Source organism: Sunxiuqinia sp. (assembly GCF_055140945.1).
Genome location: NZ_JBSQYS010000001.1, coordinates 173,015 through 215,423 on the forward strand (window position 1 = coordinate 173,015; position 42,409 = coordinate 215,423).

Annotated in this window: 33 protein-coding genes; 17 read left to right on the top strand and 16 right to left on the bottom strand. The window is 40.7% G+C overall.

The features are described from left to right. Positions 1-156 precede the first annotated feature (156 nt). Both ACTB00_RS00695 and ACTB00_RS00700 read left to right on the top strand, forming a co-directional pair. Positions 157-783, top strand: coding sequence for a hypothetical protein (locus tag ACTB00_RS00695; RefSeq protein ID WP_463298024.1), 627 nt, complete (start codon positions 157-159; stop codon positions 781-783). Beyond that, complete coding sequence (locus ACTB00_RS00700) at positions 776-1,075, top strand: winged helix-turn-helix domain-containing protein (RefSeq protein ID WP_463298025.1); 300 nt, start codon at positions 776-778, stop codon at positions 1,073-1,075. Before ACTB00_RS00695 ends, ACTB00_RS00700 begins: the two co-directional genes overlap by 8 nt. A gap of 21 nt (positions 1,076-1,096) precedes the next feature. On the opposite strand, the gene cls is transcribed toward ACTB00_RS00700, so the two are convergent. Further along, the gene (cls, locus tag ACTB00_RS00705; protein ID WP_463298026.1) at positions 1,097-2,563 is read right to left on the bottom strand and encodes a cardiolipin synthase; all 1,467 of its coding nucleotides are present in this window, start codon (positions 2,561-2,563) and stop codon (positions 1,097-1,099) included. 94 nt (positions 2,564-2,657) lie between these two features. Here cls and ACTB00_RS00710 point away from each other — a divergent pair, with 94 nt between their 5' ends. Both ACTB00_RS00710 and ACTB00_RS00715 read left to right on the top strand, forming a co-directional pair. After that, the gene (locus ACTB00_RS00710) at positions 2,658-3,062 is read left to right on the top strand and encodes a DUF6146 family protein (protein ID WP_463298027.1); all 405 of its coding nucleotides are present in this window, start codon (positions 2,658-2,660) and stop codon (positions 3,060-3,062) included. 110 nt (positions 3,063-3,172) lie between these two features. Then, complete coding sequence (locus ACTB00_RS00715; protein ID WP_463298028.1) at positions 3,173-3,463, top strand: nucleotidyltransferase family protein; 291 nt, start codon at positions 3,173-3,175, stop codon at positions 3,461-3,463. 165 nt (positions 3,464-3,628) lie between these two features. Here the strand turns inward: ACTB00_RS00715 and ribD are convergent, their stop codons facing one another. Next, positions 3,629-4,675 carry a bifunctional diaminohydroxyphosphoribosylaminopyrimidine deaminase/5-amino-6-(5-phosphoribosylamino)uracil reductase RibD gene (gene ribD / locus ACTB00_RS00720; protein ID WP_463298029.1) on the bottom strand — a complete coding sequence of 349 codons (1,047 nt, stop codon included), beginning with the start codon at positions 4,673-4,675 and terminating at the stop codon, positions 3,629-3,631. 35 nt (positions 4,676-4,710) lie between these two features. Between ribD and prmC the strand changes: the two genes are divergently transcribed. The 3 genes from prmC (at position 4,711) to ACTB00_RS00735 (ending at position 7,584) form a co-directional block, all read left to right on the top strand. Then, positions 4,711-5,562 carry a peptide chain release factor N(5)-glutamine methyltransferase gene (prmC, locus tag ACTB00_RS00725; protein WP_463298030.1) on the top strand — a complete coding sequence of 284 codons (852 nt, stop codon included), beginning with the start codon at positions 4,711-4,713 and terminating at the stop codon, positions 5,560-5,562. A gap of 12 nt (positions 5,563-5,574) precedes the next feature. Next, positions 5,575-6,438: a DUF362 domain-containing protein gene (locus tag ACTB00_RS00730; protein ID WP_463298031.1), complete on the top strand. Its 864-nt coding sequence runs from the start codon at positions 5,575-5,577 to the stop codon at positions 6,436-6,438. 81 nt (positions 6,439-6,519) lie between these two features. Continuing rightward, positions 6,520-7,584 carry an endonuclease/exonuclease/phosphatase family protein gene (locus ACTB00_RS00735; protein ID WP_463298032.1) on the top strand — a complete coding sequence of 355 codons (1,065 nt, stop codon included), beginning with the start codon at positions 6,520-6,522 and terminating at the stop codon, positions 7,582-7,584. Here the strand turns inward: ACTB00_RS00735 and ACTB00_RS00740 are convergent. Beyond that, positions 7,581-8,510, bottom strand: coding sequence for a DUF58 domain-containing protein (locus tag ACTB00_RS00740; protein ID WP_463298033.1), 930 nt, complete (start codon positions 8,508-8,510; stop codon positions 7,581-7,583). The genes ACTB00_RS00735 and ACTB00_RS00740 overlap by 4 nt on opposite strands. A 214-nt stretch (positions 8,511-8,724) precedes the next feature. Between ACTB00_RS00740 and ACTB00_RS00745 the strand changes: the two genes are divergently transcribed. Next, the gene (locus ACTB00_RS00745) at positions 8,725-9,258 is read left to right on the top strand and encodes a ribosome maturation factor RimM (RefSeq protein WP_463298034.1); all 534 of its coding nucleotides are present in this window, start codon (positions 8,725-8,727) and stop codon (positions 9,256-9,258) included. 161 nt (positions 9,259-9,419) lie between these two features. On the opposite strand, the gene ACTB00_RS00750 is transcribed toward ACTB00_RS00745, so the two are convergent. The 6 genes from ACTB00_RS00750 to ACTB00_RS00775 all read right to left on the bottom strand — a co-directional run bounded on the left by ACTB00_RS00750 (position 9,420) and on the right by ACTB00_RS00775 (position 25,256). Next, positions 9,420-11,435: an OmpA family protein gene (locus tag ACTB00_RS00750; RefSeq protein ID WP_463298035.1), complete on the bottom strand. Its 2,016-nt coding sequence runs from the start codon at positions 11,433-11,435 to the stop codon at positions 9,420-9,422. Between the two features lie 12 nt (positions 11,436-11,447). Next, positions 11,448-12,383 carry a PorP/SprF family type IX secretion system membrane protein gene (locus tag ACTB00_RS00755; protein WP_463298036.1) on the bottom strand — a complete coding sequence of 312 codons (936 nt, stop codon included), beginning with the start codon at positions 12,381-12,383 and terminating at the stop codon, positions 11,448-11,450. Between the two features lie 134 nt (positions 12,384-12,517). Then, positions 12,518-14,410: a T9SS type B sorting domain-containing protein gene (locus ACTB00_RS00760; RefSeq protein WP_463298037.1), complete on the bottom strand. Its 1,893-nt coding sequence runs from the start codon at positions 14,408-14,410 to the stop codon at positions 12,518-12,520. Between the two features lie 165 nt (positions 14,411-14,575). Beyond that, a complete protein-coding gene (locus ACTB00_RS00765; protein WP_463298038.1) occupies positions 14,576-15,565 on the bottom strand; it encodes a hypothetical protein in 990 nt (329 codons plus the stop codon). Positions 15,566-15,626: 61 nt separating this feature from the next. Next, a complete protein-coding gene (locus ACTB00_RS00770) occupies positions 15,627-24,296 on the bottom strand; it encodes a DUF2341 domain-containing protein (protein ID WP_463298039.1) in 8,670 nt (2,889 codons plus the stop codon). Positions 24,297-24,500: 204 nt separating this feature from the next. Beyond that, complete coding sequence (locus tag ACTB00_RS00775) at positions 24,501-25,256, bottom strand: LytR/AlgR family response regulator transcription factor (RefSeq protein ID WP_463298040.1); 756 nt, start codon at positions 25,254-25,256, stop codon at positions 24,501-24,503. A gap of 160 nt (positions 25,257-25,416) precedes the next feature. On the opposite strand from ACTB00_RS00775, the gene tsaB reads away from it, so the two are divergent. From tsaB to efp, 3 genes are all read left to right on the top strand, one after another. Further along, a complete protein-coding gene (tsaB, locus tag ACTB00_RS00780) occupies positions 25,417-26,130 on the top strand; it encodes a tRNA (adenosine(37)-N6)-threonylcarbamoyltransferase complex dimerization subunit type 1 TsaB (protein WP_463298041.1) in 714 nt (237 codons plus the stop codon). Continuing rightward, a complete protein-coding gene (locus ACTB00_RS00785; protein WP_463298042.1) occupies positions 26,127-26,858 on the top strand; it encodes a DUF3108 domain-containing protein in 732 nt (243 codons plus the stop codon). Before tsaB ends, ACTB00_RS00785 begins: the two co-directional genes overlap by 4 nt. Positions 26,859-26,956: 98 nt before the next feature. Further along, positions 26,957-27,526, top strand: a complete 570-nt coding sequence (efp, locus tag ACTB00_RS00790) for an elongation factor P (RefSeq protein WP_463298043.1) — start codon at positions 26,957-26,959, stop codon at positions 27,524-27,526. A 47-nt stretch (positions 27,527-27,573) separates the two neighbouring features. Here the strand turns inward: efp and ACTB00_RS00795 are convergent, their stop codons facing one another. The 5 genes from ACTB00_RS00795 to ACTB00_RS00815 all read right to left on the bottom strand — a co-directional run bounded on the left by ACTB00_RS00795 (position 27,574) and on the right by ACTB00_RS00815 (position 33,163). After that, complete coding sequence (locus ACTB00_RS00795) at positions 27,574-29,040, bottom strand: O-antigen ligase family protein (RefSeq protein ID WP_463298044.1); 1,467 nt, start codon at positions 29,038-29,040, stop codon at positions 27,574-27,576. Between the two features lie 3 nt (positions 29,041-29,043). After that, complete coding sequence (locus ACTB00_RS00800; RefSeq protein WP_463298045.1) at positions 29,044-29,997, bottom strand: Wzz/FepE/Etk N-terminal domain-containing protein; 954 nt, start codon at positions 29,995-29,997, stop codon at positions 29,044-29,046. A gap of 68 nt (positions 29,998-30,065) precedes the next feature. Continuing rightward, the gene (gene tyrS, locus ACTB00_RS00805) at positions 30,066-31,358 is read right to left on the bottom strand and encodes a tyrosine--tRNA ligase (RefSeq protein ID WP_463298046.1); all 1,293 of its coding nucleotides are present in this window, start codon (positions 31,356-31,358) and stop codon (positions 30,066-30,068) included. A gap of 259 nt (positions 31,359-31,617) precedes the next feature. After that, complete coding sequence (locus tag ACTB00_RS00810) at positions 31,618-32,643, bottom strand: DUF3667 domain-containing protein (RefSeq protein WP_463298047.1); 1,026 nt, start codon at positions 32,641-32,643, stop codon at positions 31,618-31,620. Beyond that, the gene (locus ACTB00_RS00815; protein WP_463298048.1) at positions 32,624-33,163 is read right to left on the bottom strand and encodes a CvpA family protein; all 540 of its coding nucleotides are present in this window, start codon (positions 33,161-33,163) and stop codon (positions 32,624-32,626) included. Before ACTB00_RS00815 ends, ACTB00_RS00810 begins: the two co-directional genes overlap by 20 nt. Before the next feature lie 183 nt (positions 33,164-33,346). Between ACTB00_RS00815 and ACTB00_RS00820 the strand changes: the two genes are divergently transcribed. After that, on the top strand, positions 33,347-34,864 hold the full coding sequence (locus ACTB00_RS00820) for a GH3 auxin-responsive promoter family protein (RefSeq protein WP_463298049.1): 1,518 nt from the start codon (positions 33,347-33,349) through the stop codon (positions 34,862-34,864). 63 nt (positions 34,865-34,927) lie between these two features. Then, entirely contained in the window at positions 34,928-35,542 is a 615-nt protein-coding gene (locus ACTB00_RS00825) for a deoxynucleoside kinase (RefSeq protein WP_159521591.1), read from the top strand. Here the strand turns inward: ACTB00_RS00825 and ACTB00_RS00830 are convergent. Beyond that, entirely contained in the window at positions 35,539-36,537 is a 999-nt protein-coding gene (locus tag ACTB00_RS00830) for an adenosine kinase (protein ID WP_463298050.1), read from the bottom strand. The two genes, ACTB00_RS00825 and ACTB00_RS00830, sit on opposite strands and share 4 nt — an antisense overlap. Positions 36,538-36,714: 177 nt before the next feature. Between ACTB00_RS00830 and ACTB00_RS00835 the strand changes: the two genes are divergently transcribed. The 4 genes from ACTB00_RS00835 (at position 36,715) to ACTB00_RS00850 (ending at position 41,736) form a co-directional block, all read left to right on the top strand. Continuing rightward, on the top strand, positions 36,715-37,224 hold the full coding sequence (locus ACTB00_RS00835; protein ID WP_463298051.1) for an RNA polymerase sigma factor: 510 nt from the start codon (positions 36,715-36,717) through the stop codon (positions 37,222-37,224). Between the two features lie 39 nt (positions 37,225-37,263). Next, positions 37,264-39,828: a TonB-dependent receptor gene (locus ACTB00_RS00840; RefSeq protein ID WP_463298052.1), complete on the top strand. Its 2,565-nt coding sequence runs from the start codon at positions 37,264-37,266 to the stop codon at positions 39,826-39,828. 160 nt (positions 39,829-39,988) lie between these two features. Further along, a complete protein-coding gene (locus ACTB00_RS00845) occupies positions 39,989-40,792 on the top strand; it encodes a FecR family protein (RefSeq protein ID WP_463298053.1) in 804 nt (267 codons plus the stop codon). A gap of 11 nt (positions 40,793-40,803) precedes the next feature. Beyond that, positions 40,804-41,736, top strand: coding sequence for a DUF4382 domain-containing protein (locus tag ACTB00_RS00850; RefSeq protein WP_463298054.1), 933 nt, complete (start codon positions 40,804-40,806; stop codon positions 41,734-41,736). A 135-nt stretch (positions 41,737-41,871) separates the two neighbouring features. On the opposite strand, the gene ACTB00_RS00855 is transcribed toward ACTB00_RS00850, so the two are convergent. Next, the coding region (locus ACTB00_RS00855) for a T9SS type A sorting domain-containing protein (protein ID WP_463298055.1) at positions 41,872-42,409 on the bottom strand (538 nt) is incomplete at its 5' end.

Genomic DNA, 42,409 nt, shown 5'->3' on the forward strand with positions numbered 1-42,409 from the left:
TTTTTTGAAGAAAACTATTTTACCTGTTTCCTTCTTTAAATGGAAAATCAGAAAACAAATTCCCTCTCTAAAAATAATCATTAGAGACTTGTTTTTTATTGAAATTCGAATTAAGTTTGTATTACAGACTAGTTTTAGAAGCCAAACTAACTTGTCATGAACTCAAAACTTACACCACCGGAACAATTTGATGAGAAACAATCTCTTCAAGTGATTAAAGAAATGATCGAAGTCGCCCGCAACAAAATGAGACATGATGGAATATTATTGATTGTCTGGGGGTGGTTCCTCGTTGCCAGCAACCTTTATTATTTTCTACATTACCGAATCGATATCAACTACCCGTATGGGAAATACATTGATCGATTGCTTGCGGTAGGCTTTATTGCAACCGTGGGCTATACAATCTATTACATAGTTAAGCAGCGCAGGAAAGTCAAAACTTACATCGGCATTTCGTTGCGGTACATTTGGATTTCTTTCATCGTTTGCCTAATGCTGGTCAATGTCATCCAATTCAACGTGTTGCACACGTTTAATGCCCAACTTCAACACCCCATTTTTATGGTTTTTAGCGCTTTCGCGATACTCGTCACCGGAGTTATCCTCCGCCATGAGCAGTTAATTTCAGGAGGGGTGGTTTTTGGCTTTCTGGCATTCGTGTCTTCTTACCTGACGGTAGACAACCAGTTGTTTTTTGAAGCCATTGGCTGGATAATTGCCTTTGTGATTCCCGGGCATCTGCTGTATGCCAAACGTAAAAAGAAAGGGGCTCATGTTTAAAAAACTTGATCCGATTCTGCATTCCCCGGTTCGGCTAGCAATCATGTCAATCCTGATCAATTTTAAAAGTGCTGAATTCAGTTATCTGCTTGACAATATTGACACGACAAAGGGAAACCTCAGCTTCCAAATGAAGAAATTAAATGCAGCAGAATATATCGAGATTAGAAAATCGTTTAAAGGCAATTACCCACTCACAACCTGCACGATTACCATGAAAGGGATTGAAGCTTACCAAGTATATTTTGACTCGATTTCGAGCTATTTCGGGAAGGTAGATTCGCTCGACTAACGTAGGAGAAGTAGTTCTCAACTAAAGCATTGGACTTAAAATTCGAGCAAAAGACTCCATCGCCTTGCGCCACTTATTACGTTGCTGCCATTCGCTTAAAATCAGCTGTTCGCTGCTATTAAAATCCTGATAGAAGTAGTTTTCCAAAGAACCGGCAGTTTCTTCATCATACACCAGCGCGTTCACCTCAAAATTAGTTTCTAAACTCCGAAAGTCCAGATTCGCGGTTCCAACCGATGAAAATATACCATCGGCAACAATTACCTTACTATGTGTAAACCCGGGTTTATAATGATAGATCTTCACGCCTGCCTCAAGTAGCTCTTCGATGTACGAATCAGTTCCCCATTTTGGGAAAAAGGCATCGCATCTCTCGGGCAGCAGTACTCGAATATCAACTCCGCCAAGTGCGACAGTTTTCATAGCATAAATGATGTCCGGAGTCGGGATCAGGTATGGCGTGGCAATAAACACCCGTTCTTTAGCCGAAGCGATCGCCGAAAAGTAAGCCTGCCCAATGCTTTCCCAGTCCGAATCGGGTCCACTGGAAACCACCTGCATTAATTTTCCTCCGCCTTGGGGTAGCTCCCGAAAATAGGCTTCTCCTTTCAATATTTCCTTTGAAACAAAATACCAATCGGCCATAAATACAATCTGAAGCGAAGTAGCTGCACTCCCCCGAACCATCAAATGGGTATCGCGCCATTTCCCTAACAATTTCGTTCCATTCATATACCGATCAGCGATATTCAAGCCGCCGGTAAAACCAATTTCACCATCAATTACAACTATTTTCCGGTGGTTGCGGTAGTTCACCCGCGAAGTCAGCATGGGGAAGCGAACCCGCATAAAACAATCTATTTGAACCCCGGCTTCTGATAACTCTCGTATATATTTTTTTGGCAACTGCCAACTGCCAACATCATCATATATAAACCGGATCTCAATTCCCTGCCTAGCCTTTCGGACGAGTATTTCTTTTAACTGATTTCCCAGTTTGTCATTCTCGATAATATAATATTCGAGGTGGATGTGATGTTTTGCATTTTGCATAGCTTGGAAAATTGCCGGGAAGGTTTCCTGACCATCCTTCAGTATAGTCACTTGGTTATTGTCGGTTAACAAAGCATTCGAATTAGCCAGCATTAAATTTATTAAATGCTTCTTGGATAACGTTTTTTCTTCAAAGAGGTGTTCATTTTGAGGAAGTCGCCTCAACTGATTTTGAGTTTGTTTCCGTAATTTCTCCAAATAGTAAAGTCCTTTTTTCGAGAACATTTTCTTTTTACGGTACTCCTGACCAAAAAACAGATAAATGATGATTCCTAAAACGGGAAGCGTTATTAACACCAAAACCCAACTAATCGTTTTTATCGGATTCCGGTTTTCGAGCACAATTAATACGGCAATAAAAACTACAGTGACGAAATATAAAATAGTAATAGTTCCGGGCGTGTAGTGCCAAATTTCCTTAAGAAATTCTAACATTCAGTAAGTGTTTAAATCGATCAACTAAATTTCAGCAATTTTAATTTGATAAACAAACTACTTACCTTATTCGTATAGATTAAAAACAGAAGTCATGAAAAACATTCTTATACTCTTTATTTTGATAATTTCATTTGCGTGTGGTACACAAAAACCCATTCAGCAAAAAGAAGTAACGCAGGAAACTACTGAAGAAGATACCGTTACTTACGAACTAATTGTGTTGGATTCGGGTTTCGAAACCTGGTATGTCACAAACAGTAAACCATCGTGGTATCATTCGCAGAGCTACTACGAAAATTGGAATCAGCAATATGCGAATGCCTGGAATAATCAGTCGATATGGAAACGTAACTCTCAGTTATTGGAAGGACAAATCAATTACGAAGCTCAAACCGATTATGGGCTTGAAATTAACCACAAGTTGTTTTACTATTTTCAGTATGTTGAAAAGAAACTAGGCATTCCTATTATAGCTAATGGCCCGAATGCAATTTGAAGTTACGGATGCAACGCGCGGTGGATTCTGGGAGTAATTAAAACATGAGCTATAACCAAACAAAAGCATAAAAACTAACTGAATAGCAAAAAAATCGATACTTTTGGTTTATGAGAACGTTACATGAAATAAAATCTATTCTGGGTAATCATAAGCAGCGTTTGTTTAACGATTATCCGATAAAATCTATGGCAATTTTTGGCTCTTATGCACGGAAAGAAAATAATGACAGTAGCGATCTGGATATCATTGTTGAGTTTAAGGATAAGGTTGGAATTAGATTCATTGATTTAGCCGAAGAAATTGAAACCATCGTAGGATTAAAAGTTGATTTAGTATCCAAAAACGGGATTAAAGAGAAATATTTACAAATAATTGATTCTGAACTAACCTATGTTTAGACGTGATGTCATTCTGCTATTAGATGAATTAGTTGATTGGCTTGATACAATAATCGACCGAAACAAAGACACTTAACACAAAGAACATAGTTCAACTACTCTATTCGTAACACCTTCCTGCTTTACGCTATAAAAAAACCTCCCCACCCTGAGAATCAAAACATCTTAATCGGGATTCACAAAAAACTTTAACATGGTATCGTGCATATTTTCGGTTTTAACCGGCGAAACTGGCAAAGTTGGCGCTTGCACTCCCTTTACAAAAAAAGTGTTCCCGTAATAAACATGCGCTTCATCCCACAAATTCTGATCAATAAAGGATTGTAGTAAGTGGAGACCTCCCTCAATAATTACAGACTGAATTTCATTTTCATGTAACCAATGTAGGATTTGAGGAAGAATATTGGATTGAAAATCGATCTTTACAAATTGAAGATTCTGCATCGACTCTGCATTTTCCTCCGTAAAAACGATGGTTGGTACTTTTCGGTCTTTTAGGGAAAGTTTTTCTGAAAGTCGGTTTTTCCGGTCGAGCAACAACCGTTTTGGTTGGTTACCAGACCACTCGCGAACAGTAAGCGTCGGATTATCTTTCAATGCCGTGTTTGTACCAACCAAAATTGCCGCCTCTTCGCTGCGTTGTTTATGCACTTGCCTACGCGATAATTCGTTACTTATCCACGTTGGTTGTCCAAAAGCAATCTGAGAACGGTCAATATCCAAAAAGCCATCCAGGGTTTGAGCCCACTTCAGCACCAGATAAGGCCGCTTCTTTTGATGGAAAGTGAAAAACCGACGGTTTAACCACAAGCATTCCTTTTCGAGCACCCCAACCGTTACATTGATTCCTGCCTTCTGCATCTTTTCAATTCCTTTACCCGCAACTTTTGCAAACGGATCGATTGAACCAACAACCACTTCCGGAATTTCGTGCTCGATGATCAATTCAGAACAGGGAGGAGTTCTCCCAAAATGAGCACAAGGCTCAAGGCTGACATACAAAGTCGACGACTTCAGTAATTCCTTGTTTTTAACGCTATTAACGGCATTCACTTCGGCATGTGGCTTTCCACATTTTTCATGATACCCTTCGCCAATTATTTTCCCCCGATGTACAATTACGCAGCCCACCATTGGATTTGGAGCCGCATCTCCGGCACCCAACCGGGCCAACTCCAAACAACGGTTCATGTATTTTTCGGCAGTGTTCATCAGGAAAAAACTAACTTTGTCAAAAATACAAATAAATGCAGGCAAGCATCAAATATATCCGAAAAGAATTGGCAGAGACATATCCGAAGGAAGAAGTCGAAGGTTTTATTCGAATTATCCTTCAACACTTAAAAGAGTATAATTTAACTGACTTGGTTACTAATCGGGACGAAGCTTTAACTTCGGAGGAGATTGAAAAGATTCACACTATTGTTGACCGGCTGAAGCAATCGGAACCAATCCAATATATTTTAGGAGAAGCTGATTTTTGCGATCTGGTTTTTAAAGTCAATCGCAAAGTGCTAATTCCGCGCCCCGAAACAGAGGAATTGGTCAGATGGATTTTGCGTCGCCAAAAAGACGGAGCGTTTCGAATTCTGGATATTGGAACAGGCAGTGGCTGTATCCCGATAAGCTTGAAAAGACACTACCAAAAGGCCAATGTTTTGGCTTGCGACATTTCGGCCGATGCACTTCGTGTAGCCAAAGAAAATGCAGCACGACATCAGGCTGAGATTGCCTTCTTTCACCTCGACATTTTAGACCCTCAACTGCCTGAAACATTCGAAAAAATAGATGTTTTGGTCAGCAACCCACCCTATGTGACTAAATCTGAAAAACAACAAATGCAGAACAATGTTCTTCAATACGAACCGGAAACTGCACTGTTTGTACCGGATGATCAAGCTTTGATTTTTTATAGAGCTATTGCAGTTTTTGCGAAAAAACATCTCGCTAAAAACGGCAAGCTATTTCTTGAGATCAATGAAGCGTTTGGTAAAAAAACCAGGTCGCTATTAAAAGAAAACGGGTTTTCAAACGTTCAGTTAAAGAAAGATATCAACGGAAAAGATCGCATGATTTATGCTGAATTGTGTGAGCATTAAATTCTATTCGAAATGAAACGACGACAATTCATACAAAATAGCTTACTGGCAACCGGAGGACTACTCTTTGCATCCAACACCAAGTCGATCAGCAAAGCAAAACTGGCCTTTATCCGCGGAGGAAGTCCGGCTAACATGCTTGATCTTGGGATGGAAGCTCTTGGCGGATTGGAACAGTTTGTTCCAAAAGGCGCGACGGTATTGGTGAAACCCACATTGCGCTGGAATCAAGGGCCGGAAAGTGGCAGAAATACAAACCCCAAGCTTTTAGCTCATCTGGTTGAGGCTTGCTACAAACTAGGTTCCCGCGCCGTGTATTTAGTCGATCATACTGAAGACGAATGGACCAAATGCTACAAAAACAGCGGCATTGAGCGGGCAGTCAAAGATGCCGGTGCAAAGATTCTCCCGGGAGATCAGGAATTTCTGTATCCAGAGGTTCAACTTCCGCAAGGCGGAACCATGACCTCGGCCAAAATCCATGAGGTTATTGAGGAAGTTGATCTGATCATCAATGTGCCTTCAGTGCAACAAGATTCCGATGGAAACTATTTCGGTGCTTTTCAAAACCTGGCAGGATTAATCTGGAACCAACCGACTGATCCACAATCGTTGATAGACTTTGTCAAATTTAAAACTCCCGTTTTAAATATCATGGACATCACGCGGGTTCCGGGTAAAGATTCGGTTAAGGAATACAAAACGCTGGTCATATCATCGGATATTGTTGCGGCAGATTCTTATGCGGCAAAACGAATTGGAATTCAACTGAATTCACTGCCTTACCTGAGCCAGGCAGAAGAAGCCGGACTGGGAGCAACAAGTCTGTCCCCGGAAAGCATCAGAAGTATTATCTTAAAAAACAGTATTCAGTAGATAAATCATAGTCGGATGAATCGCTTCAAGCTTTGGTTTTATATATATTTGTTTGAGCTGTTCCAAAATTGATAGTTGATTGTGAAGAAATTTTTCCGAAATATTGTTCTTTTCCTGAATCTATTAGCCATTTTCGGGCTTCTAATTAGTTACCTGTCGAGCAAAATTAGTCCGGCAACATTTTGGGTTCCTGCCCTCTTCGGATTAGCTTACCCCTATCTTTTGCTCATCAATATTCTCTTTGTTTTCTTGTGGTTGTTTTCCAAAACCCGATATGCACTTCTTTCTTTAATCGTTATTGCCGTCGGCTACAGTCATCTGACTCATTATTTTCAATTTTCAGGAAGCCAGGAATCAATACCAAAGGGGCTTATTATTTCAAGTTACAATGTGAAAAATTTCTATGGGAACAACAATGGAAGCAGGCAAGAGACGGCACTAAAAGTACTGGACTTTTTTAAGGAAAAAGAAGCCGATATTGTATGCCTGCAAGAAGTTAATTTACGCGGACAAAAGAGCTTTTCATCAAAATCCTCAAGAAAAAGTAAAATCCCTTTTTTAAACTATGCTCATGCCAGTAAAAAGGGCGGACAGGTAACCTATTCCAGATTCCCAATTATTCATACCGAAGAAGTCCATTTTGAAAACTCTTCAAACATGATTATTTATTCTGATCTTAAAATTGACGAAGATACCATCCGGCTTTTTAACTGCCATTTAGAAAGTTATCGGTTTTCCGATGCTGAAATTAATTCGCTCGACTCCATCTCATTTAGCAAGCAGGAAGAAAGCCTCCGTAAAGTAAGGTTCACCGGATCAAAGCTTAAGCAAGCTTTTATTAAGCGTACCAAACAAGCCGAAAAGCTGCATCAGCTAATTAAAGATTCTCCATACGAAGTTCTCTTATGTGGCGACTTTAACGACACCCCGGTTTCGTATACCTATAGTACAGTTATTGAGGGTTTAGAAGATGCTTTTGTGCACTCAGGAAGTGGAATTGGCAATACATATCTGGGGAAATTACCTTCCTTTCGTATCGACTACATTATGCACAGCCCAACGTTTGAAAGCTACAATTTTCAGGTTGATAAAGTCGATTATTCAGATCACTACCCGATCAGCTGCCAAATCAAAATTACCGATTAGAATAATTTTTTTCGCTTGCGCAGGAAACTATGCAGTACCTGTTTAAAATCTTCATTGATATCGGCTTCAACCAAATCAATATGATACTGCCCACACTTTACCTTCAGGTCTTCAAAATACTGATTAACGGCCTTTTTGTAGTTTTCTTTTAGCTCGTGAGGCGAGAATTTCAATTGCTGACCGGTCTCCAAATCAATAAACCGATAGGGCCGATTCTGAAAATCAAACTGCCGCTCCTGCTTGCGGTCGGTCACATGAAAAAGGATGACTTCATGCTTGTTATAGCGCAAATGTTGCAAGGCCGAGAATAGTTCATCTTCTTTGCCATCGCCCATCATATCACTGAAAATAATGATTAGCGAACGCTTGTGAACCTGCTCAGCAATTTGGTGTAAAGCATCGACAGTATTGGTCGTTTTTTGCAGGTCGTCTTTCCCACTCGTCAGCAAACCGGCCAATTTACCGTACAACAATTCGGCATGAACTGATGAAAGGCGATTCTCAGAATGAAATTCTATATGATCGGAAAACAAAGTCAGACCTATAGAATCCCGCTGTTTACGGACCAAATACATTAATGCCGCCGCGCTATAAGCCGAAAAAGCCAGCTTGTTAAACAGCTCGCTCTTCCCTTTTTCAAAAGGAAACAGCATGGACGATGACGTGTCGATGACGACCTGACAACGCAGGTTGGTTTCCTCTTCGTACTGTTTGACATACAAACGATCGGACCGGGCAAACAATTTCCAATCAATGTGCTTGGTTGATTCACCTTGATTATACTGTCGGTGCTCAGCAAACTCGACTGAAAAGCCACGAAAAGGGCTTCGATGAAGGCCGGTTATGAATCCCTCAACTACCTCTCGGGCAATCAATTCCATATTGTCGAATTGCTGAAACTGCTGGATGTCAAAAAGATTGTTCATTACCTACAAAAATAGGGAAACCGTTTGCTTTCGCAAGCATCGCAATTCGTTTAATTATTTGTCAAACTCAGATGACTGAAATCACGTCCATTCACAGAATACTCCGTTGGAAAAACTCCTCAAGCAGTTTGGAATCGCTTGGCAGACAAGATTGGCATATTTTTATTTCAATCCAAAATTGCATGGAGACCAACTCTTTTCCTATTTTTGACGCATGGAAACAATCGAAAAAGACATCTGCCAGAAAGTTGGTTATTTTCAGAAGCCACACGGAATTAAAGGCGCTTTGAGCATGATTTTTGAACCTCAATACGATATCAGTCTAGAAGAGGAGCCAACTTTGTTTGTTGAGATTGACGGCTTACTCGTTCCTTATTTTTTTTCGGAAGAAGGTATTCGGTTTAAAACAGCTGAATCAGCCCTTATACATCTCGATTGGGTTGAAGATGAAGAAGAAGCCAGGAAGCTCGCCGGACACTCGGTCTATCTGAAAAATGATGATGTAATTGTTCCCGAAGAAGAATTGACGGTGCATCATTTGATTGGTTTTCAACTCCAGGATCCTGAAATTGGCCAAATTGGGCTTATTGAACGTGTGGAAGACTATGGTGGAAATCTCCTGTTTCAAGTTCAATACCAAAACAAAGAAGTACTGGTTCCTTTTAATGAAGAACTGCTACTTGATTTAGATGAAACGAAACGAACCATTACAATCCAATGTCCCGAAGGTATTTTTGATTTGGAATAGACTGCGATTAGACAACAATGATTAGCCGTGAGTTTACCCAAGGTCATTAAGTTTTGCCATGAAGCAACCAATGACAACATCTGACTGTCTTGGAGAATTGAATAGGAAAATAAGCGTACACCCATTTAAACTATTTTTTTTCTCCAAACTCGTCATCAATCTTAGAAGTAGAAGATGTCTCGTTTAGATCGTTTACCACGGTACTCGCCTTTTTTAACCACCTTAACGATCGTCCGGCGATTAATAGCATGCTCCGCTTCTGAGCAGTCGACTCCATCGTCGCACCGATTTAGCAATCGGGTTTCTCCATATCCCTTGTACCCAATGCGCGATGGATCAATTCCTTTAGAAATGATATAATCGAAAGCCGCTTTCGCCCTTCGTTTTGAAAGCAATAGGTTCTCCTGATCATCTCCCTGTGAATCGGTATGGGACTCAATCCTAACTTCAGTCTCCGGGTATTTTAGCAGATACTCAATCAATTTATCGATTGTTCTTTCAGCAGCCGGATCAATTCCCCAGGTTCCGAGCGCAAAACTGATGTATTCCAAATCAATCACCTGAAGTGCGTCACCTCCTTCATTTTCCATCATCAATGGCTCAGGAGCTCCATCATCATCAAAAGGTTTCATGTCCAGAAAGAGCTCAACAAAGGTCTCATCATTCTGCCGTAATTTCCGGGTTTCAACCACCTCATCGTTCGGAAAATAAAACTCTTTTTGCCCATTGATAATGTAGTCTTTGCCTTTATTTACTTCAAACTCAAATCGGCCATCAACCTGTGTAAGGCTTGTAAAAATAGTATCAGCAAATTCATTCACAATACTAATTTTAGTGTCAGGAAGAATGTCGCCTGTTTCGCGATCTTTAGCTACGCCGCGAATAATTACCGGGATGTAAGTTAACTTCACGTAATAAATATCATCACTTCCACGGCCTCCCTTTCTATTCGATGCGAAATAACCGGCAGTTCCCGTACTGTCGAGTACAAAACTAAAGTCGTCTTTCGGACTATTTACCGGATAACCCATATTTTCGACCGTGCTAAACACGCCACTTTCGGGTACCGAAAAGTAGACATCCAACGCACCGAGTCCACCGTGCCCATTCGAAGAGAAATAAAGCACACCGTCATCGCTGATAAAAGGGAAAAATTCGTTGCCCGATGTATTTACTTTTGGTCCCAAATTGAACGGCTCGCTCCAAAAACCACGATTGAATACCGAAAAGTAAATATCCGACCCTCCATATCCACCCGGCATGTTGGATGCGAAATAAAGTACATTTCCTGTTTGATCAATTGATGGATGTCCGGTAGAATAATCATCGCTGTTAAATGAAAACTCACCCCGGGATTCCCACTTGCCTGTTTCTTTACCTCCAAATGAAATCTTCAGGTTCACTTCACCTTCTTCGCTCTTCGAAACCCCGCGTTTACCCACATTATTTTGGGTAATGTAAACCCGGTTACTTTTCGTGTCGAAGGAAACAGGCCCGTCATGATAGGTTGTTCGCAGCTTGGGAGCAAAATCCTCAACATTCAGGATATCGCCATTGGGAGCCCGGTCGCCGACATACAAGTTCAGGTAGGGTAAATCATTCCACTTGTATTTGCGTTCGACAATACCATTTCGTGATTTAGTTGAAGAGAACACAACCCGATCGTAGTAGAAGGCAGCTCCCATTTCCGATCCTTCAGAGTTAAGGGAGATCGGACGAATTTCGTATTTGCTGGAATCGCGGTGTAAAAACTGAATGTATTCGAGCAGTGAGGTTTGAATGTTTACCCGTCCATCTTCCGGACGCAGTTCAGAGTATTCTTTCAGCCATTGCTCGGCCTGCAAATATTTACCGTTACTTTTCAACGCCTGCGAATACGCAAATAAGTCTTCCGGTTCTTCGGCCCGACGATCAATCAGAAGTTTAAGCCATTTTTCGACCTCCTCGGTATTTCCTACCTGACGGTTGGCATCGGCAAGCTTTTGAACGACATAGTTGTTTTCCGGATCTTTCTCATACGCGTACTCATATAGCTCAATGGCTTCAATAAATGCGAATTCATCAAAGGCTTTATCAGCCAGACGAATGGTCACTTTTTGAGCGCCTGCCTGCGAATAGCATAAGAAAAAAAACAGGAAGAAAACTAATATGTTCGGGCTAAACCGTTTCTTCATCATTTAAACTCAAAATTAGAAATAACGTGGCGATCTGACCTTTCCACGTCCAAAGTTAAAGTCATAACTTACTAATACCTCATGCGTACCATTATTGTAAACAGCTATATCAGTTGTTGTTACATCATAAGAATATCCAACTTTCAACTGACTTGTTATCTGTAGCTGCAACATTCCCCCAAAAGCATCTCCTACCCGGTACATTGCCCCCAACCACAGTCTATCGTAAAATAAAAACTGGGTGGTAACATCAAAAGAGATCGGTGCATTTTGTACATATTTTGTTAAAAAATAAGGCTTAAATTTAAGAATTCTGTTGATATCAAACACGTATCCTGCCAGAAAGAATAAGTGAATCTGTTCTTTACTTAAATATTCAGAAGAAAAATTATACTTGTTTATTTTGTTTTGAATAAGCTTTGGAACTGACAGACCTGCGACGAAACGCTCAGAATTATAGTAAATTCCAATCCCTGCATTAGGTAAAAGATTTTGATTGATATCGCTTGAAAAAATCGGGTCATTGTTGTCAACCGTTTTCAATTCAGAAAGGCCTGCCTCATAAAAATTAACGCCACCTTTCAAGCCAAACGACAAATATCTTCCGCGATCGAAATCAATGCTGTATGAATAATCGAAATAGGCGCCGGTTTGAGAAATAGGCCCCAACTGGTCTCTCAATAACGAAAAACCCAATCCCATATGAAATCTTGTAATTGGGGAGTGCACCACAAATGTTTGGGTTACCGGTGCACCTTCAAAAGCAACCCACTGATTACGCGACATAACCATCATGCTTAGCACATCGCCTGAACCAGCATAGGCCGGATTTATCGAAAGGATGTTATTCATGTATTGCGTATACATCGGATCTTGCTGTGCACGTCCTTTTTTCGTCTGAAAAAAAGATACAATCAACAATAAAATGATATAAATAAAAATCTTCTTCATCAATACATAGAACTACAAAGCGATCAAAATTACAATTAATCTATTCATCAAAATTTTAAACATCAAAACAAACGTTACAAATACATCCTGCGCTTCGATATGCTTTCAACGATAATTCCAGAAACCTATATCTTCTACCGTTCCACATAGATGTATCCATTAATTTTCTCATTCCCTACTCCCAAATCAAGAATGTAGTAATAGGTTCCTGCCGGTACCTGCCCACTTCCGGTTCGTATCCCTTTATTGGCAGTACCATCCCAAAAGCCATCGCGACTAATTCCCATTCCATAGTTTGCAGATTGGTAAACCAGATTTCCCCATCGGTTAAATATTTTCATACTCACCTGTTCGTACTGACCAATTCCTTTTATCTCGAAATAATCGTTGATACCGTCTCCATTGGGAGAAAATGCGTTCGGCGCAAACAATTCATCATCGGTTATCATCACCAATACGGTGGCTTCATCGCACTGATTCGAAAAATCGCAGACTGCATAAATGAAATTATCCTGCCCCACATAGTATTGATCGGGCGTGTAAGTGATTATTGAATCGGACGAAACAATAGCAACACCATGATCAGGAGGCATTACAATGGTCACCGACTCAGGGTCTAGCTGCCCTTGAGGCATATCATTTCGTAAGACGTTGATATCAGCAAAAGTATTCACGAGAACACCCGCAGTATCATTAAACGCGGTCACTTGAATTAGCAATCCGACATTCACCGAATCTAAAACGGAACAACCAAACTGATCAGAGATCTCCAAATAATAAGTCCCCATTCCTGATATTTGTGGAGTAGCAGATTGTGCTCCGTTAATAATCAACTCATCGCCTTCGGACCACCAGTTAAAGGATAAATCCTCGCCTAGGCTGGATGAAGCGTCGAGCATAATCACATCGGTAGGGCTATTTACAAACACCTGCCTGTCCATAACGACTTCAGGTGAACTTGCCACTTGCACAAAAACGGTGTCTTTAGCTGAAAAACCATTCGAATCCGTAACCGTTAACACATAATTTGTCGACTGCCCTGCCGTAAATTCAGGCGTGGAACTTTGGGCGTCATCTAAATAAGTAGTCGGCTCCCATTGGTATTGAATCGGTTGCTGGCCATAGCTGCTGCTTGCATCTATCTGAACCGGCAAGCAACTTCCAGCCAACACTGTATCGGCTGCGATATAGGCAACCGGTAAATTGTCGTTGGAAATAACAGTGATCGTTTTTGACAAAGTTTCGGACTGACAGCCCGCTGCATTAGTCGCTTCAACACTTAAAACATGAATGCCCGGTTGGTTCCAGTCAATTTCTTCAGTCGCAGTTGTTTCGGAGCTTAACTCCAGAATTGTACCTCCTGGTTTTTGTATCGACCAATGGTACGTATAAGCAGCTGACCCGGTTGCGAAATAGGACGCAATTGTTCCTTCCATCGTTTGAATCGGATCGGTATCAAAATCGATGCTTGGCGCTGGCTGAATCGTCGTTGTCTGCGTATTTCGCCCTGCTTCGGCCTCTGCAGTAATTCCCAAAGCATCGGTAATTTCTAATAAGGTAATTGTAACTGTCGTATTCACATTGGGACTTGCCGAAAACAAATTGTGGCTAACCTGCAATTGCTGGCTCGAATATTCAACCGTTTGAATGGGTTGCTGAACGCCATTTACAGCATAAGAAACTTCAGCCGGGAAACGATCCTCATTCCATGAATTTCCGCTCCCATCATCAAAAGAGACATCTACAGTAATCGAATTGTCAGTCTCCTCGTAACACTGCGATGTAGTTGAATTCGCGACTGAGAAACCGAGATTCGCTTGTAATATATTCAACTCAATAGCTCGGCCTGTTGAGCAACCATAGGAATTTGTTTCGAATACAATCAAATAGTAAGTCCCTGCATCTGTAAACACCAATTGAGTTTTATTTGAATTTTGAGGTAATTTAAAAACATAGCTATCCTGATTTGCTGGGTTGGATGCACGTTGGTCCATATAAACACCCCACAAATATTCATTCCCGTCCACCTGATCAACTTCTAAAGAAATTTCTTGACTTGTTAAATAAGTCGCTTGACCAATTGATTTAATTACCCCCGTAATTAGACAGAAAAGAGAAAGAACTAATATCCAAATCCCCTTTTTCATAGAAAATACCGCTGGCTATTTAGCCAGCGGTATCCTTTATTTATACTAGTTAGATTTAATATTATTTGTATTTGGAATTGGATTAACTGTAATCTGGAAAGCGGAGTTTGTATGAGATCCATCTGTGCCATCAAAACCGGTAGGCTCTGTTCCTTCGCTGAAATCACTATCTCCATTCAAATCAACTACAACCGATGATGGTTCAATGTCAAAATCTAAAACATAGTTTTCATCCGGGGCATCTGCAACATTCTGCACTGTTACTTCTATCGTCACTTCAGATACGCCAGTAGCTGTAATATTACCGTCGCCATTAGCATCAATACTTCCGGTAACTCCAGTTTGAGTTGGTATTGCCCAGGTTATATTCGCCTCTGTAGTAGTTGGCTTTGTATTCGATGCATTGCTAACAGCAAATTTCCAACTTGCACTGGTGAAAGAATCCATAATCTCGTCGGAAGCAGTACCTGCTTTTTTAGTATAAAGTGATACTTTATAGGTGAATTTCATAGTATTGAGCGACTCGTCATTTAGGTCTTCTGCATTATCAGTTCCCCATATATCTCCTGAATTCGTATTACAAGTTGTGAAATCTGCATCAAGAAGATTCGGAGTAGTCTCATGATCATAAGTTTGAACGAGCAAGTCAAGTTCAATGATTTGAACACTAAATCTTCTAGTTGTGGTACAACTATTCGAACTTGTTTCAACAACTTCCACAACATAATTTCCCGCTGCAAGCCAAGTTATCTGAGCTTTAAATGTTTCATCTGATCCTGCACCAAAAGAGTAATCAGTGCCTGCCGCAGCTGTTAAACTTGAAACAGTTAAAAAATCAGATTGATAATCATAGACAGACCATTGGTAAGTACTTCCTGTATGCCCTGGCAAATCCTCAGCCGACCCATCAGAACTATTTACATAGTATGGCCGCGTGGAGTTGATAGTAGTAGTTTGATCAAATGTTTGTGCAAAAACATTTGCACTCATGCCTATTAATACAAATAGGCTTAATAACGTAAATAACTTTTTCATTTTAGTAAAATTTAAGGTTAACATTTAATTTTTATAAACTTCATTTTCAATTATCTATATATTAGTCCGTTGTAATCTCTGAGGTGTTTGGCACTCCCCAAAATATTACATCATCATCTTCGTCGGTATTGGTTGTTTGTTTGGTAATGCTGAAATTATCCGTTGCTGAATCAATGGTCAGGTTAAAATCCTTATCAACTGCAGCCTGGTTGGTAAAAATAAAGGCAACTTGCACCGCAGCATCTCCAGAAGTTTTCGTAATTGACACAACATAGGTCCCATCACAACTCTCCGAAGTACTTATTGACTGGGCATCGCTTGTATATAAATTGGATACGCTGCCCGTGCATCCATCGGTACCATCCGAAACCGTAAAATCAAACGCATACGGTTCAACACCACCTGTAAAGTCAATGTCCCAAAAAACGACTGTTGTAGTTCCCGTTCCACCATCCTGACAGGTATCACCTAATGGGCTCACTCCTGAGTTGAAATTCGTTTCCTGCACGTCAACATCAAACTCGAAAACAGCAGAACAGTTGCCGTTAATTTGTTCCTTAATCACCCGAATGGTGTAGGTGTTTCCACTAGTTACAGAAGTTTCTTCAAAAAGAATATCCCCGCTCGTTTGATCTGTATTATTAAAAGAAATTGAAGGCGTTACATCCGTACCCGACTGATCCAAAACCAACCAGGTGTACGTGTAATTTTCAGGATTCGGTTCTGTTGCATCAACCACGTAAGTGTGGGTTGACGTGATAAATGGTTTTTGCCCCGATCCCACTGCTCCCGTTCCCGACTGCCCTCCATCGTATGTCATTCCAGATATTGTTAACGGTGCGAGATTAGTTAAAACCGCAGTAAAAATGACCGAATCTTTATTACCCGACGCATCGGTAAAAACCAGTTCAATATCGGTATCAGCAAAAACCTCAGTGCCAATGAATGGCTCCTGAGTGATACTTGGTGAAGGGTCGCAATTGTCGGATAAGTCAGTTAATAAGGAGGAGTAGTCGGGGATTAAAACAGAACAACCGCGTGCGGCATCCAAATCCTGATTAGCCGGAGTGCTTGCGGTTGGTTCCGTAACGTCATTGATTGTAACCTCGGTTTCACAAGTTCCAATGTTTCCGCATTCGTCTTCAAAACTCCAGCTAACTACTGTCGTTCCTTTGGGGAATGCCACATCAACAAGATCTCCGGTTCCATTTACAGTTATAGATTCAATCGTATATTCATGATAAACAGTAATATTGCCAAAACCACAACCATCGGAGAAACTACTTGGCGCAATAATGCTCATTATTTTCTCACAATTACTATCCGCAAAATCAAAAATGTCATTAGGACAATCCTGAATAACAGGTGGCGTTGAATCCGTAATTGTGAAGGTTTGTGTGCAAGTTTGCGAGTTTCCGGCTTCATCAGTTATCGTATAAGTCCGTTTTACTTCACAACTGTTGGTTTCATCCTTTTTATCGGTAACATCCGAAAATTCAACGGTCAAATTTGTTTCACTCGTGCAATTATCTGATACGGTTCCTATCAGGGAAAAATCTTCGTAGCTAGTCACTCCCGCTTCAATATTTTCCACACAAGTGGCAGAAGCATCCGCAGGGCAAGTGCCAATAACCGGAGGAGTGATATCAACCGGCAGATCAACACTGGCAGAAACAGCAACCGAACATCCATTCGACTCGATAGCTGCAATTGAAAGGCTTGTTGTTCCGGTATTGGACAGTGCAACCGTCGTAAAAGAACCCGATCCGGAAGCAAACGTCAGTGTTGCCGTTTCGTCGGTTGATTCGTTTGGAGCACTTAAATCGTAAGTCACTGTATAAGTTCCATCGGCAAGTGAAGAAGATGTGACGTCAATCGTAGCCGCAGCATCTAAGCAAACATCATTGCCTCCCGAAAAGGCAAGCGACAATTCAGCTATGTCCGGCGTTGGAGGGTCAGTCAAAACTACATCCGGATCATCCGAAGTCACACAAGTTACAACAGTCAGACGCAGATTATTGTAAGCTCCGGCAGACAAATCGCTTATTGTTGCCAGTTCGCCGGACACAGATACTCCCGTGAAAGTTCCGCCATCGTATGTAATATCATACAGTCCATCAGGCACATTGGTCAAAGTCAACTCAATGACACCATCATTTCCACCACAGGTTGAAGGATCGGCTTGATCTGAAATAATTACGCTATAAACCGATGGTTGAGTAATGGTATAACTTCCGTTGGCAACACAGCTGTTGGCATCCGTTACTGTCACGTCGTAAGTTCCAACTCCAAGTTCGGTCTGATCTTCATCCGTTGAAACCAGCCCACTTCCATCCAGGGTTGACCATTCAAAAGTATAGGACTCTGTTCCTCCTGACACAGTAATGTCAATGGCTCCATCAGTTAAGCCATCACAACTAATCTGGCTAATTGTTGGAGTAACCACTAATTCGTCAGGTTCAGTAACTTCTACCGATGCCGTTTTAACACAGGCTCCATCAAATGTTACTGTTAAATTGTAGGTTCCGGCTGATAATCCTGAGATATCTAATGTGTTGGCAGAAAACGATCCATCACCTTGCTTTGTCCATGAATAAGAATATGGAATATCGTCGGTCCAGCTTGGTCCGTTAAACATCGTTCCCTGAGGGCTTACAGAAGTTCCGGTGCCTTCCTCCATCGACCAGTTGCCCGCTAAACTTGTTTCGGAACCGGCCAATTCTGAATGCATACGCTGCTTAATCTCATCAGCGGTCAATACACGCTCCCACAAATCTACCTGAGCAATCCATCCCTTGTAGTATGTATTATTCCTACTAGCATCATAACTTGAAGCTTCGGAGCCATCGCCAATAAAACCATATCGGGTTTGATTACTTCCCAATGGTTGCCCGTTGTGGGGATTGCTTTTTTGACTATCAAGCACACCGTCAACATAGAGATATTTATCGGCTCCGTCGTAAACTGCAGCGATGTGGTGCCATTGTCCATCTTTCACATCGACTGTTCCGACCATATCATCAATTCCACCACCCAAATCAGAATTCGTAGCAAACTCAACCGTGCTGCCAGATCGGTTTGTTCCACCAAGCGAAACATTAAAATATTCAGAACGATCTAAATCAAGCACCGACCAGCCCCCATCTCCCGGATCACATTTTACCCAGGCACAGACCGTTAGTTCAGGAATAGCAGATGTGCCGGAATAACTTTGATTCAATGCGATATAATCGTCCGAACCGTCAAAATAAATTGATTGTGTTAGATACGAATTTAAAGTGGCGTCAATGGCTCCATCCGAATTACCAAAGCAACTGACGTCGGTAACTGAGCTACTCACTGAAAAATCATTGGCCTCATAAATAATAATTGGAGTTGGCCATGTCGTAGTACAACCTGATTCATCAGATATCTGGACGTCATAAGTTCCCGGTGCCAAGTCAGAAAATGTATTGCCAGTTTGAAAATTTTCACCACCATCAATACTGTAACTAAGCTGACCATAGCCGGTTGCTGTGATTTGGATAGAAGCATCATCATCTCCGGCACAAGTTACTGGGGTATAGCTCACATCACTAATGGCGCAAACTTCATTGATGGTGACATCAAAACTACAAGTAGCAGTATTACCGGCAACATCAGTAACTGTCCAGACAACAGTAGTAGTACCAATTGGATAATCTCCACTGGCATCATCAGTTCCGTTATTAAAATCATTTGTAAGCACTGCCTCACTGCAATTGTCGTCAAACGAAGGCTTAGGAATGGTTAGTGGATTGTCGGTAGCTTCTGCAGTGATGTCGCCATCACAAGCAATTATCGGGTCTATTTTATCATTTACAGTCACATCAAGTGAACAGGTTGCTGTTTCGCCACATGGATCAGTTGCAGTAAAAGTGACGGTTGTCGTTCCAACAGGATAGGTTCCCGATGCATCTGAGCCACCATTAAAATCGTTTGTTAGTGTAAACGTTCCAGAATCGTCGGAAACAGAAGGAAGCGGAACAGTTACATCTTTCTCGCAAGACGCAACACCAAGCACCTCCTCAGTCCCAAAGCTCAAAGAGGGCTCTGTAGGAGCACTTTTTGCAACAGCCATCCAATCGATGTAATAAAAATGGCCTCCACGAACAGCCAAGTGTGTAAATGTATTGTAGGTTGGATCAGTTCCATACTCCGAACCAAGCAGGTTACTATGATTATCTTCATAAATATTGGCAACGAATGCCGATCCATTTTTCTCTAACTCTGTAATATACCAGTTATCTCGTGGCTGAGAGACATTGCTTGCACTACCGCCTGACGCAGATCCATTAGTACGACGCTCAAAGCCAAATGTTCCAGTTGACGATACATCTGCATTTCGAGTTAGGGTGTAACCATTTCCCGAACCATCCTCCAGTCCATAGCGATCCATTGCTCCACCGTTCGAAGCTCCACCTGGTCCTGTAGAAGCTCTTTGCTCTCTGGTAATTAATTTGAAATCGGAGATCGTTGTGCCAATACTTTTTTGACCTCCACTTGGATCGTCATTATCTTGCTTGACCAGAACATTATACCCAAAAACCGAGCTATTTGTGGTTACCGATCCACCATTAGCAACGTCTGCCCAACCAGATGCCGTATTCATATCATCAAAATAGATGAAGGTATTTGAACTGTTGCTGGCTGATGTTGCAACAGAGTTTCCATAAAGAAGGTAGATCGTTTTAGACGCGCCGATGCTTGGAACGTTCACCCAAAAAACGGCAGTTGAACCGTCTTGCTGTTCAAGCCAAAAAGACAGGGACGTAGATCCATCAGAATCACGAAACCTAATATCGGAGAAATCCGCATTCATCTTACCGGTCTCCATAGGCACGTCAACACGAACCTGATAGTCCGTTAAGGTGCTTCCTGAATTCGTTATCGTAATCGGTTTACGGTATTGCCAATATCCACCGACATCTGCACTTGTAAGATCAACAGAGATATCCGCAGGACATGAAGAAAACGACGGTGCTGCATTCACAATGGTAACTTGTGCCTGACATGTACTGGAATTTCCGGATTCGTCTTCAACAGAAAGCGTAACCGTGTTACCACCAACATTTGTACAATCAAAAGTTAGCTGATCTTGTCCATCAATCTTGACTATTAAATTACCGGAAGAAGTACAATTATCCATACTCCCATTGTCAACATCTGCTGCGGCAACTGTTGCCTGACCGCCGGCACCGATGGTTACGGAAATATCCTGGCAAATAGCAGTTGGAGCTTCCGTATCAACAACAGAGACCACCGAACTACAGGTAGTGACATTCCCACTCTCGTCCGTTACCGTCAGCGTAACGGTATTATCGCCCAAATCGGAACATGTAAAGGAACTCACATCCAGGCTCAAACCCAGACTACCTGAAGGAGTACAGTTATCATTGCTCCCACTATCAACTTGAGATGGAGTGATTGTGGCGTTACCCGAATTATCAAGAGCAATTGTTATATCCTGGCAAACGGCAGTTGGATCAGTTGTGTCGCTATAATCAATAGTCCAACTACCATTACTCGCACAGCCCATTGAAGTATTTGAAACAACGACAGTATATGTTCCGGGCTCGACTCCGGACAAATCTTGTGTTGTTGCAGAAAAACCGGTATCACCGGATTTTGTCCATAAATAGGAGTAATCATCCTGCCAAGTCGGCGAGCCTGAAAAAGTTCCATCATTTCCCGCCGGCACTGATGTCAGAGCTGTACCTGATCCTTCATAAAAATTAAACCCTGCTAACAATCCGGATTCTGACCCCGTATACTGATAGAATCCAGAAGCGAGGTTTCCGATTTCTCCGGGACTTAATGCGGAGTTCCAGAAACCTACTTTAATCATTTGACCAGGAAAACTACCTCCGGATGGATCCCAAACACCAGCTCCAATTTTTGAAGTATAAGTGGATGTACCATAATTACCTGTGGTATTGCCGCCAGTGGTAACAACCGCACCATCAATATACAATGTTATTGAATTCCCATCGCCAACTGCAGCTACATGATGCCAGCCGTTATCTGCGGGATACGCATTTGTTGAGACACTTCCTCCCCATGGAGTCCAACACCCCAAGCTCGATGCATTTTCAAAACCAAATTCAATGGCATCGTTTTGCCCAAACAAGCTGATTCGGGAACCAATCGTCGATAAATCTACTTTAATCCATCCTTCCAACGTAAATTGAGATAGGTTTGACATTAACATGTTACCTAAGTCAATATAATCGGGATCATTAAACTGAATAGGATATGGAACAGTTAAGTCAATTGTTCCGTTTATGGAGTTCTGACATTCAACTGTATTCGTTGTTGCAGTTAACGAGAAATTACATTCATCAACGACAATTTCATTGTCAATATTAGTAACCGAAAGATCTTGCGGATTGGATCCATTAAAATTATTGTCGAAAGAACTTGCAGCGGAAGTAATAATGCTATAATTCACATCACCATCATTACTTCCATCATCAATCCCATTTATTGTAACTGTTTGTGGTACGTTATAATTAGATGGTGTAAATGTTAAACTCGACGGGCTAGCTGTTCCTTCAGAAATATCATCTGATGTTAAGCTTATCGTTACATCATTGTAAGTAATCGCATTGAGTACAACCGTAAATGTAGCAGTTCCACCGTCTTCTGTAGTGATCAGCCCACTGGTCGGACTAACTGTTATTGAATAAGAATCATCGTCGTTGATTGTAATCGTGGTTGGGGTAACGCTTGTTGAGATTCCTGCAATATTTGTTGACCCAACACTTACAATAACTGTTTCATCAGATTCAACGAGGTAATCATTCACACTTGTAATTGCAACCTCCTCAGTAAGTGAACCTGACGGAATTAATACTGAATAAGTAGGGTTACTATAATCATTTGGATGAACAGCACTTCCACTATAGTTGAAATAAATTGTAATGTCGGCACAAAAAGTATTACTTAATGTGGCAGTTACAATGGATGATCCGCCATCTTCCGGAATTGAACTATTGTTAGCCGAAAGCGTAATGGTGGGATAAAAATCATCATCGATAATCGAGGTAGTTACTTGCTGATTTCCACTTTCAGTACCGTTAGTTACACTTGACACATCAACCAATATAGTTTCATCCCCCTCCACATAGCAGTCGTCAATACCGGTTATCGTTACTGTCCCACTCAAACTTCCTGCCGGTATCTCAATTGAATTCGAAGTCTTTGAATAATCTGAACTATTTGCAGCGGTTCCACTAAAATCAAGATAAATGGTTACAGCTTGGCTATAGGCGTTACTTAATGTAGCAGTTATAACTGCTTCTCCTCCGTTTTCCAAAATCGAAGGATTGTCAATACTTAGAGAAACCGATGGTATAACACTAGCCACTGTAATATAACCTGTTTTTGTTTGAGTATCTTCACCACAATCATCCGAAATGGTAAGCGAAACATCATAAGTTCCTCCAGCATTATAAGTTACAGTTGGATTTTGCGATGTGCTTGAAGAAGGGTCTCCTCCAGGAAACGACCACAGGTAAGAATTCGGACTTCCAGAAGACAAATCAGAAAATGAAACACTAACTCCAGCATTGACGGTGGTAGGACTCGCTGAAAAATCAGCCCCCAAACTCGTCTCAACTGAGGTAAAAACCAACGCACCAGATGATTGCCCCGCTTGTTCTTCAACTCGAAACTCAACAGTGGAATTACTATCCAACAAACCGGTCCATACATTTGTGTGTGAATCACAACATCCAATATGTTCCCAAACTTGACTCCCATCAATGTATAACCTCGCTCCATCATCATGCCCGGTAACATCAATTTGATATGTTCCACAGCTGAAGTTTGTGCGTTTATAAACGACTGTATGGTTATTGTTGTCAACTGTACATCCCAGGTATCCCGAAGCATTCGAAGGAGAAGTGGCGCCATCCCAGCGGTTCCTGGAATCAAATGTTAAACTCGATTCTGTATAATAGCCACGGTAGGAAAGTCCATTTAAATCAATGTCATCTCCATTATAAGCGTAAACATTCCATTGACTGTCACCAAAAATAGAAGGGTCTCCGATAGCAGTGCATGGAGGAGTTCCTGTTACAACAATATTATCTGCATAATAATACTCATCAGTGGAACTATTGACCATTACAATCCGAATACTCAACGATGTTCCATTTAAACCCGTTTGAGAGGCAACAACTGGGCTCCAGTTATTATCATTCAAATTACCATTGTTGGAAAAAAACTGCCATCCAGTATTGTCTAAATTATAATAGACCCTCAAGTAATCAGATGATTCCATATCTCCAAAACCGAATACATCTAATGAAATTTCAACATCGGCATAAGCTGAAATATCAATTGACAAGTCTGTCTCCCATGTATCGCGATTCCCACTACTGGAACGAGTTGCTAACAACGCATTATTATAAACAGTAATCCCTGAATTTCCATTATATCCTTCAGCAGTCCAACTTGCAACTCCTGACGGACTTCCTTCGCCTGTAATAGTACCATCAGAATAGGTGAAATCTTCTTGCCAAATGGTGGTAGTTTGTGCTTCACTATTCAGGATAGCACCAAATAAAAAAAAAGAAAAAATGACAATTGTAATTTTGAATTCCGACAGCACACAACTACACCGCTGCCCCGAACTGGAACTTCTTGAAGAGAAAATATATCTAGCTAGAATAAAGAATAACCGATATCTATTTTGCGGGTTTATCATTCGCCTCAATTTTTTACCTCTGTTGTTACCTCTGAACGACACTCACCCATTTCTCGCATCATTCTATCATTCAGTAAATCCCGTCTCTCAAATCCGCTGACAAATATAATATTTTATAATTCAAGAACACTTCTAAATTACCGAACGACGACCTTCAACTCTCAAAAGGGCCATTACACCGAATCAAAAGGGCTATCAACAAATTTACAGGCGGTTATGTAGTAATTTATCAAGCAATTCTTCTTTGTATTTTGGGGAGACCCGTAACTGCGATTTATCAGCCAATTCCACCATTCCACCATCGGTTTTTAAATACCGATTAACATATTTCAAATTGACCAAATGCGAACGATGTATACGACAGAATCCGTGCGGCACAAGTAATTGGTCAAACTCTAATAAGGTACGACTGATTAGCACCGAAGTCTCATTTTGGTAAAATACCCGGGTATAGTTACGCTCGCCCTCGCAACGAATAATATTATTGACTTTGATAATGGCAAATCCATTCATTTCGGGCAGAGCGATCGTCACATGCGAACTATCTTCCTTCTTCTCAATACTTTGTTTCAATACCTCAACACGATGTTTTTCACTAAGCACCGGAATTTCACTAATCCGCTGAATAGTTGCTTTGACATTCTCAACTAAAACGGGCTTTAAAATATAGTCAAAGGCAGAATATTTGAATGCAGTGATTGCATAATCACTGTATGAAGTCGTAAAAACCAGTTTGAAATTTACAGTCGGAAGCTTTTCTATCAAATCAAATCCAGTTCCATCTGGCATCTCAATGTCCAGAAAAACCAAATCGGGAGCTTCCTTGATAATCAAATCGACGCCACTTTCGACAGAATTGGCCTCTCCAACAATTTCAATATCAGAGAAATGCTGATCAAGTATTCGAAACAAGACTCGTCGGGCTAACTGATCATCATCAATAATTGCAGCTCTATACATGCTATCGTATTAAAAATCACCTAAAACTAATAAAAAATAGAAACTTAACAGAAGTTTCCCTCCGATTACTTTTTAACAAAAAAATACGCTTCAATAATCTTTACTGATTTTTACTTGTTATTCTGTTTATATCTTATTTTTGCAGCTAAATATCAAGATAATGACTCGAATACTGAACTTGGAATCATCGACTGAAGTTTGCAGCGTATCGATTGCTGAAAATGGACAAATGATCGACTATATTGAAAGTCACGAAGGACAAAACCATGCCCAAAAGTTAAGCGTTTTTACCGATGAGCTATTGCGACGAAACCAGCTTACCTATCGGCAACTTAATGCGATTGCAGTCAGCAAAGGTCCGGGCTCCTATACAGGTCTTCGAATCGGAGTATCACTGGCCAAAGGACTATGCTATGCTAACCAAATACCATTAATTGCAGTCAGTCCTCTACAGTCGATGAGTCATCATGTCAGTTCAAACCTCAAAAAATACAAACTCAACAAAGCTGACAATCTGCTTTTTTGCCCGATGATTGATGCCCGGCGCATGGAAGTTTACACAGCGCTATACAATCAAGAACATCAGCCGATTGAATCCGTCTCAGCTGCGATCATAGATCGTGAATCGTTCCATAATTTATTGGAAAAACACCCAATCGCTTTTTTTGGAAACGGTTCAGCCAAATGCCAATCAGCAATTGATCATCCCAATGCCATATTTATTGATAACATAAAAACTTCGGCACAGTTTATGTGTTCTTTGTCTCAAGAAGCATATGAAAATAATGATTTTGTGGATGTTGCCTACTTCGAGCCTTTTTACCTAAAAGACTTCATTGCAGGCAAACCCAAAAAGAACATCTTGAAACAATGAAATTAAAATTGATATTTATTTTTTTAACCGCCTGGGTCTTTGCATCAGCCCAGCCCAAGGAAGAATTAAAATACCATATGAAGTATGGTTTTTTCCGAGGCGGGGAAGCAACTTTGAGTGTTCAAGACACAACTTATCAAGGGAAAGAAGCTATTCACTTACTACTGGACGGCAACACAGTTGGGGTTACCGACTTTTTGTTTAAAGTGCACGACGTTTATGAAAGCTTTGTTAATCCGGCAACCTATCAGCCCTATATGGCTATCCGCGATATTCAGGAAGGTGATTACGAATGGTATAACGAAGCCTATTTCTTTCCTGAGAAAGACTCTTTGTACTCCTTAAAGTCCGGGGCGCACGAAGTACCACCCACTACAATCGATTTTGTAACCTCATTTTATTACATGAGAAACACCCCCTACCTGGATGAGTTTGATGGTGGCGAAGAGTTTTCGATACCTGTTTTTCATGCCGATAAGTTTTTCTGGATGCGTGTGAAATACCTCGGAAAAACAAAAATAAAATCTTCCCTAGGTGAAAAACAATGCCATATTATTCAACCTCGAATTGACAAAGGAAAAGTGTTGAACAGCAACAGCGGACTAAAGTTCTACATCACCAACGACAAAGCAAGAATACCGGTACTATTAGAATTCGATTTAAAAGTGGGTTCATTAAAATGTGAACTGGATTCATACAAAATCAATGGTGTTGAGCAGATTGAATAACACACGAACGCAATTGGATTACATCAGAAATTACCGTTTTTAGGCAGAAATTAACTACTTTTGCACAAAATTTTTGTAATTCATTATATATCAAAGATATGGCAAGTACTTCAGATTTTAGAAACGGATTGACAATTGAATACAATGGTCAGATTTTCACCATTGTGCAGTTTCAACATGTTAAGCCAGGAAAAGGCGCGGCATTTGTTCGCACAAAGTTGAAAAATGTAAAAACCGGTAAAGTCATTGAAAATACGTTCAATGCAGGTGTTAAAGTTGATGTTGTTCGGGTTGAAAGAAGACCCTATCAATATTTATACAAAGACGACATGGGATTCAACTTCATGCACACCGAGACGTTCGAGCAAATTTCATTGGATCCGGACTTGATCGAAAATTCTGATTTGATGAAGGAAGGACAAATAATCGAAGTCAATTTCCAAACAGAAATCGAAACTCCACTTACTGCCGAGCTGCCAGCCTCTGTAGAACTAGAGGTTACTCAGACGATTCCAGGTGAAAAAGGAAACACGGCAAGCTCAACTGCTTTAAAACCGGCAACAGTGGAAACCGGAGCTGAAATTATGGTTCCACTTTTCATCAACGAAAACGACGTAATTAAGATTGACACTCGCGAACGCAGTTACAGCGAACGTGTAAAGAAATAAAACAGATTTTTATTTGATACTGTAAAGCCCGGGAATCCGGGCTTTTTTTATACCTGTAATTTTTTCTTAGGCAAGTTCCTCTTCTGTTCCAATTTCGATTGTAAATCAAAAACTACAAGTATTGCAACAAATCCCCAGAATGGAATGGATGCCTTGTCGGTATCCAGAAAATTATTTAAAAAGCCATGAACGAGATAGGTCACCAACCCAATAATCGCAGATAAGATGATCATTCGATGCTCCTTTTTCGACGATCGCGTATATGCATGAACTCCAACATACAAAATAACGACTACCAACAAAATAAAACTGACTGCACCTAAAAAACCGGACTCAGCAAGTGGCCCCAAATATTCGCTATGCGCATTCCCCCGGTCTGCTGAATTAGTGCTAATAATCGTTCGGTTTTTCGTTAGTTGAAATGGTGCATACTGAAACATGTAAGTTCCTGGCCCCCAACCAAACACGGGCTTTTCCTCAAACATTTGCAAAGCGGAACTCCACCGATTGATTCGCTCCAGGTTAGATGCATCGGTTGTTACATTGGTCATCGACGAAAGGTGCGTTGCCAGATCGGCTGACGATTCCTGATTATTTCGTTCAAGAAACATTAATATCTGAGTCTGAAAAACAAGCACAATCGCAACAACAGACAGGCCTGTAATAAACAGTGGCCTAAACCGTAACTTCAACTTAATGACCAGCCAAACCACCCCTCCTAGTACTAAACTCAGCCAGGCAGCACGTGTGTACGACAAAATTAAAGCAATCGTAAACAATAACAACCCACAGCCCGAAAGGAGACGATAGCCATTTCGATATGATTTTGAGAATGTTAATCCAATCAAAATCGGGATAAAGAAAGCGAGCATGGCTCCATAAGAGGTATGATCTTTATAAAAAGGGTTCATAACAAAGTGCGCCGCCTGATCGTTATGAAATCCAAAAGCAAAATGACGCGCCCAAGCATAAAAAATAACGATCACAAAAGCTCCGCAATACAATCCAACAAACCGATAGATATTCTTCGTATTGCGAAAAAGAAGAATACCCATGAAATAGAATGCGCCCAAAAACCAAAGTTTGGATAACCAAAATTTGAGCGACACAATTGGCATGGTGCTGGTTACAGCGGTAATCAGCATCCAGCCCAAATAAAAGTACAGTGCAAGCGAAATTGGATGTGTTAGAATATCCTTTTCAAAACTCTGCCGTTCAGCCAGTTTAAATAAAAACAAAATCAGTATACCAAATAACAATGGCTCTGTGGGAAGAAACATATCAAACGGCAACCCTTCAACCAAATCGTGCAAGGGCAAGGATATCGGAGTAAAAAAAGTGACCAATAACAACAAGCTATCCAACCGGACAATAGCAATGAAAACGATGGCCAACACAAGGGGTAAAATGCTTGCTAGCAGGGTTTCCTGTTGTACGACAAAATAAATGTTGAATGCTAAAAATAAAGCTGAAACAACGTAAAACAGAATAATTTTATAATGTTTACTGAGCAAAATTTACTGCTTTGAAGATTTAATTCCCTCTAAACTAAAAACAGTAAGCAATGCCAAAAACTCAACGGCAATTAAGCTTACCAAAACAATCAGCCAGCGAGTCGGGTATGACTTCTTATCAGCAGGAAATGGTTCTTCAACAACCATGGTGTAGGTCTCTTCTTTTTCTGCTATTGCTATCGCCTTATCATATCGTCGATTTATCGTATCACGCTGAATCTCCAATGCTTCAAGTTCCCGTTGTAACAAAAAGAACTGTCCTCCTTTTTTCTCAAGATTAGTCATCAGATCTTTAATATCATTGACCGCAGTTCTGTTGGCTCCTTCGGCAAGAGCTGTCATATACCCCATTGTTACTTGCTCTGTCTGAATCTCATAATCAAGCAAACCATACTCCTTTCTCAAGCTTTCCATTTCCGAAGAAACCCGATCAATCTCTTTCTTTTTACGCACTAGGTCATTTTGATAGGAGAAGGCTTCTTCAAATGCCTTTTGTTGGCGTAAAAACAATATTTTGCGGTTGTAAAAAGCAACCAATGAATCCACTATATTACTGGCAATTTGTGGATCTGCATCCCGCGCCATCAGTTCAATCGACTCATATTCTGTCTTTTTACATTCAATCCGATCGTCATATTTTTTTAGTATTTTAGTTCGGAAATAAGGATCATCTTCCTTAATGCCATAACGTGAGGTCAACTCAAATGCATCGACAATCTGCCGCTTGATATCGGTAGAATTAAAAACTTCCAACATTTGTTCACTCTCCGATTCCTCTGAATAAGACTGGGTATTCGTTGGATATACCCTGGCTTGTGACTGAAACAATGGTGTTATAAAATACGGCGAAGAAAATACTGCAGACGCTATAATAGTAATGACTCCAACAATGATGAGATGTTGTTTCCATTTCCAGATAACAGTAAAAAGACTCTGGTTATCAAAAAAGCTTTTCATAAAGTGAGATTGTTTGGTCGTTATTTTTGAACGGAATTCAGGATATATTATTATCAGTCCACCAATATTTATTCGGCAATTAGTAAGTAGTAGTTCTTCTTCCCTTTTTGAACCAGAACATACTTATTTCCAATCAGATGATCAGCACTTACCACTAATTCCTGATCAGATATTTTTTCTTTATTGATGCTCAATCCATTCCCTTTAATTGTCCGGCGCAATTCACCTTTCGAAGGAAAAACAGCAACCTTATCGGCTAGCAAATCAACCACATTAACACCTGAGTCTAGTTCGGCTTTTGAAACGGCGAACTGAGGGACACCATCAAAAACAGCCAGAAAAGTTTGCTCATCAAGCTTTTTAAGGTTTTCGGCAGTCCCACGACCAAACAAAATCTGCGATGCTTCAACTGCCATTTCATAATCCTCGCTCGAATGCACCATCACCGTAACTTCCTCGGCTAATTTCTTCTGAAGTTCACGCATGTGTGGAGCTTCCTTGTGGCTGGCAATCAACGCATCAATTTCCACCTTATCAAGAAGGGTAAAAATTTTGATGTAAGATTCGGCATCTTCATCGGTGGTATTTAACCAAAATTGATAGAATTTATAGGGTGAAGTCAATTTGGCATCCAGCCACACGTTGCCACTTTCGGTTTTACCAAATTTACTACCGTCCGCTTTCTTAATCAATGGAATCGTTAACGCATAAGCTTCTCCGCCAGATTTTCTCCGAATCAGTTCAGTCCCGGTTGTAATATTCCCCCACTGATCTGATCCTCCCATCTGCAACTTACAATCCATATTCTGATGCAACCAATAAAAGTCGAATCCCTGCACGAGCTGATAGGTGAATTCGGTGAAAGACATACCGGTTTTAGCGTCCGGATTTAAACGTTTCTTTACTGACTCTTTAGCCATCATGTAATTAACGGTAATGTGCTTGCCAATATCGCGAATAAATTCAAGGAAACTAATCTCTTTCATCCAATCGAAATTATTGACCATAACAGCCTGATTCTCGACGTCACTTTCAAAATCCAAGAACTTCGATAATTGCTTTTTGATTCCGTCAAGGTTCTTCTGCAAAGTCTCTTCGTTTAGCAAATTTCGCTCATGCGACTTTCCCGACGGATCGCCAATCATACCAGTAGCACCCCCGACCAAAGCAAGGGGTTTGTGCCCAGCCATTTGAAAACGCTTCAATAGCATAATTGGAGCTAAACTTCCAATGTGCAACGAATCTGCTGTCGGATCAAAACCAACATAAGCTGTTGTCATTTCTTTCTGCAGTTGTTCTTCTGTTCCGGGCATCATATCGTGGAGCATTCCGCGCCAACGTAATTCTTCAACAAAGTTCATATGATTAAAATTGTTTATTTATAAGGTATCATATGGAACTCGTACGTTAATCATTACCTTTTGTGCTTTGACTAAACGTGCTCGTTTCATCTGTATTATTTTGGGTCTGTTATTATCATATTCGAAAAGCGATTCATTCGGAAACTCAAAAGTGAGAAATCCGCAGGACGCTAACTAATTGCAAAAATCTCGGCAAAGATATAAAAATGAACCATTAAGGGTTAACGAATCTGGCTAATATTTTCAAGAAATCAGTTGATTATAGAACTCCCAAGGCACTGATAAATATGCAGACTAGCGCAAATTGTAAAATAAGATTATAAACCACCCCAAGCAACAGAAACTTAATAAAGGTTTTGACATAAGGCTGACGATAAAAGTTCCTCAACGCGAGATAGATATAAACAGGAACGAATGCTAACAACCACAAGGACCAGGAAGCCACTTCCCATGAAAAAATTAAGTTAATGGCAACAACCAGACTAAGCAGAGAAAACATAAAAGCGTGAATGTGTACCGAAAAAATCAGGTGCCGAATGTAGAATACTTTTTGCCGGACATAGAACAATTTCAGCAACAAGCCAAAAACCGGCAATAAAACGAAAAATGCATAGGACAGGTATTTTAAAATTCTGGAAACCAAACTCTCCGGAGACCGAAGCAGATGAACTAAATTAAGCAATTTGGTTCTTTTTACAGGATCCTCGGTTTCCCTCACCCCTTCTTCCAATTGATCGGCAAGATTCCGAAGCTTACCATGAATCGTCTGTTGGTTTAACAGGTCTGAATAGTTGAGCTTAAACTCAGCAATCTCCGTCGAATCTTCAGTTTCAATAAACTGACCAACATCCAAGCTGTCAACGTTTTCCTGAATGAGTGAATCTGCAAGAACAATTTGATCATTATCAGCTAACTCATAATCGAGCGCTGTATTCAAACCCTGATTTGTAAGTAATTGAAGTAACAGAAAAAGTACAAAACTTAAGAAAATATAAACCCGAAAAGGTGGTGCATATCGCGCACGATGCCCTCTGAAAAATTCCAATGTCAGGAATCCCGGCCTAAAAACCAGATCGCGAAAAGTCCGTAAAAACCGGGTATCAAAAGAGACGAAATTGCCAAGAAAATCATAAAACACGAAACCAAACGGACGATTAAATTCAGAATCAGACTGTCCACAATTGGGACAATAGAATCCTTTGAATTCATGCGAACAGTTTGGGCATGCATGTTCTTCAAGTTCATCAAATGAAGGTTGATTTTTTCTAAACCACTCTTTTTTCACGGAGATGATTTTTACGTTTGAAAAGATCCTGGTCAATTGCATCAAAATTCAGGAATGGAAGAATTGTCGGCACCAGATTTTTTACCGGCTCATACATCTGTGAATTGTCCTTGACGTCCTTCGGAAGAATTCCAACATTTTCATCAACCTCATCAAGGATCAGAAGGAGTACACTTATGATAAAGGCCGATTTTATGACACCAAACAAAATGCCGGCCAACCGATTAATAAAGCCAAGAGCTACGGCTGAAATAATCGTTTCAACAGCTTTCCCAACCAAATGAATCAGAATAACAATGACAACAAATGTGACTAAAAATGCAATCAGCCCGAGATGTTTCGAATCGTAATTAAAGGTTTCAACGATAAACTCGGCGGTAAACTGCGAAAAGTGGATAGCCCCCCAAACACCGAGGATTAAAGCTGCCAGCGAAGCCAGCTCTGCAACAAAACCTTTCGAGAAACCACGAACCGCGGCAAATATCAGCAAAACACCTAAAACGATATCAATGTAATTCACCAGTTTGTTTTTTAGTCGTTTGTTTGATCTAAGGTTTACCTTTTTCAGCAAACAATATTTTCAGTAAAAATAGAAAAATATTTTTGGCTGGCAGTTCATAGGTAGTCTCATTCAAAAAAGATAAATTTGGCTGGCTTGGAAACCGAAAACAAACATATTTGTTAAATCATATAAAAAATAAAAATGCCTATTCTTAATTCGATCATAAACTGGATAAATTTCAAACGAATCTATCAAATTGACCTTTTCAAAAAACACCCTATCGACGCCCAATTGGAAGTCTTCTTTGATTTAATAAAGGAAGCGCGTGATACAGAGATCGGGAAACAATATGACTTCAAAAGCATCAGCTCTGAGAGGGAATTTAAGGAGCGAGTCCCGATCCGCCACTACGAAGATTTTGCCCCTTATATTGAACGACTTCGGCTGGGAGAAAAAAACCTGCTCTGGCCGGGCGAAATAAAATGGTTTGCCAAATCATCGGGCACCACCAACGATAAAAGTAAGTTCATTCCGGTAAGCAAGCAATCGTTGGAAGATGTACACTTTAGAGGAGCCAAAGACGTTTTTGCCTTATACCTCAAGAACAATCCTGACTCGGGCGTTTTATACGGGAAGACGCTAACTCTGGGAGGAAGTCACCGTGTAAATAACTTCAGCAATAAATCTTATTTTGGTGATTTGTCAGCAATCCTGATTGAAAACACTCCCTTTTGGTCTGAGTTCATTCGGACTCCATCAGTTGAGGTTGCGCTGATTGAAGAATTTGAAGAAAAGGTAGCCAAAATTATTGAAGAGTCCCTTGATGAAAACGTAACCTCGCTGGCAGGTGTGCCTTCGTGGTATTTGGTGCTCCTGAAAAAAGTACTCGAACATACCGGGAAAAACAATATTTTGGAAGTGTGGCCCAACCTGGAAGTGTTCATTCATGGCGGAATCAATTTTGATCCTTATCGCGAACAATATCAAAATATCATTCCTTCGAAATCCATGAATTACATGGAAACCTACAACGCCTCCGAAGGTTTTTTTGCTATTCAAGACGACCCGGAAAGCAGCGACATGTTACTGATGCTGGATTACGGAATTTATTACGAGTTTATACCGATGGAAAACTTTCAGGAAGATCATCCGAAAGCCCTAAATCTTTCGGAAGTTGAGTTGGGACAAAACTATGCTTTGGTAATTAGCACAAACGGCGGGCTGTGGCGCTACGTTATTGGCGACACAGTTCAATTTACATCGAAAAAACCATTCAAAATAAAAATTACCGGACGCACCAAACACTTCATCAATGCTTTTGGCGAAGAGGTAATTGTTGACAATGCCGAGCAAGCTTTGAACATTGCAACCGAACGCACCGGAGCCAATATAAAGGAATACACTGCCGGCCCTGTTTTTATGAAAGGTGACCAAAAAGGGGCACACGAATGGATCATTGAATTTGAGCAAAAGCCAGAAGATTTTGACTATTTCATGGAGGTAATGGACGATGCCTTAAAAACGCTTAACTCGGACTACGAAGCCAAACGACACAAAAATCTGACCCTGGAAAAACCACATTTGGTAGTTGCCAAAGACGGGCTGTTTTACGAATGGATGAAACAACGCGGGAAAGTTGGTGGACAGAATAAAATTCCTCGATTGGCCAATAACCGGAAATACCTGGATGAGCTTATTGAGCTCCAAAAAAGATTGTAATTTATAGGGCGTATTCAGTAAGCTCCATTAAATTTGTATTCGAATTACTGAAAAAATAAAATCATGCACATCGCACTTGCAGGCAACATTGGGGCCGGGAAAACAACAATGGCCGGACTTCTGGCAAAACACTATGGCTGGAAACCTCATTATGAGGACGTTGATGAGAACCCTTACCTCAATGATTTCTATGAAGACATGCAACGCTGGTCTTTCAACCTGCAAATATTTTTCCTAAACAGTCGTTTTAGTCAGGTGATGGATATTCAGAATTCGGGACAAACGGTGGTTCAAGACCGGACAATTTATGAAGATGCAGAGATTTTTGCTCCAAACCTGCACGCCATGGGACTGATGTCGACCCGCGATTTCAATAATTACAAAACCTTGTTTCAGTTGATGAGCAAATTGGTGAAAGCTCCTGACTTATTAATTTACCTGAGGGCAAGTGTTCCGACTTTAGTTAATCAAATTCAGCAACGAGGACGCGAATACGAAAACTCCATCCGGTTGGATTACCTCAAACAACTCAATGAGCGATACGAGGCTTGGATCAATCATTATACTGACGGTAAACTTCTGGTCGTCAATGTTGATAAAATTGACATCACCAACAGTCCGGAGGATTTAAGTGGTGTAATTGACAAAATTGATGCTCAGATTCATGGACTGTTTTAACCATGAATCGTTTGCATTTCCTCTTTAATTTCGGCCAACTTTGATTCAGGTATTTTTGCACCAAGCACTTGAATAACTTTGCTTGCCAGCAACGAACCCAGTTTGCCACATTCCTGCAAACCCTTGTTATTGGCCAACCCAAATAAAAATCCGCTGGCATAAACATCACCTGCCCCGGTCGTGTCAATGCTTTTCACAATCGGCGTTTCAACCTGAATAAATTGGTTCCCGGCCTGAATTAAGGAGCCCTTTTTACCAATTTTAACAATGGCAATTTCACACTGAGAGGCAATTTTTTTCAAGGCTGCCTCTGGCTCCAATCCGGTGTACGACTTCGCTTCCTCCTCATTGGCAAAAACAATATCTACATATTCTTCAACCAGTCGGGTTAAAAATTCAAGGTTGGCATCAACAACATTAAAACTGGCCATATCCAGAGAGATTTTCAAACCCTGCTTTTTCGCTAACTTCAAAATACCTTCAATCAACTCATGATTAAAAACCAAGTAGCCTTCAATGTGCAGGTAGTCGTAGTTGGCAAATAGTTTTTCGGAAAGTTCATCAACACTCAATTCGCTGGCAGCACCAAGGTAAGTGCCAAACGTGCGCTCCGAATCGGGAGAAATCAAGGTAGCCGCTTTCCCCGTAGGAATCTGGCTAAAAAACAAATGAGGTGTGATATTCGACTTCTCAAATTCATCTTTGAAAAAATGCCCCATTTCATCATTCGAAATTTTGCCAATAAAACCAGCCTTCCCTCCCAGTTGGGCTATTGCGCGAACCGTATTGGCTGATGAACCGCCGGTTTCAATACTCCGATCAATGTCTGCAGTGCGATCCAGCATTTTCTGAGAAAGCTCAGCATTAACCAAGGTCATACTTCCTTTAGGCAGCTGAAATGTATCCAGCAATTGATCATCTTTTAATTGAACCAGAATATCAACCAGGGCACTTCCGATACCCACAATTCGCTTTTGAGTGTTGTTATTTTCCATAGGCCTGCAAAAATAATAAAAAAGGGGATTGATAAATTCAGGCTTTCAAATTGTTAGTCAAAAAAAAGCAGTTTCTAATTTCAGCAAACTTTTAGCCTGCGCAATATTGAAAGTGAATAATCAGTTAGATAGAGTAAATTCTTATATTTGTTCAGGTTGACAAGACAGGAGAGAAGGATGAGGATTGAAGGAAAACGTGATAATAATTGGTTTCAGTCGGTATTTAAGGAGCATTACCAGTATGTTCGAAATTTCATTTACTACCTCTCGGGAGACTTGACTATTACCGATGATCTGGCTCAGGATGTTTTCCTTGTTTTGTGGGAAGAACGATTCAACGTCAAGCAAGAAACTGTCCGGTCTTATCTTTTCACCATCGCTCGAAATCATTATTTCAAGCATCATCGCAAGAAAAAAATTCAGCTCAATTTTAGCAGTTCGCTAGTCACAAAGCACGAAAATGAGTCGCCGGAATATCTGATGGAACTGAAAGAGTTTGATCAAAAATTGCAATCCGCCATGGCGCAGTTGCCCGAAAAAACCAGAGCCATTTTTTTAATGAACCGGATTGAAAAAATGACCTATCAGGAAATTGCTGACAACCTGCAATTAAGTGTCAAAGCAATCGAAAAACACATCAGCAAGGCACTTAAACATTTACGATCGAAAGTAGATAAACAGTTTTAAGGTGGTTATCTTTAGGCAACACAAAAACATGAAACTTTGTTGGAAAATCGTAAAACACATATCGTCTTTAGCCTACTTCTTGTTTTATTAAGCATCTCTGGTTTTGCACAGCAACAAGTCATTTCCGTACATGCTGAAAACAAAAGTCTGAATACCGTTTTTGAAGAAATTTCGGCAACATACCACACGCCATTTGCTTTTGATGCCGACTATTTTTCGACCATTACCGTTACGATTCATCAGGATAAGATTTCAGTCACTGATTTTTTAACCTTATTGAGCGACCGATATCACTTGCTTTTCGAGAAAATTGAGAACACCTACGTGCTCTATGAAAACCCAGCACCTCTACCTCCGAAAAAGCCGGAATTCATCACGCTAAAAGGTCAGGTTATTGATCAAACCACCGGCGAACCATTGCTATTTTGCACTGTCGCTTACGGCGAAAACCTTGGAACAATCACCAATGAATTAGGAATTTTCAATGAAAAGATTGCAAAAACGGATGAAGTGAATATCCAGATTAGTCATTTGGGCTACCAGCGATTAGATACCACGATTAATACAGACCCTGATAATTTCCATCAGATTGCCCTGGTGCCTTTTGCCATCCATATTGAAGCGATTGAAGTTCATCAACAAGAAAAGAATGTGATTGAAATGGGCAAGCAAAACGGACGAATGGCCTTTAACCCCAAGCAATCAGAAAACTTGCCCCGAATTGACGACAGCGATTTGGTGACTTCGTTGAGTTTGATTCCCGGTGTTAATTTTCTTAGCGGGCAATCCTCCGGCATTTCTATCCGCGGAGGCTCCCCTTCCGAAAACCTGATTTTGCTGGATGGTATGCCGATTCTGGAAACCAGCCACTTGTTTGGCAACCTCAGTGTACTCAATGCCAAATATATTTCGCAGGCTTTTGTTTCTCGCGGTGCTTTTGATGCCTCGTTTGGCGAGCGGATTTCAGGCGTTGTAGAGTTGACTGGGAAAGATAATTATTACCGCCCAAGCCTTGATCTATCAGCGAACCTGCTCAATGTAAATGCATCGGGCCGACTTCCTATTGGTCAGGTCGTCTCCATCAGTGGTGCCTACCGAAAATCCTACATCGACCAGTGGGAGAATTATTTGTATCGGCAAATTTTGGAACAAGGCACCCAGACGGATGATCAGGCATCCGTATCACCAACTGTTATGTACGATGATGCCAACCTAAAACTAAGCATTAAACCTTCAGCAAATCAAGAGATATCGCTGAACGCCTTTCAAAGTAACGATCAACAAAATCGCGATTTTATTTTTAGCGACAACTCCCGGTTTTTCAAGGCAGATGAGGCAAACAGCGAGAACCGCGGCATTGGAGGAAATTGGAGATACCAAGCAGGAAATTGGCAACATCATTTCAACCTCGGATACAACGAACTAAATAGATACTCGGCTTCGGCATCAGGTTTGGAACCAAACAAGAACGGAAAAGGCGGCAAGGAAGAATCGGACACTGACGAGAATCGTTTACAGGAGATCATGGTCAGTTGGTCGAGCGAATGGAAAACCGGGGAACTCACCCATCAGTTTGGTATTGGTGCCAATGTTGACGAAGTTTCCTACTCGTACATCAACAATAAAACGGTTGGAAATGTCAAAATTGACTCTATCAATTACGATTCTGAAGTAACAATCCTACATGCTTTCATACAAGAAAAAATCCAGTTGACCGAAAAGCTACACGCCCGGATTGGAGTGCGGGTGAACCAGGAAAACATCCAGAATCAACTCTATTTTCAACCACGGTGGGGAATTAGTTATGCGATTTCAGAAAAGCTAAATCTGTTTTACTCCGGTGGAATTTACAACCAGTTTATGTCGCGAATCAGAAAAATAGACACGGATGGAAACAGTGACTTAGTTTGGTTTTTACCCGACTCAACAGGAGTTGGTATTCTGGAATCTCAGCAGCATGTTATGGGCTTGCGCTATGAAAGCAACGGTTTATCAATCAACATTGAGCCTTATTATAAAACGACATCGGGAAAAGTCAATCTGTACGCCGAATTGAGTGGCGGTAAGGAAAAAACCATTCGCTATTCTACTCGAAATGGAAAATCAGAGCACTATGGGTTTGACGTTCTGGTCCATTACAAACAGGGATTGTTCACACACATGGTGGCCTACAGCTTATCGAAATCAACCGAACAGTTTGAGGTTTTTAATAGTGGCGAAAGCTATCCGGCTTTTGACGATCAGCGTCACAGGATTCGCTGGACCGAGATGGCCCGATACAAAAGTTGGATTTTATCTACCAATTTAACCTACCACTCCGGCAGCCCTTATCTGATCACACAAAGTGAAGAAGCTGGAATTAGTCAAGAGTTTGGTCGCCTACCTTTTTTCGCCCAAGCCGACTTATCGCTGATGAAGCGGTTCAAATCAAAATTCTTTACCATTAGTTCAGGTATTTCACTGCTCAATATTTTAAACCGTAAAAATGTGTTAGAAGTTGACTATTTCAATATTTCTGACAATACTGGCTCTTATTCCATACGCACCGACATTACCGCCCTGAAATTTACGCCTGTTTTTTTCATCAACATCAAACTACAATAAACCAACACATTACACCCCTCTGGAAAAATAATTCATTTTCTTGGTAGGGTATTTTCAGTTGAATGGATAGTAAGGGTATCAATCAATCATTTGAGCTATGTGCACGACCAACAAATCTGTATTTCCAATTTTACTTGTTCTACCCGACAAAAAAGACCGAATGGAACAGGTAATTGAATCCTATCAGGTTCCGGAAACGAAAGATGAAGAGGTTGTGCTGAGAGAAATCATCCAGAAAATTGGAGAGGGAAAAAACAAAAGGGCAAACGGACAATCGTTGCGACTCAATTTTTACCGAATTGCAATTCCCATTGCAGCAAGCCTTATTTTGGTTTTCCTTCTTCAGTTTTTTCTTGCTGAACAGTCGTTTGAAAACCAGACCCAGCAAGTTCTCACGTTTCGACTTCCTGATCAATCGCGCGTTGTTCTCAGCCCAAACAGCACGGCCAGTTATCCGAAATATTGGTGGAAACGGCAAGTTGATTTAAAAGGAGAAGCTTATTTTGAAGTTAAAAAGGGAGAAAAGTTTACGGTAAAAACTCAGCTCGGAGCAGTCCGTGTTTTGGGTACTCGATTTCTGGTTTCTGAAAAGCAAAACAATATGCTCGTTAGTTGCTACGAGGGGAAAGTGAAATTTTCGGACAACAAGCAGGAACAACTAATACCAGCCGGAAATTCGCTGGAATATAAAAACAATCAGTTAACCGATTTAAAAGAGCTTGCGATTGACTATCCAGAGCTCGCAGCGTTCGACAGAACGTTTAAAAACCAGGAACTTTCAGCCTTAACTGAAAATCTGGAAGAGTTTTTCAACATTAAGATTGAACTTCAAGCCAGTACCGGGAAACATTTTTCGGGAAAGATAAAAACAACAAATGCAGAAACAGCTGTTCGCATTATTTGCCGATCGTTGGGACTGCAGTACCAAATTAACTCAAATCAAGAATATATAATTAACGAATAAAAATAACAGTTATGAAAGTTAGATTAAAAACAGCATCAATTATACTTTTTGCGATGATGGCAGGATTTTTCATGTCATGTACAGAAAATAGTCAAGATCCGACCAGCGGAAGCTTGTCAGATGAAAATTCGAATGGCTCACTAACAGGGAAAGGCCATGTGTCGTTTTTATTGACCGATGCTCCGTTTCCAACCAACATGGTGGCCGAAGCCAATGTAACAATCGATAAAATTGAAATCCGCATGGTGGCCGATTCAGACTCTACAGAGAATGATTCAACGACATTTATCACGGTTTCAGAAGAAATGATGGAATTCAATTTACTGGATTTAAGAAATGGCGTAACTGCGGAATTGACCGAAGCAGAATTGGATACAGGAACATATGATTTGATCAGAATGCATGTGGTTGATGCCAATGTGGTACTGAACGACGAAGATAGCACAACTTACGACCTTAAAATTCCAAGTGGGTCAAGCAGTGGTTTGAAAATTAAAATAATGGACGGGCTAACAGTTGCTGACGGTGGCTCATCAACAGTATTATTGGATTTTGATGTGAGTAAATCATTTATTGTTCAAGGGAATGTGAAAAGCAAAAAAGGCATTAAAGGTTTTATTTTTAAGCCGGTAATACGAGCCGTAGTGCAAGAAGATTTCACAGGCATTATCAACGGATATGTGTCAGTTGGAGATAGCGTTGCTGTTGGAAATGCAACCGTTGAGTTCTATCAAATGGATTCATTGATCACTTCAGCTTTGACTGATACAACCGGCTACTATGCAGCAATTGGTCTTCCTACAGCAGATTACGACATTAAATGCATTGCTGAAGGATACGAAGAATTTGAAACTTCAGGTATCGTTGTCATTGCAAACGACACAACATCAGTCGATATTTTGTTAACTCCTGTTGAAGTGGCAGCTGAAGAAAGCGGAGAATAAACAATCAACCCAAAAGGGATATTTTAATCAATCAATTCGAAGTGTAAGCCTCCTGAGTTTGGAGGCTTTACTTTTTTACAAAAAGAAAGAGGCAGTCTAAACAGCTGCCTCTTTCTTGAATTATTTTGAATTTGATTACTTCTTAATAATCTTCTCGGTAAATTCCTTGTCACCCAATTTTAGTGTAACAAAGTAAATCCCATTTACCTTATCTGAAAGGTTAATCATAATCGGATCAGACAATTGATATACCTGACGATGAATTTCCTGACCAACAAGGTTACGAACAAAGATTTCTCCTTCTAACAAATCGCCATTCTTCACATCAACTTTAATAAGTCCATCAGTTGGATTAGGATAAACACGGTAGCCAGATTCACTAATCAGCTCATCGAAACCAGTTGGAATTTGCACAACTACAACTATTTCTACGCTTGCAGTTGCACCCATTTTATCGGTTGCTGTTAGTATAAACTTATGCTCTCCCAATTCATCAGCAGTTGGAGAAAGAGTCAACTTCATCTCAGCTTCGTTCATGCTCATCCAAGCTGGAAGTGCAGAACCATCTTCAGCAGTTGCAGTGATCGTCAATTCATCACCCTCATCAGTATCGTTAAACAAATCAGACTTTACAGGTAATTCAAGTGTTTCTGTACTGTTTTTATCAATTGAA

Excerpts from the sequence above, each read along its gene's own strand:
- ACTB00_RS00695 (WP_463298024.1), top strand. The coding sequence starts at position 157 with ATGAACTCAAAACTTACACCACCGGAACAATTTGATGAGAAACAATCT.
- ACTB00_RS00700 (WP_463298025.1), top strand. The coding sequence starts at position 776 with ATGTTTAAAAAACTTGATCCGATTCTGCATTCCCCGGTTCGGCTAGCA.
- cls (WP_463298026.1), bottom strand. The coding sequence starts at position 2,563 with ATGTTAGAATTTCTTAAGGAAATTTGGCACTACACGCCCGGAACTATT.
- ACTB00_RS00710 (WP_463298027.1), top strand. The coding sequence starts at position 2,658 with ATGAAAAACATTCTTATACTCTTTATTTTGATAATTTCATTTGCGTGT.
- ACTB00_RS00715 (WP_463298028.1), top strand. The coding sequence starts at position 3,173 with ATGAGAACGTTACATGAAATAAAATCTATTCTGGGTAATCATAAGCAG.
- ribD (WP_463298029.1), bottom strand. The coding sequence starts at position 4,675 with ATGAACACTGCCGAAAAATACATGAACCGTTGTTTGGAGTTGGCCCGG.
- prmC (WP_463298030.1), top strand. The coding sequence starts at position 4,711 with ATGCAGGCAAGCATCAAATATATCCGAAAAGAATTGGCAGAGACATAT.
- ACTB00_RS00730 (WP_463298031.1), top strand. The coding sequence starts at position 5,575 with ATGAAACGACGACAATTCATACAAAATAGCTTACTGGCAACCGGAGGA.
- ACTB00_RS00740 (WP_463298033.1), bottom strand. The coding sequence starts at position 8,510 with ATGAACAATCTTTTTGACATCCAGCAGTTTCAGCAATTCGACAATATG.
- ACTB00_RS00745 (WP_463298034.1), top strand. The coding sequence starts at position 8,725 with ATGGAAACAATCGAAAAAGACATCTGCCAGAAAGTTGGTTATTTTCAG.
- ACTB00_RS00750 (WP_463298035.1), bottom strand. The coding sequence starts at position 11,435 with ATGATGAAGAAACGGTTTAGCCCGAACATATTAGTTTTCTTCCTGTTT.
- ACTB00_RS00755 (WP_463298036.1), bottom strand. The coding sequence starts at position 12,383 with ATGAAGAAGATTTTTATTTATATCATTTTATTGTTGATTGTATCTTTT.
- ACTB00_RS00765 (WP_463298038.1), bottom strand. The coding sequence starts at position 15,565 with ATGAAAAAGTTATTTACGTTATTAAGCCTATTTGTATTAATAGGCATG.
- ACTB00_RS00770 (WP_463298039.1), bottom strand. The coding sequence starts at position 24,296 with ATGATAAACCCGCAAAATAGATATCGGTTATTCTTTATTCTAGCTAGA.
- ACTB00_RS00775 (WP_463298040.1), bottom strand. The coding sequence starts at position 25,256 with ATGTATAGAGCTGCAATTATTGATGATGATCAGTTAGCCCGACGAGTC.
- tsaB (WP_463298041.1), top strand. The coding sequence starts at position 25,417 with ATGACTCGAATACTGAACTTGGAATCATCGACTGAAGTTTGCAGCGTA.
- ACTB00_RS00785 (WP_463298042.1), top strand. The coding sequence starts at position 26,127 with ATGAAATTAAAATTGATATTTATTTTTTTAACCGCCTGGGTCTTTGCA.
- efp (WP_463298043.1), top strand. The coding sequence starts at position 26,957 with ATGGCAAGTACTTCAGATTTTAGAAACGGATTGACAATTGAATACAAT.
- ACTB00_RS00800 (WP_463298045.1), bottom strand. The coding sequence starts at position 29,997 with ATGAAAAGCTTTTTTGATAACCAGAGTCTTTTTACTGTTATCTGGAAA.
- tyrS (WP_463298046.1), bottom strand. The coding sequence starts at position 31,358 with ATGAACTTTGTTGAAGAATTACGTTGGCGCGGAATGCTCCACGATATG.
- ACTB00_RS00820 (WP_463298049.1), top strand. The coding sequence starts at position 33,347 with ATGCCTATTCTTAATTCGATCATAAACTGGATAAATTTCAAACGAATC.
- ACTB00_RS00825 (WP_159521591.1), top strand. The coding sequence starts at position 34,928 with ATGCACATCGCACTTGCAGGCAACATTGGGGCCGGGAAAACAACAATG.
- ACTB00_RS00830 (WP_463298050.1), bottom strand. The coding sequence starts at position 36,537 with ATGGAAAATAACAACACTCAAAAGCGAATTGTGGGTATCGGAAGTGCC.
- ACTB00_RS00835 (WP_463298051.1), top strand. The coding sequence starts at position 36,715 with ATGAGGATTGAAGGAAAACGTGATAATAATTGGTTTCAGTCGGTATTT.
- ACTB00_RS00845 (WP_463298053.1), top strand. The coding sequence starts at position 39,989 with ATGGAACAGGTAATTGAATCCTATCAGGTTCCGGAAACGAAAGATGAA.
- ACTB00_RS00850 (WP_463298054.1), top strand. The coding sequence starts at position 40,804 with ATGAAAGTTAGATTAAAAACAGCATCAATTATACTTTTTGCGATGATG.